Origin of the sequence: Sphingomonas arabinosi (genome assembly GCF_036663715.1) — a bacterium.
GTDB lineage: Bacteria > Pseudomonadota > Alphaproteobacteria > Sphingomonadales > Sphingomonadaceae > Sphingomonas.
This window is the reverse complement of record NZ_JAXOJN010000003.1, coordinates 112,288-169,958: the sequence shown is the minus strand read 5'-3', so window position 1 is coordinate 169,958 and position 57,671 is coordinate 112,288. Positions and strand designations below refer to the sequence as shown.

The 57,671-nt window shown below is 63.0% G+C and carries 45 protein-coding genes, 1 tRNA gene and 3 pseudogenes (1 of these 49 running past the window's edge); 25 read left to right on the top strand and 24 right to left on the bottom strand.

The window, feature by feature from the left end; translation table 11 throughout:
* Positions 1–10: 10 nt before the first annotated feature.
* From U1708_RS06495 to U1708_RS06485, 3 genes are all read left to right on the top strand, one after another.
* On the top strand, positions 11–1,180 hold the full coding sequence (locus tag U1708_RS06495; RefSeq protein WP_332743924.1) for a pyridoxal phosphate-dependent aminotransferase: 1,170 nt from the start codon (positions 11–13) through the stop codon (positions 1,178–1,180).
* Positions 1,181–1,471: 291 nt separating this feature from the next.
* On the top strand, positions 1,472–1,681 hold the full coding sequence (locus U1708_RS06490) for a hypothetical protein (protein WP_332743922.1): 210 nt from the start codon (positions 1,472–1,474) through the stop codon (positions 1,679–1,681).
* Positions 1,682–1,815: 134 nt separating this feature from the next.
* Complete coding sequence (locus U1708_RS06485) at positions 1,816–2,529, top strand: gamma-glutamyltransferase (RefSeq protein ID WP_332743920.1); 714 nt, start codon at positions 1,816–1,818, stop codon at positions 2,527–2,529.
* 252 nt (positions 2,530–2,781) lie between these two features.
* Here the strand turns inward: U1708_RS06485 and U1708_RS06480 are convergent, their stop codons facing one another.
* On the bottom strand, positions 2,782–5,883 hold the full coding sequence (locus U1708_RS06480) for a TonB-dependent receptor plug domain-containing protein (protein ID WP_332743918.1): 3,102 nt from the start codon (positions 5,881–5,883) through the stop codon (positions 2,782–2,784).
* A gap of 288 nt (positions 5,884–6,171) precedes the next feature.
* Here U1708_RS06480 and U1708_RS06475 point away from each other — a divergent pair, with 288 nt between their 5' ends.
* Complete coding sequence (locus tag U1708_RS06475; protein WP_332743916.1) at positions 6,172–6,711, top strand: hypothetical protein; 540 nt, start codon at positions 6,172–6,174, stop codon at positions 6,709–6,711.
* 146 nt (positions 6,712–6,857) lie between these two features.
* On the opposite strand, the gene U1708_RS06470 is transcribed toward U1708_RS06475, so the two are convergent.
* Positions 6,858–7,754, bottom strand: a complete 897-nt coding sequence (locus tag U1708_RS06470) for an AraC family transcriptional regulator (protein ID WP_332743914.1) — start codon at positions 7,752–7,754, stop codon at positions 6,858–6,860.
* A gap of 152 nt (positions 7,755–7,906) precedes the next feature.
* Here U1708_RS06470 and U1708_RS06465 point away from each other — a divergent pair, with 152 nt between their 5' ends.
* Complete coding sequence (locus U1708_RS06465; protein WP_332743912.1) at positions 7,907–8,632, top strand: SDR family oxidoreductase; 726 nt, start codon at positions 7,907–7,909, stop codon at positions 8,630–8,632.
* Between the two features lie 218 nt (positions 8,633–8,850).
* Here U1708_RS06465 and U1708_RS06460 read toward each other — a convergent pair.
* Positions 8,851–9,291 (bottom strand): annotated as a pseudogene (locus tag U1708_RS06460) (aldo/keto reductase); the annotation flags it as partial.
* A 247-nt stretch (positions 9,292–9,538) separates the two neighbouring features.
* On the opposite strand from U1708_RS06460, the gene glsA reads away from it, so the two are divergent.
* Both glsA and U1708_RS06450 read left to right on the top strand, forming a co-directional pair.
* A complete protein-coding gene (glsA, locus tag U1708_RS06455; RefSeq protein ID WP_443030003.1) occupies positions 9,539–10,465 on the top strand; it encodes a glutaminase A in 927 nt (308 codons plus the stop codon).
* 62 nt (positions 10,466–10,527) lie between these two features.
* A complete protein-coding gene (locus tag U1708_RS06450) occupies positions 10,528–11,598 on the top strand; it encodes a serine hydrolase domain-containing protein (protein ID WP_332743908.1) in 1,071 nt (356 codons plus the stop codon).
* Between the two features lie 285 nt (positions 11,599–11,883).
* On the opposite strand, the gene U1708_RS06445 is transcribed toward U1708_RS06450, so the two are convergent.
* On the bottom strand, positions 11,884–13,080 hold the full coding sequence (locus tag U1708_RS06445; RefSeq protein WP_332743906.1) for a sensor histidine kinase: 1,197 nt from the start codon (positions 13,078–13,080) through the stop codon (positions 11,884–11,886).
* A complete protein-coding gene (locus tag U1708_RS06440) occupies positions 13,070–14,311 on the bottom strand; it encodes a sigma-54-dependent transcriptional regulator (protein ID WP_332743904.1) in 1,242 nt (413 codons plus the stop codon). Before U1708_RS06440 ends, U1708_RS06445 begins: the two co-directional genes overlap by 11 nt.
* A 117-nt stretch (positions 14,312–14,428) precedes the next feature.
* Between U1708_RS06440 and U1708_RS06435 the strand changes: the two genes are divergently transcribed.
* The 4 genes from U1708_RS06435 (at position 14,429) to U1708_RS06420 (ending at position 21,358) form a co-directional block, all read left to right on the top strand.
* A complete protein-coding gene (locus tag U1708_RS06435) occupies positions 14,429–15,709 on the top strand; it encodes an efflux RND transporter periplasmic adaptor subunit (RefSeq protein ID WP_332743902.1) in 1,281 nt (426 codons plus the stop codon).
* Positions 15,710–15,717: 8 nt separating this feature from the next.
* The gene (locus U1708_RS06430; RefSeq protein WP_332743900.1) at positions 15,718–16,398 is read left to right on the top strand and encodes an ABC transporter ATP-binding protein; all 681 of its coding nucleotides are present in this window, start codon (positions 15,718–15,720) and stop codon (positions 16,396–16,398) included.
* Between the two features lie 126 nt (positions 16,399–16,524).
* Positions 16,525–18,942, top strand: a complete 2,418-nt coding sequence (locus U1708_RS06425) for an ABC transporter permease (protein ID WP_332743898.1) — start codon at positions 16,525–16,527, stop codon at positions 18,940–18,942.
* A gap of 10 nt (positions 18,943–18,952) precedes the next feature.
* Entirely contained in the window at positions 18,953–21,358 is a 2,406-nt protein-coding gene (locus U1708_RS06420; RefSeq protein WP_332743896.1) for an ABC transporter permease, read from the top strand.
* 527 nt (positions 21,359–21,885) lie between these two features.
* Here the strand turns inward: U1708_RS06420 and U1708_RS06415 are convergent.
* Together U1708_RS06415 and U1708_RS06410 are read right to left on the bottom strand one after the other, a co-directional pair.
* Positions 21,886–21,960: transfer RNA gene (locus U1708_RS06415), tRNA-Glu, on the bottom strand.
* Positions 21,961–22,059: 99 nt separating this feature from the next.
* Positions 22,060–23,433, bottom strand: coding sequence for a class II 3-deoxy-7-phosphoheptulonate synthase (locus U1708_RS06410; protein WP_332743894.1), 1,374 nt, complete (start codon positions 23,431–23,433; stop codon positions 22,060–22,062).
* A gap of 204 nt (positions 23,434–23,637) precedes the next feature.
* Here U1708_RS06410 and U1708_RS06405 point away from each other — a divergent pair, with 204 nt between their 5' ends.
* Positions 23,638–23,811, top strand: a complete 174-nt coding sequence (locus U1708_RS06405) for a hypothetical protein (RefSeq protein ID WP_332743892.1) — start codon at positions 23,638–23,640, stop codon at positions 23,809–23,811.
* Here the strand turns inward: U1708_RS06405 and U1708_RS06400 are convergent.
* Both U1708_RS06400 and cysS read right to left on the bottom strand, forming a co-directional pair.
* Positions 23,805–24,743 (bottom strand): D-2-hydroxyacid dehydrogenase, encoded by a 939-nt coding sequence (locus U1708_RS06400; RefSeq protein ID WP_332743890.1) that lies wholly within the window; start codon positions 24,741–24,743, stop codon positions 23,805–23,807. The genes U1708_RS06405 and U1708_RS06400 overlap by 7 nt on opposite strands.
* A gap of 339 nt (positions 24,744–25,082) precedes the next feature.
* Positions 25,083–26,513, bottom strand: coding sequence for a cysteine--tRNA ligase (gene cysS, locus U1708_RS06395; protein ID WP_332743888.1), 1,431 nt, complete (start codon positions 26,511–26,513; stop codon positions 25,083–25,085).
* A gap of 176 nt (positions 26,514–26,689) precedes the next feature.
* Here cysS and rpsU point away from each other — a divergent pair, with 176 nt between their 5' ends.
* Together rpsU and U1708_RS06385 are read left to right on the top strand one after the other, a co-directional pair.
* Positions 26,690–26,896, top strand: coding sequence for a 30S ribosomal protein S21 (gene rpsU, locus U1708_RS06390; RefSeq protein WP_055878578.1), 207 nt, complete (start codon positions 26,690–26,692; stop codon positions 26,894–26,896).
* A gap of 128 nt (positions 26,897–27,024) precedes the next feature.
* Positions 27,025–27,621 carry an FKBP-type peptidyl-prolyl cis-trans isomerase gene (locus U1708_RS06385; protein WP_332743884.1) on the top strand — a complete coding sequence of 199 codons (597 nt, stop codon included), beginning with the start codon at positions 27,025–27,027 and terminating at the stop codon, positions 27,619–27,621.
* 471 nt (positions 27,622–28,092) lie between these two features.
* Here the strand turns inward: U1708_RS06385 and U1708_RS06380 are convergent, their stop codons facing one another.
* Both U1708_RS06380 and U1708_RS06375 read right to left on the bottom strand, forming a co-directional pair.
* The gene (locus U1708_RS06380) at positions 28,093–28,326 is read right to left on the bottom strand and encodes a hypothetical protein (protein ID WP_176501462.1); all 234 of its coding nucleotides are present in this window, start codon (positions 28,324–28,326) and stop codon (positions 28,093–28,095) included.
* Positions 28,327–28,549: 223 nt separating this feature from the next.
* Entirely contained in the window at positions 28,550–29,335 is a 786-nt protein-coding gene (locus U1708_RS06375) for a metallophosphoesterase family protein (RefSeq protein ID WP_332743881.1), read from the bottom strand.
* Between the two features lie 241 nt (positions 29,336–29,576).
* Between U1708_RS06375 and U1708_RS06370 the strand changes: the two genes are divergently transcribed.
* Entirely contained in the window at positions 29,577–30,596 is a 1,020-nt protein-coding gene (locus tag U1708_RS06370) for a PDZ domain-containing protein (protein WP_332743879.1), read from the top strand.
* On the opposite strand, the pseudogene U1708_RS06365 reads toward U1708_RS06370, so the two are convergent.
* Together U1708_RS06365 and wecB are read right to left on the bottom strand one after the other, a co-directional pair.
* Positions 30,553–31,748: pseudogene (locus U1708_RS06365) on the bottom strand (nucleotide sugar dehydrogenase). The gene U1708_RS06370 and the pseudogene U1708_RS06365 sit on opposite strands and share 44 nt — an antisense overlap.
* Positions 31,732–32,856 carry a non-hydrolyzing UDP-N-acetylglucosamine 2-epimerase gene (gene wecB / locus U1708_RS06360; protein ID WP_332743877.1) on the bottom strand — a complete coding sequence of 375 codons (1,125 nt, stop codon included), beginning with the start codon at positions 32,854–32,856 and terminating at the stop codon, positions 31,732–31,734. Before wecB ends, U1708_RS06365 begins: the two are co-directional and overlap by 17 nt.
* Positions 32,857–32,964: 108 nt before the next feature.
* Between wecB and galU the strand changes: the two genes are divergently transcribed.
* Entirely contained in the window at positions 32,965–33,837 is an 873-nt protein-coding gene (gene galU / locus U1708_RS06355; RefSeq protein ID WP_332743875.1) for a UTP--glucose-1-phosphate uridylyltransferase GalU, read from the top strand.
* A gap of 482 nt (positions 33,838–34,319) precedes the next feature.
* A complete protein-coding gene (locus U1708_RS06350; protein WP_332743873.1) occupies positions 34,320–36,149 on the top strand; it encodes a glycosyl hydrolase in 1,830 nt (609 codons plus the stop codon).
* Between the two features lie 184 nt (positions 36,150–36,333).
* Here the strand turns inward: U1708_RS06350 and galE are convergent.
* Positions 36,334–37,094, bottom strand: a pseudogene (gene galE, locus U1708_RS06345) (UDP-glucose 4-epimerase GalE); the annotation flags it as partial.
* Positions 37,095–38,652: 1,558 nt separating this feature from the next.
* On the opposite strand from galE, the gene U1708_RS06340 reads away from it, so the two are divergent.
* The gene (locus tag U1708_RS06340) at positions 38,653–39,606 is read left to right on the top strand and encodes a beta-1,6-N-acetylglucosaminyltransferase (protein WP_332743870.1); all 954 of its coding nucleotides are present in this window, start codon (positions 38,653–38,655) and stop codon (positions 39,604–39,606) included.
* Between the two features lie 67 nt (positions 39,607–39,673).
* Here U1708_RS06340 and U1708_RS06335 read toward each other — a convergent pair whose 3' ends face one another.
* From U1708_RS06335 to U1708_RS06325, 3 genes are all read right to left on the bottom strand, one after another.
* A complete protein-coding gene (locus U1708_RS06335) occupies positions 39,674–41,221 on the bottom strand; it encodes a lipopolysaccharide biosynthesis protein (RefSeq protein ID WP_332743868.1) in 1,548 nt (515 codons plus the stop codon).
* A gap of 12 nt (positions 41,222–41,233) precedes the next feature.
* A complete protein-coding gene (locus U1708_RS06330; RefSeq protein ID WP_332743866.1) occupies positions 41,234–41,557 on the bottom strand; it encodes a hypothetical protein in 324 nt (107 codons plus the stop codon).
* A 205-nt stretch (positions 41,558–41,762) separates the two neighbouring features.
* Complete coding sequence (locus U1708_RS06325) at positions 41,763–43,196, bottom strand: hypothetical protein (RefSeq protein ID WP_332743863.1); 1,434 nt, start codon at positions 43,194–43,196, stop codon at positions 41,763–41,765.
* A gap of 331 nt (positions 43,197–43,527) precedes the next feature.
* Between U1708_RS06325 and U1708_RS06320 the strand changes: the two genes are divergently transcribed.
* The 7 genes from U1708_RS06320 (at position 43,528) to U1708_RS06290 (ending at position 51,246) form a co-directional block, all read left to right on the top strand.
* Positions 43,528–44,478 (top strand): cell wall hydrolase, encoded by a 951-nt coding sequence (locus U1708_RS06320; protein ID WP_332743861.1) that lies wholly within the window; start codon positions 43,528–43,530, stop codon positions 44,476–44,478.
* Between the two features lie 184 nt (positions 44,479–44,662).
* A complete protein-coding gene (locus tag U1708_RS06315) occupies positions 44,663–45,316 on the top strand; it encodes a sugar transferase (protein WP_332743859.1) in 654 nt (217 codons plus the stop codon).
* The gene (locus U1708_RS06310; RefSeq protein WP_332743857.1) at positions 45,313–46,485 is read left to right on the top strand and encodes a glycosyltransferase; all 1,173 of its coding nucleotides are present in this window, start codon (positions 45,313–45,315) and stop codon (positions 46,483–46,485) included. The genes U1708_RS06315 and U1708_RS06310 overlap by 4 nt, the downstream gene beginning before the upstream one ends.
* Before the next feature lie 131 nt (positions 46,486–46,616).
* Complete coding sequence (locus tag U1708_RS06305; protein ID WP_332743855.1) at positions 46,617–47,489, top strand: glycosyltransferase family 2 protein; 873 nt, start codon at positions 46,617–46,619, stop codon at positions 47,487–47,489.
* 101 nt (positions 47,490–47,590) lie between these two features.
* Positions 47,591–48,631 (top strand): glycosyltransferase, encoded by a 1,041-nt coding sequence (locus U1708_RS06300; protein WP_332743853.1) that lies wholly within the window; start codon positions 47,591–47,593, stop codon positions 48,629–48,631.
* 247 nt (positions 48,632–48,878) lie between these two features.
* Positions 48,879–49,961, top strand: coding sequence for a glycosyltransferase family 4 protein (locus tag U1708_RS06295; RefSeq protein WP_332743851.1), 1,083 nt, complete (start codon positions 48,879–48,881; stop codon positions 49,959–49,961).
* A 40-nt stretch (positions 49,962–50,001) separates the two neighbouring features.
* On the top strand, positions 50,002–51,246 hold the full coding sequence (locus U1708_RS06290) for an O-antigen ligase family protein (protein ID WP_332743850.1): 1,245 nt from the start codon (positions 50,002–50,004) through the stop codon (positions 51,244–51,246).
* Here U1708_RS06290 and U1708_RS06285 read toward each other — a convergent pair.
* The 7 genes from U1708_RS06285 to U1708_RS06255 form a co-directional block, all read right to left on the bottom strand.
* The gene (locus U1708_RS06285) at positions 51,239–51,835 is read right to left on the bottom strand and encodes a hypothetical protein (RefSeq protein WP_332743849.1); all 597 of its coding nucleotides are present in this window, start codon (positions 51,833–51,835) and stop codon (positions 51,239–51,241) included. The genes U1708_RS06290 and U1708_RS06285 overlap by 8 nt on opposite strands.
* Before the next feature lie 51 nt (positions 51,836–51,886).
* Positions 51,887–54,046 carry a GumC family protein gene (locus U1708_RS06280; RefSeq protein ID WP_332743847.1) on the bottom strand — a complete coding sequence of 720 codons (2,160 nt, stop codon included), beginning with the start codon at positions 54,044–54,046 and terminating at the stop codon, positions 51,887–51,889.
* A gap of 25 nt (positions 54,047–54,071) precedes the next feature.
* Positions 54,072–55,382, bottom strand: a complete 1,311-nt coding sequence (locus U1708_RS06275) for an outer membrane beta-barrel protein (protein WP_332743844.1) — start codon at positions 55,380–55,382, stop codon at positions 54,072–54,074.
* Between the two features lie 40 nt (positions 55,383–55,422).
* Positions 55,423–55,902: a hypothetical protein gene (locus tag U1708_RS06270; protein WP_332743842.1), complete on the bottom strand. Its 480-nt coding sequence runs from the start codon at positions 55,900–55,902 to the stop codon at positions 55,423–55,425.
* A gap of 157 nt (positions 55,903–56,059) precedes the next feature.
* Positions 56,060–56,752, bottom strand: a complete 693-nt coding sequence (locus tag U1708_RS06265; protein WP_332743840.1) for a polysaccharide biosynthesis/export family protein — start codon at positions 56,750–56,752, stop codon at positions 56,060–56,062.
* Between the two features lie 27 nt (positions 56,753–56,779).
* Positions 56,780–57,307 carry a transglutaminase-like cysteine peptidase gene (locus U1708_RS06260; RefSeq protein ID WP_332743838.1) on the bottom strand — a complete coding sequence of 176 codons (528 nt, stop codon included), beginning with the start codon at positions 57,305–57,307 and terminating at the stop codon, positions 56,780–56,782.
* Between the two features lie 363 nt (positions 57,308–57,670).
* Position 57,671, bottom strand: partial view of a PilZ domain-containing protein gene (locus U1708_RS06255; RefSeq protein WP_332743836.1) — a 1-nt sliver only. The gene runs 467 nt beyond the window's last position; just 1 of its 468 coding nucleotides falls inside the window; its start codon lies beyond the right edge, outside the window; its stop codon straddles the right edge of the window (only 1 of its three bases is visible, at position 57,671).

Sequence of the window (57,671 nt, the reverse complement as noted above, 5' to 3'; positions counted from 1 at the left end):
GGATTTTGCCATGACCGACCAGACTTCTCTCACTGACGAAACCCGTGACGACCTGCTCGACCGGGGGTATTCGCGGCGACAACTCGCACGGGTCGGTGCGATATTCGGCGCAGGGGCGGTGGCGGCGACGCTCGGACGTCCGGCTTGGGCATCGGCAGGCGTGCCCGACCCCGCACCGACCGCAAAGGTGCGGATCGGGTCGAACGAATGCTGGACCGGACCGCTTCTCCCTGGCCAGCGCGCCGCGCAGAAGATCATCGCGAACAGCAATCGTTACGCACCGCAGGACGAGCGCAACGATTTCCTGAAAGCGGTGATGGCGGTGGAGGGCGTGCCGTACGACCATATCGCGCCGTGGCCGGGCTCGAGCGATCCGCTGTCGCGCGCGATCGTCAGCTTCTGTTCGCCGCAGCGGGGGCTGGTGACCGCCGACCCCACGTTCGAGCTTGCCGGGCGGACGGCGGACTGGCTCGGCGCGCCGGTGAAGCGCGTGCCGCTGACCGCCGAGTATGCGCATGACGTGCGAGCGATGCTGGCGGCGGATCCGAACGCGGGGCTGTATTATATCTGCACGCCCAACAATCCGACGGGGACGATCACGCCGATCGCCGACATCGAATGGTTGATCGCCAACAAGCCGGCGGGCTCGGTGGTGCTGGTGGACGAGGCTTATACGCATTTCGCGGGCGTTCCCGTGGCGTCGCCGCTGGTGACGGCAGGGCGCGACGTGATCGTGCTCCGGACCTTCTCGAAGATCTTCGGGATGGCGGGCATGCGGATGGGCTTCACGATGGCGCGACCGGATATCCTGGCGAAGATGATCCGCTATGACGGCGGGATGCAGTCGGGTGCCTTGCCGTTGCCGTCGCTGGCGTGCGCCACGGCGAGCCTGACCGCCGCGCCGCTGATCGCCGCGCGCCGCGCCGAGATGGTCCAGGCGCGGGGCATCGCGCTCGATCACCTGCGCGCTCGGGGAATCACCGTTAAACCGACCAATGCGAACATGGTCATGATCGATTGGAAGACGCGCCCGGCAAAGGACGTGCAGGCGGCGTTTCGTGCGCAGAGCGTCGAGATCGGACGGTCGTGGCCGATCTGGCCGACGGTTTCGCGCGTCACGGTCGGCTCGACGGCGGAAATGAAGGCGTTCTGTATGGCGCTGGACAAGGTGCTGACCTGAATTACATCATGCGTCGACACATAACGGTATGCCCTCCGTGCGGTCGATGCGCCACGACGAAAGGTCGCCTTCGACAAAGTTATCAATCGGCCTTTCGTTTTGCACTGCTAAGGGCCGAAGTTCTTGGCAGTGCCTCCTGAATTCAGCCAACGAATCAGCATGAACGAGTGGCCGAACGTGGGAGACGTGGAAGGGCACATGAACGTCCGCTTCTCGGTCCGTGGCGAGACGCGGCATGTTCGATGCCATCCCTCATTGACGGCATCCCGCCTCTAAGGCCATCGCGTTTCCATGACCAAAAGCAAGGGACGCACCGGCGCACACGCGCGCGCCAATATCCAGCCTGCACCGACAGCCGCCGAGCTTGATGCAGCAACGCGGGAGGTCGCGCAGATCGAGGGGCGGCTTGCCGGCCTGGCGTCCGGGCACCCATCGGTTAAGATATGGAAAGCCCGTCTTCGTTCAGCGCAGGGCGTGATCGCTCGCGCACCCCGCGAGTAAGAGTCGACTGAGCGAGCTATCGCGACTGGTCGCCTTGGGTGAGCGGGCACTGCGGCGGTGCACCGCCTATCAACCCCTTGTACTCGCTCACGGAGCCAGCGAAGATCGGGCAATCAGCACCGGGAGCGTCCATCATGCGTCGTCGAACTTTCATTGCCGCCTTGCCAGGGGCGGCATTGCTACCGGGCATAAGCATGGCGCAGGGCGGGCAGGCCGGACGCGGGGTAGCAGGTAAGCAAGGTGTCCCGGGACCCGGACAGGGCGGCGCGCCCCAGCCGGCGACTGCCACGTTGCCGCCGCGCTGGATGGCGGGCGAGGACCGCTTCCTTCGTCCCGACGTAGCAGCGGGGGACCGTCCGGTCGGCGCGAGTTTCGCCTCGCGAACCGCCGCGTACGGCATCAACGGGGCTGTGGGGACCGCGCATCCGCTGGCGACGCAGGCCGGGATCGACATCCTGCGGCGGGGCGGATCGGCGGTCGACGCCGCGATCGCGATCAACGCCTGCCTCGGTTTCCTCGAGCCGACGTCGAGTGGCATCGGCGGCGACGCCTATGCCATGATCTGGGATCTGAAGCAGCGCAAGGTCGTCGGGCTGGCCGGATCGGGCGCGTCGCCGCGGGGCCTGAGCCTGGAAACGGTGCGGTCGCGCGCACGCGGCGGCGCGCTGCCGCCGCTGGGCGCCGTGTCCGTATCGGTGCCTGTGTCGGCAAAGGCGCGGGCAGCGGCCAGCCGAATGCCGCGCGCAGCGCCGGTGACGGCAAGATTCCGGGGCGCGATCGCCGCGAACGATGGCACGGTCACGTGTCGATGCTCGCCATCGAGGCGTCTGGATAGCGTGTCACATTGACTGCGCCGGGGAGTATGATCCCATCGATGCAGGCAAGATCGGCATCGCTCAGTTCGCACACCTTCGGCAGCATCCGATCCTCGACATCCCGGCTCCACAGCGAATATTCGGTCTGCGGCGCGGTAATGGGGTGCAGGTCATGGGCACTGCGGATGGCCGCGGGGGACCGTGCCGGAAAGCGGGAACTCCCCCCAATGAAAAGGGCGGCAGGTCGATGACCCGCCGCCCCAGATATCGGTCCCGAAGGATCGATTACATGTCGATGGTCAGACCGACGAACAGGTAGCGGCCGATGGCCTCGTAGATACCCGGATAGGTGTTGCCGTTACCGAACGAACCGATTGGCGATGCCGTCGCGCTCAGGATCGGCGGCGTCTTGTCGAGGATGTTGTTCACGCCCATGCGGTAGGTGAACTTGTCGGCAACCCGCACCGTTGCGGCCAGATCGAAGTAGTTCTGCGCCTTGACGCGGGCGTCGTTGACGAAGAACGGACCGGCCAGATCGCTGTCGCTGCTGGTGCGCTCGAACTTCGTCGCCGACAGGTACCGCCAGTTACCCGACAGACCGATGCCGTTCGGCGTGGTCAGCGATAGGCGGGCCTGGTGACGCCACTTGGACATCGGATAGCCGCACTGTGCGCCGTACAGGCCCGCGCAATCGAACTTCGCACCGACCTTGTCCGACGTGAACTTGTCCACATAGGTGCCGTTGAACGAAAGGCCGATCGTGCCGATGCTGTCCGAACGATAGGTATAACCCGCCGACGTCTCGATGCCCTGCGTCGTCAGCGTACCCGCATTGACGTTGGTATTGACGATGTAGCCGGCATTGCCCTGCCACAGCGAGCCGTTGGCATCACGGTTGATCGCGCCGCAGAACTGCTGGTCGGCGGTCTGGAGGCACTGTGCGATGATCGTGTCGGAACCGATGGTACCGATCCGATCCTTCAGCTTGATCCGGAAGCCGTCGACCGACAGGTTGAAGCCCGGCAGGAACGACGGACGCAGGATCACGCCAGCCGTGACCGTGTCGGCCTTTTCGGGACGAAGGTTCGTGTTGCCGCCCAGCAGGCCGTTATACTGCTCCGAGGGATTGGCTGCGATCAGGCCGAAGCGGTTCGCAGGAACGCCGGTGAGCGCGCACTGTGCCGCGGTGTTGCCGTTGACCAGGCCGCCGACTGCGGCGCCTGCGCACGGATCCGTCGCACCGTCCAGCTGGACCGACTGCTGTGCGAACAATTCCTGCGTGTTCGGGGCACGAACCGCACGGTTGTAGCCGCCACGGAAGCGAATGTCCGAGATTGGCGCCCAGACCAGTTCGCCCTTGTACGAGCTTGCCGAACCGGCCGTGCTGTAGCTCGAGTAACGGTAGCCGCCGTTGACGGTCAGTTCGTTGAAGAACGGACGATCGCTGACGAGCGGCACCTGGATTTCGCCGAACGCTTCCTTGACGTTGTAGCTGCCGCGGATCGGCAACGTCGCGCCGCCCTGGCCGGCCAGATCGCCGCTCAGGAACGCGTTGTCGACTTCGAGGCTCAGCGACTCCTTGCGATACTCACCACCGACGTTCAGCGCGATGCCTTCGCTCGCAAACGGCGACTGGACGCCGTATTCGGCACCCTTGAAGGTGAACGATCCGTTGAGAACCGTTTCCTTGTTCTCGCCTGACTGGAAGCCCGGCGTCTGGACATAGTTCAGTGCTGCAGAGCTGATGCCAGCCGAACCGAAGATGTTCAACGGGACGCAGTTCGGATCGGTACCGTCGACGACCGAGCGGCAGACTGCCTGGCCGAGCGTTGCCGAGCCGGGACGCGTATCGGCAATGGCATCGAGCGCACGGGTGGTACGCGAAACCGAGAATTCGTTGCGGTACACCTCGTTGAACACGGTGCTGCCGAACTGGCCATAGGCCTCGTACGAAATCCCCTTGTCGAGATTGCCGCTTGCACCGGCAACGAAGCGGTACTGCGTGTGGCGAAGATCGGCCTGACGACCGCCGCCCTCGACGTTGCGACGGCCGATGCGGACTTTCGCCTGCTGATACTGCGAACCGTCCGGGTTGGTCAGATTGACGACGTTGCCGTTCGCGTCCCGCACCAGGTTGCTGTCGCGGAAGAAGGTCGCTTGCTGTGCAGCGGACAGGAACGGGTTGTTGCTGTTCAGGACCGACGTGTTGTTGAAGTCACCCGACGGTGCGATCTGCGCCACCGAACGATCGTCCATGAACATGAAATCGGCGTACGGCTTGAACGCGTCGCTGACTTCATATTTTGCGAGGAAGCCGGCGGTGTAGCGCTTATCCGGGCGCTGATAATAGTTCAGCGGGTTGGCGTTATACAGGGTCGTACCTGGGACGAGCTGGCCAGCGGAATCCAGCGTGTAGCCGGTTGGTGGTCCACCCTCGGTAGCGTCGCCGAGCGAGAAGTTTGCGGGAAATGCAGTTGCAGATCCGCCGCAGACATAATCGTTGCCGACATTGCCTGTCGGTGCGTTCAGGCCGCACGCGCTGTAGTCACGCGAACCCTGCAGGATCGCGCCGATCTTGCGATAGCCGCCATAGCCGACGATATGCCCGCGGCCGTCGCTGGTGCCGACGCCAACCTTGAAGTTGATGTCGAACTGCGTTCCGTCGAACGACTGACCGGTCGGAGCGGGAAAGCCGGCTGCGGTGTTCAGCGCCTTGAAGCGGTCGCTTCGGTTGTTGTGGTTGTAGATGCCGCCCGATGTGTCGACGCTGAAACCCTCGTAATCGGTATCGAGCACGAAGTTGACGACGCCGGCGATGGCATCCGAACCATAGACCGAGCCCGCGCCGCCGGTCAGGACGTCGACGCGCTTGATCAGCGATGCCGGGATCATGTTGACGTCGGCAGCGGCGCTGGCGGTGCTGCTCGACGACGGGTTGCCCGGCATCAGGCGGCGGCCGTTGATCAGCACCAGCGTGCGCGATTCGCCGAGGTTGCGAAGGTTGATCGTCGCGGTCCCGGTCGAACCGTTGGACACCGACGAATTCTGCGCAGCGAATGCAGACGGAAGACTGTTCAGCACGTCCTCGATACGAGTCGCGCCGCGCAGCTTGATGTCTGCTGCGTTGACGACCGTCACGGGGCTGGCCGACGTCAGGTTCGGGTTCGAGATACGCGAACCGGTAACGACGATGTCACCACCCTCGGCCGTCCCTGCTGCGGCAGGATCCTGGCTCGGTGTGTTTGAAATCGCAGGCGTCGTCGCTGCTGCGCCGTCATCGCTCGTCGTGCCCTGAGGCGCGGGTGCCGGTGCGGTCTGTGCAATGGCAGGCAGTGCAACAACCGCGCCCGCGATCATGGTCGATGCCAGCAGGCAATCTCGAAGCATGTGGTTTCGCATCGTTCTAATTGGTCCCTTTTCGGTATCGGCGAATTTTTCGCCAGACACGATCGTTGGGCGATCGCATGACCGCCGTCGGCGGCGAATTCGCAAAGCGGACACCGATTGTCCAAAACAAAGTTACAAATTGGCTACAGTTCATCGCATTACGTAAGCATTGTTACCCAATGGCAACAATGCTGGGTGCGTTGCAGCGTCGCACGGGAATTCGCTGCGGTTGCGGCGCCACATGCGCCCGCCTATCGCTCGGCTTGGACGAAAATCGGGAGGGGCGATATGCGGATCGCGATGGGTTCGACAATGACCGGCGTGATGGGGACCGGCTTGATGGGGATCGCAGCGATTGCAACGGCTACCGCCGCCAAATCGCGCGATACGGAGCGTGCGCCTCTACTGACGGCCGTTACGCAGTGCCGCGCTGTAGCAGACCCTGCCGTCCGCCTCGCATGTTTCGATAGATCTGTAGCCGCACTCGATACGGCAGAGACCAACAAGGCGGTGGTCGTCATCGATCAGCAACAGGTACGCGAAACACGTCGCAGCCTGTTCGGAGTAAGTCTGCCTGACACCGGGGTGTTCGGCAGCGGCAAAGATCTGCCGCAGATCGAGACGACGCTGGCGAGCGCCTCGGTGGACGATTTCGGCCGATGGAGCTTCGTCCTGGCGGACAAGGCTCGCTGGACGCAGACGGACGATTCCATCATCGCGCGGCGGCCTCGGGCGAACGACAAGGTGATCATAAAGCGCGCCGCGCTCGGCAGTTTCCGACTGAGTGTCGGTGGGCAGCCCGGCGTTAAGGCCAAGCGGCAGAATTAGCACAGAGGCAATGCTAGCGTGCCGACATCGGATCCGCGACCCCGCGGCTGTCGGCGTGGTTCAATTGACCAAGAATGGCGAAATCTGGAAAGCGGGGAAAGGCGCGCGATTTGACGACTATGGGTCCAGTTAAAAAGCGGGCGATGCTACACTGGCGTCAGTAAATTGCCGCTGCGCTGCAGCTGTTCGATGTCGCGACGGGGCGGTGCGCCAAACAGACGCGCATATTCGCGATTGAACTGCGATGGGCTTTCATACCCCACGGCAAAACCCGCACCGCTAGCGGTCGTGCTTCCCGCCAGCATCAGGCGCCGTGCCTCCTGTAGGCGCAGTTGTTTTTGATACTCCAGCGGCGTCATTTTCGTCACGGCTTTGAAGTGTTCGTGCAACGACGACGGGCTCATGCCGGCAGCAGTGGCAATATCACCGATGCGTAGCGGTCGGTCGAACGCGGTGCGGATCGTCGCGATAGCGCGGCTGACCTGGTTGAGGTGACTGTCGGCGACCGCCATGTAGCGAAGGGCAGGGCCGTGGGGGCCTTTGAGTATACGATACAGGATCTCCCGCTCGATCAGCGGTGCCAGCGCCGCGATGCTGTCGGGCTGGTCCAGCAAACGCACCAGTCGGCACGCCGCATCTACCAGATCGTCGTCGCTGCGATATACCGCGAGCGCCGGTAGATCGGCCTTGGGCGCCCGGCCGCCTTCTGCCACGATAAGGTCCGCCAGCACCGCCTGGTCGATGTCGATCTTGCAGCAGAGGTACGGGGCGTCGCGGTCCGCTTGGATGACATGGCCGACGAGCGGCAGGTCGACCGAGACGAGCAGGTAATGCGCGGTATCGTAAAGAAGGCTCCGTCCGCCGAGCGAAACCCGCTTGGCACCTTGGGCGATTATGCAAAGCGACGCGTCGTACACGGCCGGCAAGGGCACGGTCGGCTCATCGGCCCGGAAAAGCGACAATCGATCGATCGGCGTGCTTACCATACCGGTTCTGGTGACGTGGCGCACAACCAGCGCGGCGAGGTCTGCGATCGTGCTCATCGAAGAGACTGTGTTCGTTGTTACCCACTCTCGCAAGCATGGGCGCTGTCATCTTGGAGGATCGTGCAAAGATTGCGGCCGATTGGTCTCACGCCTGCCGATACTTCGGTTCCATCTGTGCTCAGCCTTCAGGCAACAGGAAAGGATCCATCATGAACGACGTCATCGACAAGACAGTGCTGATCAGCGGCGCTTCGAGCGGTATCGGCGAAGCAACGGTGCGGGAACTGGCGGGCAAGGGCGCGCGTCTCTTCATCGGTGCGCGCAGGACCGATCGCCTCGAAGCGCTTGCGGCAGAACTCGGCGCGAATGTCGCGTGGCACGCGCTGGACGTGACCGACGCGGCAGGCTTCGCCGCCTTCGCCGACGCGGCGGAAGCGCGGTTCGGGCGCGTGGACGTGCTGATCAACAATGCCGGCGTGATGCCGCTGTCTCCCCTTGCAGCGTTGAAACAGGATGAATGGACGCGAATGATCGACGTCAACGTCCACGGCGTGCTGAACGGGATCGCTGCCGTGCTGCCCCGCTTCATTGCGCAGAAGGCAGGCCACGTCGTGAACGTCGCATCGATCGCTGCACATTTCGTGATGCCAAGCGCCGCCGTCTACTGCGCGACCAAATACGCGGTATGGGCGATCACCGAAGGGTTGCGCCAGGAGCATGACGACATCCGCACGACGATCATCTCGCCGGGGGTCGTGGCGACCGAATTGGGCAACGACATAACTGACCCGGACATCGCCTCTGCGCTGAGCACGTGGCGGCAGAAGTCGCTAACCCCTGACGCAATCGCGCGGGCGATCCGCTACGCATTGGAGCAGCCTGAGGGAGTGGACATCAACGAGGTCATCGTTCGCCCGACCGCAGCCGGCATTTAGGCGCCGATGCGAGACTTGGTTTGGGCGGACTTGCAGTCTGCCCGAACTGGTTATCGAGGTGAACGACCGTCCGCTATCGTGACGAATGAAAGAATACCGCAACAGTCCGTGCCTGGGTTGTCATGGCTTTCGTCTGCTGCACGGATGACCTCGCCGAGTAGAGGGCTGGTCGGTGAACGTATATCATGCAAGCGCCCCTTGTCTGCGAGCAGGGTCGCGATGTCAGACGATTCCGACCAGAGGTTGATGCCATCGTCGTCGGCTGGCTTGTCGATGGCAGCGAGTTCGTCGGCGGCGAAGTCGAGCATCTGTATCGCGTCCAGGGAGTCGTCGAGCTGTTCGACGGTGCGAGCGCCGATCAGCGCGGAGGTGACTCGCGGGTCGCGCAAGACCCACGCGATCGCCATCTGGGCGAGCGTTTGTCCGCGCGGACCTGCGATCTCGTTTAAGGTACGAATGGCGGCGAGGTTCTGATCCGTGAGCAAGGTCTGCGACAGCGACCCGTTACGGGTGGCGCGCGCGTCCTGCGGGACACCGTTCAGATACCTGTTCGTCAGCTAGCCCTCCGCCAACGGTAAGAAGGCGATGCGGCCGACGCCCAGTTCCTCCAGCGTCGCCAGCAGATCCCGTTCGATCCACCGGTTCAGGATCGAATAGCTGGCCCTGGCCGAGTTGCATCGATCCGGATCGGCGGAGTGCGCGGTGCGGTGACCGAGGTTTGGGGGGGGGCGCGCCGCCCCGCACGGGAACATGAGCGGCGTGCCGCGCTTTCTCCCGATACCGCGCTTTTCGACGCGAGATCAGGAGCTTCATGAAGAGCATGAAAACAGCGTGCGCCGCCAGCGAATCTCGGGAGCGTAGCGGATCGCCGAGAGTGGCGACGGGCGAGTGAGCGAGCTTTCCACGATGGTCGCCGACATCGCCACCATGATCAGCCGTGACGCGGCCGATATCGAGGCGGCCGCGGATCGCAAAGAAGACGCCGCACCTGGACCGTTCGGCATCGCGGTGGCGCTAGCGTCCGGCGAGGTCCTGACCGCGGGTGACGCGGGCACGGGTTTTCCCATACAGAGCATTTCCAAGGTTTTTGCCCTCGATATGGCGTTGGCGGCGGAGGGGGACACCCTGTTCGACCGTGTGGGTCGGGAGCCGTCCGGCGATCCCTTCAATTCGATCGTCGATCTCGAACGCACGAAAGGGATACCACGCAACCCTTTCGTCAACGCCGGTGCGCTGGTGGTGGTCGACATTCTCGTCGAGAAGTTGGCAGACGACTGGCAGGCAAGCGCCGTAGCGGAAGAGGTGCGCTGCCGTGCCGGCCTGGACCGCATCATCGCCGACGATGATGTGCTGGCATCGGAACACGAGGGCGGCGATCTCAATCGAGCGATGATGAGCTTCATGCGCCATCACGGCAACCTGCGCTCCGACCCCGTCGAGGTGATGGAGGCCTATGTCCATCAGTGCGCGATCGTTCTCGATTGTTGCGATCTGGCCAAGGCAGGACTGCCGTTCAGCCGGACGCGGCGATCTCTGGATGAGGCCGGCGCTGATGCCATCGCGCGGCGACGCCGACAGGTGCTCGCGCTGATGATGACCTGCGGACATTACGACGGCTCCGGCGATTTTGCGCTGCGCGTCGGTATACCGGCTAAGAGTGGGGTAGGGGGCGGTATCCTTGCCGTGGTGCCGGACATCGCCTCGATTGGGGTATGGTCGCCCAACCTCGACCAGCATGGGAACAGCATTCTTGGCGTGAGAGCGCTCGAGATGCTGTGCGACCGAACTGGGTGGTCGGTGTTTGGCCCACCGCTGATTGGCGCGGCCCGATGACTGGCAAAGCGCCGCCGCGATCACCCGGCGTCGCTTGGCGCGGCACCATTGCATTCACCTGCATGGCCGTCGGTCTGTGCACCACGTCCTGCGACGGCAAAACAGTGTCGCCTACGGCGACCGTTCAAACAGTGTCGCCTACGGCGACCGTGCGGCAAGCGCCTGCGGCTGCGGCTGAAACGCGCGGATTGGATCCGCAGGCGATGCGCCAAGCTATCGCCGGCGCATCTCGGCTGCAGCGGATACGGTCGCTTCTGGTGCTTCGCGATGGCGAAACATTGGCCGCCAACGTCTTCAACGGCGGGCCGCCTCTCGATCGTCCTGTCAATATCAAGTCGGCGTCCAAGTCGGTGATGTCGGCGTTGATCGGCATCGCGATCGCCCGGGGTGTTCTTAGTGGAGTTGATCAACCTGTCCTGACGATTCTGCGCCGCGATGCGCTGCAGGATCCGGATCCTCGGCTGGCACGCGTGACGATCGGTAACTTGCTATCGATGCAAGCGGGACTGGAGCGTACGTCCGGTGAGTTCTACGGACGATGGGTATCGAGCCCCAATTGGGTGCGTTACGCGCTGGGCCGGCCGTTCGTCGCCGAACCCGGCACGCAGATGCTCTACTCGACCGGGTCGACTCACTTGCTCTCTGCAGCCTTAACCCGCGCGAGCGGCCGCAATACTCTGGTCAACGCGCGGGAGTGGCTGGGCGAACCGCTCGGCATCACGATCCCGTCATGGCCTGCTGATCCGCAGGGCATCTATTTCGGCGGCAACGAGATGCGGCTCTCTCCGCAGGCGCTGGCGCGGTTTGGAGAACTCTACAGACTAGATGGCATGATCGATGGTCGTCGGGTGCTGCCGCAGGGCTGGGTGAAGCAGAGCTGGACCGCGCGGACGACGTCCCCCTGGAGCGGACAGCGTTACGGCTATGGGTGGTTCCTGTCCGAAGCGCGAGGACATCCGATCCGGTTCGCATGGGGGTATGGCGGGCAGATGGTCTATGTCGTGCCCGATTTAAAACTGACGGTAGTCATGACATCGGACGCCGGCGGGGAACGCGACAGCGGCCATATCGAGGATCTGCACAGGCTGCTGGCCGAAGGGATCATTCCAGCGGCGGAGCGCGGTGCGACTTGACGGTAGAAACTGGCTGTACCTGAATTTTTCGAGCATAGTATCGGTCGGGAGAGAAACGAGCGAACGCTTCAAGAGGCGCGCGGCACTCTCCGAAATCCTGCTGTAGGATCGTGGCTAAAGCCCGTTGCAAGGCAGAGGAGGGTGACGGATCGCCAGGACGCTGCGATGGTCGACAGATATCCGCAGTTGGCGAACGAAAAGCAGCGGGCGAACGTCGTCTTGTGAGTCTCCCCGGTCTGGCTGATGTGCTCGACGCGTTAGCCATTTGTCGTTGCTGATGACTGCTCAGCTGGTTGGACCGGATGGAACTGTGCCTTCGAACCGCGTTCTGCCGGGTAGAGACTGTGCGAGGCTCAGATCGCCGTTGTGGCCACGGAAGATCTGCCGGGCGAGGGCCAGACCCACGCCCGTGCCCTCGGTCTTGGTGGTGAAGAACGGGCGGAAGATGTCGCCTTGGTTCGCGGCTGGAATACCGGGGCCGTTGTCCGTCATCGTGAACTGCGTTTGGCCGACTAAGGCCGTGATGGTGAGCGTGACCCGCGCATCGGGCGAATCGTGCAATGCCTCGGCTGCGTTCTGCAAGACGGCCCAGAGCGCTGCGGTCAGTTGATCCGGGTCGGCCAGCAGATAGGCCGGTGCGTTGAGGAGGTCGGTCGTGAAGGCAATCGTGGGCCATCTCGTGGTAAACAATGCTGCCAGATCGCCGACGAACCCAGTGAGAGGGATCCGCTCCGCCGAGGGGGTCGGCAGCCGCGCCAATGCACGGTAGCTTTCGCCGAAACGGTGCAGGCTGGCGGCGCGGCGCGCGACGGTCTCGACCGCGTCGCGTACCTTGGGCAGCATCGGGTCGGGATCGTCGAGCATCGCCACCGCGGTCTCGGCGAGCGAGGCGATCGGGGTGAGGGCGTTGACGATCTCGTGGCTCAAGACCTGGACGAGTTCGCGTAACGCGGCGGCCTCGGCGGCCTTCAGTTCGGCGTCGATGTCGATCAGCGCACCGATCCGCGTCATTCGCCCTGAGAGCGCGAGGTCGCCGGTGGCGAGCGCGAAGCTGCGGATGTCGGTGTCATGCCCGATCTCGATGGTAGTCGTACGTCCGGGGCGAGTGTCGGCGAGCGCGGTAACGAGTCCCTCCGGCGGATCGGCGACGAGGTCGCCTGCGCCGAGCAATCGTCGGGCGGCGCGGTTGACGGCGCGCAACCGGCCCTCGTCGAGCGCGACCAAGGGTGCAGGCGACAAATCGAGATACGCGTTCAGGCGGCGACGCTCCTCTTCCCCGGCAGAGGCGGCCGGAATTGGTGGCGCTGGCATCGGCATGCGCTGACCAGCGTCGACCAGGTTTAGTGCGGCGATCCAGATCGCGATCATAGCGGCGAGCAGTGCGGTGGCGTACAGACCGCGTGTGGCCGCAACCGCACCACCGGCACCGGCCGCTGCTATCACCAGCGCGCGTACGGCCGCGCGCGTCCGGTCAGAGGCCATAGCGTGCCATCCGGCGGTAGAGCGCCGCGCGGGTCAATCCGAGCTGAGCGGCGGCGCGGCTGACGTTGAAGGCGTGGCGTTCGAGCGCTGCGGTAATCAGCGTTTCCTCGTTGCGCGCGAGTGACAGGTCGGGCGCGAGCGATTGCGGCTCGACGGCGCCGGGCGAAAGCAGGAGGTCGCCGATCGCGTGGGTCTCGCCATTGCCGAGCAGGACCGCGCGTTCCATGGTCTGGCGCAGGCCGCGGACGTTGTCGGGCCAGCGATCCGCCGCGATCGCGTGCACCGTGTCTGCATCGAGCGTTCCGAGCGGCTTGCCGTGGCGGTAGGCGAACAGCGCAAGGAAATGACGTGCGAGCAGCACCGCATCGCCTGCGCGATCAACGAGCTGCGGGAGGGCGATTTCGATCGTTCCGACGCGGTCGAGCAGGTCTTCGCCGATTGCGGCGCGAACGCCGGTTCGGTCGAGTCGCGTGGTCGCGGTGACGCGGATGCCTTCGAGCGCTGACAGCAGAACGCCGCTGAGCGCACGAGGCAGTCGGTCGATATGGTCGATCACCAGCATCCCGCCAGCGGCCGCCGCGGTTCGCTCGGCGATGACTGTGGCGTCCGCAGCCTCGGCATCCAACGTGACGAACGGCAGGCTGGCGTGCGGCGAGGCCTGATGAACCAGTCGGGCGATCAGCGTCTTGCCGGTGCCCGCAGCGCCGTGGATCAGGATCGGCGCCGCTGTGGGCGCGACGCGGGCCATCAGGTCGCGGGCGCGCGCGATCCCCGCACTTTCGCCGAGCAGGATGCCGTCGTAGATGGGCGGTGTCGCCGCGATCTCCAGCTTCGCGCGACGCAGCGCCAGACCGCGTTCGACCGTCGTCAGCAGGCGTTCGTTGTTCCAGGGCTTGATCACGAAATCGGTTGCACCGCTGCGCATCGCCCGGACGGCGACCGCGATCCCGCTATGCCCGGTAACGACGATGACCACCGCGCGGGCGTCCGCCGCGATCAGGCGGTCGAGCATCGCGAACCCCTCCTCGCCAGTGGTCCGGCCGCGCGCGAAATTGAGATCGAGCAGGATGACGTCGATTGGTTCGCCCGCGAGTAGCACCCACGCCGCCTCCGGGTTCGCCGCGGTCGATACGCGCATGCCGTGCCGTTCGAGCAACAGCCGCGCGGCCTTGGCGATGTCGGGGTCGTCGTCGATGACCAGGATATGCGATTCGGTTGACATGGCCGTCATAGTGTCCGGAAACGGACAGTTGGTACAGTCGGGCGCGTGATCCAGCGGCGAAGTTCTAAACTATCTAGCAATGACATCAGTTTAGGGTCTGGTCGCTCGATCCCGTACACTGTCCGCATGACGGAGACGACCCTGCCAGGAACGGGCGCCGCGATGGACCGGCGTATCGAGCGTCCGAACGCGCGGCGGCGCAAGCGGATCGTGCGCGGTGTGCTCGCGCTCGCGGTGGCGAGCGCGGCGGTGCTGCTGTGGCTGTTGATGCCCGGCGCCAACGCGCTGACCGTCGATGCCGCCGCGATCCGCACCGGTAACGTCGTGCGCGCGCCGTTCCGGGATTTCGTGCCGCTCCGTGCCGAGGTCGCGCCGTTGCGCACCGTGTTCGTGACCGCGATCTCGGGCGGGCAGGTGGCTGAACTCGCCGCCAGCGACGGCGCGATGATTGCCGCCGGCACGCCGCTGGCGCGGCTGTCCAATCCGTCGCTCGAGCTCGATGTCGCCAGCCGATCGGCCGAGATCGTCGGGCAGTTGAGCGCAATCAGCGGGCAGCGGCTGTCGGTCCAGAATACGCGGCAGGATGGTGCGCGCGATCTGGCCGAAGCGCGCAACGCGCTGTCCAAGGCGCGGACTTTGCTGGCGCAGAAGCAGGTGCTGTTCGACCGGGGGATCATCACGCGCGCTGCGATCGATCCGGTGCGTGAGGATGTCGGGTATCAGCAGGCGCGGGTTTCGGCGCTCGACCGCGGTACAGCGGAAGCGGGGGCGACACTGGCCGACCAGTCATCGGGGATCGCCGCGACCGCGCGGCAGTTGCGCGAGAGCCTTGCGATGGTCCGGGCGAGCCTCTCCGCGCTGGTGTTGCGCGCGCCGGTCGCGGGACGCCTGACCGCCTTCACGCTCCAGCCCGGACAGACGCTCAAGGCCGGTGACCCGGTCGGGCAGATCGATTCCGAGGGACAGTGGAAGCTGACCGCCGATGTCGACCAATTCTACCTCGGGCGCGTCCGGGCCGGGCTGGCGGCGACGGCGGATATCGACGGACGCAGCTATCCGATGTCGGTCATCAAGATCCTGCCGCAGGTGACCGAGGGCCGGTTTCGCATCGAGCTTGGTTTTCGTGGGACCGTGCCGGCCGGACTGAACCGCGGCCAGACGCTCGACGTACGGCTCGTGCTTGGTGCGGACCAGCCCGCGGTGGTCGCGCCCTCGAGTGGTTGGCTCGATGCGGGCGGCACTACTGCCTTCGTACTCGACGGCGACAAAGCCATCAGGCGAGCGATCGTCACCGGCCGCCGCAATCCCGATCAGGTCGAGATCGTCTCCGGCCTGGCGCCCGGCGAGCGGATCGTGACGACTGCGCTCGGGACCTACACCCCCTTTCAGACCCTTCTCATCCGATAGGATTCGATATGATCCAGTTACAGGACCTCAGCCGTACCTACGCCTCGGACGAGATCGAGACGACCGCGCTCGGCGGCATCGATCTCGCGGTCGAGGCAGGCGAATTCGTCGCGATCATGGGGCCGTCGGGCTGCGGCAAATCGACGCTACTCAACATCATCGGCACGATCGACCGGCCGACCGATGGGCGGTACCTGTTCGAGGGCGCGGACATCGCGCGTGCGCCCGAAGCCCAGCTCGCCAAGCTGCGCCGCGATCGGCTGGGCTTCGTGTTCCAGAGCTTCAACCTGATTGACGAGCTGACGATCGCCGAGAACGTCGCGTTGGGGCTCGCCTATCGGACGATGCCCGCGCGCGAGAAGAAGGAGCGCGTGGCGGCGGCGATGGACCGTGTCGGCATCGCCCACCGCCAGCGGCATCACCCGCACCAATTGTCGGGCGGCCAGCAACAGCGCGCCGCGATCGCCCGCGCGATCGTCGGCGAGCCACGGCTGATCCTCGCCGACGAGCCGACCGGCAACCTGGATACCGAGAACGGCGCGCAGGTGATGGACATCCTGAGCCAGTTGAATGCGGAGGGCGCGACGATCGTGATGGTCACGCACAGCCCGTCGCACGCCGATATCGCCAAGCGGACGGTGCACATGCTCGACGGCCGTATCCTTTCCTCGGCTTGGCGCGCCGCCTGATGCGCCGTTCGCTCCAGATGATCGTGTTGTTGCTGCTCGTGGTGGTGCTCGTCCGCCATCTTGCCGCGACCAAGCCCGGCCCCACGCCCGGCCCCGATTCCGCAAGCGACGCCTGAAGGAACCGCCATGTCCGCGCTCACCAGTCTCTATCGCTCGCTCGCGCATCACCGGCTGTTCGCGCTGCTCAACATTGGGGGGCTCGCGCTGGGGATCGCGACGTTCCTCGTCCTGTTCCTCTTCGTGCGGTTCGAGACCGGGTATGATCGCGTGCTGCCGCAACAGGACCGGCTGTGGGTGATGGAGGAGCGCTATGTGATGCCGGGCTATCCAGCAGACACCAATCCGAACACGATGGGTAGCGAGCTCAAGATCCTGCAGGCGGATTACCCGCAGTTGGTCGGTACGCGTTACATGAACATGGCCGCGACCGTGCAGCAGGGCGGGCAGGCGACCGCCGAGGACCTGGGCACAGTCGACCCTAACTTCTTCGATCTCATGCGCTTTCCCGCAGTCGAGGGCGATCCGACAGCAACGCTTGCCGATCCGAACGGCCTGGTGGTCACGCAGAAGACTGCGCGGAAATATTTCGGGAGCCAGTCGGCGATCGGCCGGACGCTGCAACTGTCGATCGACGGGACGACCTATCCCTACAAGGTCTGGGCGGTGCTGCGCGACATGCCCGACGACGTCACCTTCAAGAGCGAGATGTTCGCGCAACTGTCGCGGACGCGCTTCGGCAACGAATGGTGGGAGCACTGGGGCAGCGCGTCGCTGACCACGTTCTTGCGTTTCCCCGACGATGCCGCCGCGCGCGCGTTCGAGGCGCAATTGCCCGCGTTTCTCGATCGCCACGCTTATGCCGGGGGCAACCTCAAGAAAGGCGAGTATTTCCAGTCGCTGCGACCGCTGACCGCGATGCATCTGTATAGTCCGGGCGATCGCGCGGTCGTCACGACCTTGGGCGCGGTTGGGCTGCTGACGCTGCTGATCGCGATCGTGAACTACGTCAATCTGGCCACCGCCCGTGCCGGGCTGCGCGCGCGCGAGGTGGCGATGCGCAAGGTGCTGGGCGGCACGCGGCGGTCGCTTATCCGGCAATTCCTGGGCGAGGCGCTGGCGACCGTCGCGGTGGCAGCGCTGATCGGGCTCGCGCTGGCCGAGATCGCGCTGCCGTTCGTCAACGCGCTTGGCGGAACTTCGCTGGCGATCCGCTATGTCGGTTGGGACGGCGTCGTCGTGCCGCTGGTCCTGCTGGTCCTGGGCATAGCACTGGTCGCGGGGCTGTATCCCGCGTTCGTGCTGTCGGGGTTTCGCCCGGCGGCGGTGCTCGCCTCGACACGCGCGCCCGGTGGTGGGCGTAGCGGCACGAGGCTGCGGAGTGCGCTGGTGGTCGTGCAGTTCGCGATCGCGATCGCATTCGCCATCGCCACGGGGGTCATGCTCAAACAGACCGAGCATATCCGTGACGCCGATCTCGGGTTTCGTCGCGACGGCTTGATGATCGTGCGGTCGTTGATGACCGGCGGGATCGACTCCCCGCAGCGCGCCGCGATCCTGCGCAGCCTCGCGGCGGCCCCTGGCGTCATCGGCGTCACCGTCGCCAACAATGCCCCGGGCGACCAGAGTACGACCAATTTCTCGGGGTACAGTCGCGCAGGCACGTCCGGCGGCAAGATATCGTTGATGGATGTCGGCACGGGTCGCGACTATTTCCGCGTGTACGGCGCGCGCCTCGTCGCGGGGCGCCTGTTCGACGCCGCACATTCCGACGACCGCGGCCTGTTGACGATGGCCGAACGCAAGCGGGCAGGGCCGAACGTGGTAATCAACCGCACGGCGGTGACCGCGCTCGGCTTCGCGTCGCCAACGGCAGCAGTCGGGCAGACGATCAACGATGGCGAGCGAAGCGCGACGATCATCGGCGTGGTCGACGACCTGCGCTTCAGGAGCCCGCGCGATGCCGTCACGCCGGTCGCCTATACCTACGACACCGTCGATATCCTCTCGCCGTTCGCGGCGGTCCGTTATGCCGGCGCCGATGCGAAGACGATGATGGCGGCGCTCGAGGCGGCGTGGAAGCGCGTCGTTCCCGGCGTTCCGTTCGAGGCGCGCTCGGTCGAGGACAATCTGTACCAGCGTTATTACAAGGCGGATGCGCAACGCTCGCGGCTGTTCACGATCGGCGCGGTGCTGGCGGTCCTGATCGGCTGTATCGGGCTCTACGGCCTGGCAGCGTTCGACACCGCGCGACGCGTCAAGGAGATCGGTATCCGCAAGACGCTCGGCGCCTCGACTGCCGAGGTGCTGCGGCTGCTGATCGGGCAGTTCCTGCGACCCGTGATCCTCGCCAACCTCGTCGCGTGGCCGCTCGCCTATGTCGCGATGCAGCGCTGGCTCGGCGGGTTCGACGACCGGATCGCGCTGTCGCCGCTGTTCTTCGTCGGTGCGTCGCTCGCCGCGGTGCTGATCGCGAGCGGCACCGTCTTCGGCCAGGCGTGGCGTGTCGCCCGCGCCGAACCCGCGCGCGCGCTGCGCCACGAATAGGGGCGGATCGATGTCCTCGGCCTTACTGACGCTGTACCGTTCGCTCACCCGGCATCGGCTGTATGCGTTGCTCAACATTGGCGGGCTCGCACTCGGGATCGCGGTGTTCCTGGTGCTGATGCTGTTCGTCCGGTTCGAGACCAACTACGATCGCGTGCTGCCGGGATGGGAGCGGGTCTGGACGATCGAGCGCACGATCCAGTTCCCCGGCAACCCCGAGGTGCAGATCCCGTCCTCGCCCACGCTCTCCGGTCAATTGACCGCAGCATTCCCCGATCTCGTCGCGGCGCGGATGACGCCCTACGACACCGCGACGGTGCTGACCGGGAATACGAGCACCACACGCAAACTGGCATTGGTCGACCGCGATTACTTTCGGATCTTTCGGTTTCCCGCCGTCGAGGGCGATACCGCCAGCACGATCGCCCGCCCGGACGGAATTGTCGTCACCCAAAGCGTCGCGGAGGCGTATTTCGGCAGGACGAGTGCGCTAGGGCGGACGCTGACGGTCGCCATCGACGGCAGAGCGCGCAATTACCGCGTCGGGGCGGTGATCGCCGACCTGCCGAAGAACCAGACGTACGCCAGTGTACTGTTCGCGGCGATCCCGGCCGAACTCGACGACGATTCCCGATCTACTAGCAATGGCGTCGTGACGTTTCTGGCTCTCTCCGACGCTGCGACGGCGGACCGGATCGGTGCATTCATGCGGCGCCACCCCGACCCCGCGTTCAATCCCGATGCCCGTCAATTCCTGAAGGAAGGCATCGTGCCGCTCGCCGGGCGCCATCTTGCCGGCAACGGGGTCGGCACCGTCGTCGCCGTGCTGGGCGGAGTGGGGATCGTCGCGCTGCTGCTGGCGGTGGTCAATTACGTCAATCTGGCGACAGCGCGCGCGGGGCTGAGGGCGCGGGAAATCGCGATGCGCAAGGTGGTCGGTGCGACCCGGCGGATGCTGATCGGGCAATTGCTCGGCGAGGCACTGGCCGCGATAACGCTGGCGACGTTGATCGGGCTGGCGCTTGCCGAGGTTGCGCTGCCGTTCGTCAACGCGATCGGCGGCACCGACTTGTCGATCGTCTATTGGGGGGCGGGGTCGATCTTGCCGCCGCTTGTGGCAACGACTGCGCTGGTGACGCTGCTTGCAGGGTTCTACCCGGCTTTCGTGATCTCCCGGTTCCTGCCCGCGGGCGTGCTCGCCGCAGCGCGGACTCCCGGCGGTGATCGCGCGGGCGCACGACTGCGCAGGGCGCTGGTGGTCACCCAGTTCGGCATCGCCGTCGCGCTGATGATCGGGACGGCGGTGCTGTTCGCCCAGACCCGGCATGTCCAGCAGGCGGATATCGGCTTCGGGCGCGACGGCCTGATCATGCTGAGCGGTTACGGCGATCCCGCGCTCGATCCGGGGCAACGGGCCAGGCTGGTCGATGCGATGCGCAAGACTCGCGGGGTTGCAGGCATCACGACGAGCGGCGTCGTGCCCGGCGGCGGTACGTTCGCGATCGCCAAGATGAAACGCGCCGGCGCGACAGGCGAGCCGCCGATGATCGTCCAGGCTACGGTCGGCGAGCATTTCTTCGACACCTACCGAGCCAAGCTGCTGGCCGGTCGGGTCTTCGACCCGGATCGTTTCGCGCTGGACGTTGGCAATAGCGGTACCAGAAGCAAGGCCTTGGCGGGCAGGGTGGCGAACATCATACTCAATCGCACTGCTGCCCAACGCTTGGGGTTCCACCGAGCCGACGAGGCGATCGGCCAGATCGTTTCGCTCGACGGCGGGACGGTGAGGATAGTCGGTGTCATTGCCGACATGCGCTTCGGTACGCCGCGCGAACCGGTCGAGGCGTTCGCCTACAGCTATCAGCCCGGCGGTGGCTATCGCGCCATCGTGGTGATCCGTACCTCGGCCGATCCCGCAATCGTCCGGGAACGTCTGGAAACGGCGTGGCGCCGTATCGCGCCGGCAGTTCCGCCGGCAGCCACGACGGTCGAGCAGAAGCTGTACGAGTCCTTTTATCGCCAGGACGTGCAGCGCTCGCGGCTGTTCACGGCCGGCGCGGTACTGGCGGTCGCGATCGGGTGTCTCGGGCTCTATGGCCTGGCTGCGTTCGACACCATGCGCCGGGTGAAGGAGATCGGTATCCGCAAGGTGCTGGGCGCCTCGACCAGCGACGTGATGCGGCTGCTGCTGGTCCAGTTCCTCAAGCCGGTCCTTCTTGCGAACGTGATCGCGTGGCCGATCGCGTGGTTCGCGATGTCGCACTGGCTGAACGGATTCGACGACCGTATCGTCCTGTCGCCGGTCTATTTCATCTCTGCGAGCGTGCTGGCACTCGTCATCGCAGCGGCGACGGTTGCCAGCCAGGCATGGCGCGTCGCACGAGCCGAACCTGCGCGCGCGCTCCGCCAGTTCTAGCAGACTGAGGTAGGCAGGTTTGACGCCGGGTACATAGTGGCATGCTCAAGGAGTTCACCACCGTGTCGCCACGGTCTGATGAAGGTAAAGCGACTGGACGAGGTGCAGGTCAAATCGAAGGTCCATATCCCCCCTATTACGAGCGGCTCTTTGTCTTGGGGGCTATGGCAACAAGTGTGTCAAAGTACGCAGCGATTATGTCGCCGACTCGATCACGCCGCGAAGGAAGCGGCTCGCCAGTTGCCTTGATCCGAACCCGGATCTCTTCGAACTGCTGTTTTCGAAGCCGCGTTGGCTTGAAAGAACAGGCTATCGGCTTCGGCGGCGCTCTTTGTGTTAGCGACACGTCCAAGAGCGCCATACCGCCAAAGGCAGGAAGCATCCTCCCAGCTATCTGGCGACGCAGATCGTAAAAGCCAGTTGTGAGACGCTTCCAAGGTGTCGCCATAATTGCGATTCCGTTGCTCGCTGTACGAGCAAAGAAGACAGCATGGCTAAACCACACGTTCTGTAGCGAAGGTGAAGGCTGGTGACCCCTACGAGAATCGAACTCGTGCTTACGCCGTGAGAGGGCGTCGTCCTAACCGCTAGACGAAGGGGCCGTTAGCAGATGCGGGCGTGTACGGAATGGGGTGGCGGCCGTCAAGACGGTTGCCGCACATTCCTAAGGCGCCCGCGCATTTTGTCAGACGCCCGTTTCGTCAGGCGGCAACCTTCTTGCGCTCGGCCATTTCCTCGTTGAGCATCTCGGCCAAGAGGAAGGCGAGTTCGAGGCTCTGGCTGGCGTTGAGGCGCGGGTCGCAGTGGGTGTGGTAGCGATCGGCCAGCGACTGCTCGGTCACGTCGACCGCGCCGCCGGTGCACTCAGTCACGTTCTGGCCGGTCATCTCGGCGTGGATGCCGCCGGCGTGCGTGCCTTCCGCGCGGTGGACCGCGAAGAAGCCGCGGACTTCGGCGAGAATGCGGTCGAACGGCCGCGTCTTGTAGCCGTTGGCGGCCTTGACGACGTTGCCGTGCATCGGGTCGCAGCTCCAAACCACCGGATGGCCTTCGCGCGTGACGGCGCGGACGAGCCTGGGCAGGTTCGCCTCGATCTTGTCATAGCCATAGCGCGTGATCAGCGTCATCCGGCCGGGCACGCGGCCGGGGTTGAGCGTGTCGAGCATGCGGAGCAGCGCGTCGGGCTCTAGGCTTGGGCCGCACTTGATACCGATCGGGTTGCCGATGCCGCGGAGGTATTCGACGTGGCTGGAGCCCTCGAAGCGCGTGCGATCGCCGATCCACAGAAAATGCGCGCTGGTGTCGTACCAGTCGCCGGTCAGCGAATCCTGCCGGGTCAGCGCCTGCTCGTACTGGAGCAGCAGCGCCTCGTGGCTGGTGTAGAAATGCGTTTGCGCAAGCTGCGGCACGGTCTCGGGATCGATCCCGCAGGCGGCCATGAACTCGAGCGCCTCGCCGATGCGATCCGCGGTCTCGGCGTATTTTTTCGACCAGGGGCTGCGGCCCATGAAGTCGTGCGTCCAGCGGTGGACCTGATGCAGGTTCGCATAGCCGCCCTGTGCGAACGCGCGCAGCAGGTTGAGGGTGGCGGCGGACTGCGAATAGGCGCGGATCATGCGCTGGGGATCGGGTGCGCGCGATTCCGCGGTGAAGGCGATGTCGTTGACGTTGTCGCCGCGGTAGGACGGCAGCTCGATGCCGCCGATCGTCTCGGTGTCGGTCGAGCGCGGCTTGGCGAACTGCCCCGCCATGCGGCCGAGCTTCACGACCGGCAGCTTCGAGGCGAAGGTCAGAACGACCGCCATCTGGAGGATGACGCGGAAGGTGTCGCGGATGTTGTTCGCGCTGTGCTCGGCGAAGGACTCGGCGCAGTCGCCGCCCTGAAGCAGGAATGCCTTGCCCGCCGCGACCTCGGCGAGCGACGCGGTCAGGTTGCGGGCTTCGCCGGCGAAGACCAGCGGCGGGAAGGTCGCGAGCTGATTGGTCGCGGCAGTCAGCGCTGCGGCGTCGGGATAGGTCGGGAGCTGCCGTGCTTCGTGACGAGTCCAGCTGTCGGGGGCCCAGTTCGCGGCCATATCATGTCGTCCGATTGGTGAATTGTGCTGCGAGCCATGCGGGAAAACGCCATTTTGCGCAACGAAGTAAAGCTTGGGAGCAGGCGGCGAAACGCTGCGTGGGCGGGGTCGATCGGCTAAGGAGGTTAACTTCATTCATATTAGATTAAAATATATATGGCGCCTGCGCTGTCCAATTGGCATGGTCCCCGCATGGACATGCCAATGCGTATCATCATCGCGCTCTCTATCATCGGCGGGGGAGTCTTGGTCGGCGTACCGATCCTGATCGTGTACTCGCGTCGCCGCCGCGCCGACAAACTGCGCCGCCGCGGAATCAAGAGCTACAATCGCGGCCGGCGCGAGGCGCCGATCGGCACGACCCAGATCGGTCAGTAACCCGCGTCGAGATCGGCGACGTTCTTCATCGGGCGACCGGCGAGGAACGCGGCGAGGTTGTCGAGGAACAGCGCCGCGCCGCGTGCGAACATCGTCGTCTGGCTGCGACCCGACAGGTGCATCGTGACGATCGCATTGGGCGCGGACCAGAGCGGGTGATCCGCGGGCAGGGGCTCCGGGTTGGTCGGATCGAGCACGGCACCCGCAATCGTCCCGTCCGTCAGCGCCGCGATCAGCGCCTCGTCGTCGATCATGTCGCCACGCGCGATGTTGATCAGCCAGGCCGACGGCTTCATCCGCTGTAGCTCTTCGTGGCCTATCATCGCCTGTGTCGCGTCGGTCGAGGGCGCGGCCAGGATCACCCAGTCGAACGCGTCGAGCCGATCGCGCCAGGCGTCGGGCGTTATCGTGCCATCCCGGCCGGTGCGCGTCACCCCGCTGACTTCGACCCCGAACGCCTCCAATCGGTCGCCGATCATCCGGCCGATCGTACCATAGCCGATGACCAATGCCTGCGTGCCGGCTAGTTCGATCTTGCCGGGCGCGTCCTTCAGCCAGTCGTGGCGGTCCTGCGCGCGCAAGACGGTATCGAAGCGCTTGGCAGCGACGAGCACGCCCATCACGGCATATTCCGCGACCGCGACGGCGTTGATGCCGGCGCCGTTGGTCAGGGTGACGCCGTTGTCGCGCAGGATGTCGAGCGGGAACGCGTCGAGACCGGCGTAGATCGTCGAAACCCATTTGAGGGTCGGCCCGGCATGGCGGATCGCGTCGGCGACGAGCTCGGTCGGCTGCATGTCGACCCAGGCGATGTCGGCGTCGGCGATCATCGCGTTGGCTTCCGCGGGCTTGGCGAACCAGGCGATTTCGAGGTCCGCGGGTAGATGCGGTTCGAGGAGCGGGCGGGCGGCGGCTGGGAGGACGGCTTTCATGTGCGGAGCATCGGCGTGCGGCGGGGTATGTCAAGGTGTGCCGGATTCGTCATTCCGCACTTGTCCCGCTTACGACCTGCGAGACGGCGGACACTGGATCTGGTCGGCCCTTATCCCTGAAAGCCCTTATCCTGATACAAGGGTAGCTTGTTTCCCCGCGAAGGCGGGGACCCAGACTGGGCTTCCGCCTTCGCGGGAGAACAAGGAGGAACGGACTAGCCTTCGAACGCGACCGCATTCCTACTTCACCGCGATAGTTCGCGAACAGGCCAAGGGGTGACGACGCGATCCGGGCATTGTTCTGGTCCCCGATGAAGCACTCGCTCCGGGAAACGGCGGTCAGAGCGCGATCTTCCAGTCCCAGCCGAGGGAGTCGCCGTCCATCACCTCGACCCCCGCGGCGGCGAGTTCGTCGCGGATCGCATCGGACCGCTCGAAATCCTTTGCGGCGCGGGCGTCGCGGCGGTCCGCCAGGCGCGCGGCGATCGTCTCTTCGTCGATCGTCGCCGATACCGGACGGATGCGGAGGTCCTCGCGTCGGATCGTTGCGAGGTCTAGCCCCAGCACCGCGTCGAAATCGTCGAGCGCTGCGATCCGATCGGCTGGTGCAACGCGCTTGTCCGCGAGCAGTTCGTCGAGGATCGGCAGCGCACGCGGCGTCGCGAGATCGTCCGAGACCGCCTCTTCCAGCCGGTCGGCATAGTGCATCGCGCTGCCCGAGGGGCCGCCCGGCGGACGAGCGCGCAACGTCTCGACCGCCTGCACCATGCGCTTGAGACGGATCGCCGCCGCCGCGAGGTTCTCCCACGAGAACTCCAGTTCGCTGCGATAATGCGCCTGAAGGCACATCAAGCGGTAGGCGAGAGGGTGGAAGCCGCGGTCGACGATCGTCTGCATCGTCGTGAACTGGCCGGTCGACTTCGACATCTTCCCGGCGCGCTCGACCAGGAAGTTGTTGTGCATCCAGACGCTCGCGCCGGTATCCGCGCAATCGCAGTGCGCCTGGTTCTGCGCGATCTCGTTGGGATGGTGGATCTCGCGGTGGTCGATCCCGCCGGTGTGGATATCGAAATGCGCGCCGAGATAGTGTTTGCTCATCACCGAACATTCTAGGTGCCAGCCGGGCGCCCCGCGACCCCAAGGCGAATCCCATTCCATCTGGCGGTTCTCGCCCGGCGTCGAGGTGCGCCAGATCGCGAAATCCTGCGGGTTGCGCTTGCCGGCAACAGGCTCGATCCGACTTTCGATGTCGTCGTTGCCGGCACGCGCAAGGCGGCCATAGTCGGGGACGGTCGACACGTCGAAATACAGCCCGCTGTCGAGCGCGTAGCAGTGCTTCGGCGCGATCTGTTCGGCGAACGCGATCATCTCGGCGATATGATCCGTGGCGACCGCCCAACGCGCGGGCGGCACGATATTGAGGCGCGCGACGTCGCGTTTGAACACGTCGGTATAATAGGCCGCGATTTCCCAGATCGACCGCCCTTGGGCCGCCGCCGCCTTCTCCATCTTGTCGTCGCCGACATCGGCGTCGGAGGTCAGGTGCCCGACATCGGTGATGTTGATGATGTGGGTCGTCGGCCACCCCTTCCAGCGAAGCACGCGGCCTAGCGTGTCGGCGAACAGGAAGGCGCGCATGTTGCCGATGTGCTGGTAATTATAGACGGTCGGCCCGCAGGTGTAGAGCCCGACATCGGTCGGATCGATCGGCTGGAAGGTCTCGAACTGGCGCGAGAGGCTGTTATACAGTGTCAGGGGGATGCGGGTCATGGGCTGCTCTTAGCGTTGCATGTGCCCTCCGGCAAAGGCGCTCGCATCTTGTACGGACTCGCCGGAAAAGCTGTTTGGCTTGAAACGATGGCGCTGCGCTGATAGGGGGCCCAGCTCATGCGGCGCGGACCTGTTCGCGACGGCAAAAATCTATTCGACCGGAGCTTAACGGGTTTATGCAGATCATCGTACGCGACAATAATGTCGACCAAGCCCTTCGCGCGCTGAAGAAGAAGCTGCAGCGCGAGGGCGTGTACCGCGAGATGAAGCTGCGCCGGCACTACGAAAAGCCGTCCGAGAAGCGCGCACGCGAGCGTGCAGCAGCGATCCGTCGCTCGCGAAAGCTCGACCGCAAGCGCGCCGAGCGCGACGGCGCACGGTAAGATTTTGGTCGGCCGTACCCGGCGAGCGGGTGGGCCGATAGTTCGGGGGTGTCGTGATCGGCACCCCAATCGCTTTCCAACGGCACGCGCGGCGCTCCGGCGTGACCAGATGACCGGGGCCTGATCCGATGTCGACCGTCACCGCAGTGCCGCTGCAGCCAACCAAGCGCAGCTATCTCGTCTATCTCTGGGTTGGTATCGCGCTTGCGCTGATCGCCGCAGTTGCGCTCGCGCGTCAGGGTGATGATCCCCTGGCCCGCAATGCGCGCGCGCGGGGCGTGGTCGTTACCGCATCCGGCCTGCAGTATAAGGTGATCGCCCCCGGAAAGCCCGGTGCGGCCAAGCCGACCGACGCCGACGTGGCGCTGGTGAACTACGAGGGTAAGCTGCTCAACGGCACGACCTTCGACAAGTCGCAGCAGCCGACGCCGATGCCGGTCACTGGCGTGGTCCCCGGCTTCTCGGAGGCGCTGAAGCTGATGCCGAAGGGGTCGAAGTATCGGTTTTGGCTGAAGCCTGCACTTGGGTACGGCGACAAGTCTACTGGCCCGATCCCGGCGAATTCGACGCTGGTGTTTGACGTCGAACTGCTCGACTTCCTGCCGCAAAGTGTGGTGCAGCAGATGCAGGCACAGGCCCAGATGGGTCGCGGTGCTCCCGGTGGTATGCCGGGCGGCGCGCCGGGTGGCATGCCGGATGGTGCTCAGACGCCGCCTGCGCAGTAAGTGTGACGGCGGTATGGGGCTGAACCCGTACCGCGTCGTTGGATTTGAAACGCGCCTCGCTTGATTGCGAGGCGCGTTTTGCGTTTCATGCGGGTGATGTCCGGCAGATGATGCACGGACCGTAAGTCTGATTCCTTGGCGGACCGGCAGCCGGAGCGCGAGGCTACTGCTGAGGAGGTCGTCCCCTGAATGTCTTCGGACTGACAGCTATCATGCAGGGAAGAGCTTAGGATCCAGCAGCGTTGTCCAGCAACGTGCGCGGCCGGGGCGCTCGTCCTGTCGGGGCGGCACTGTGAGGCTCTAGTACCAACTGGCCGTACGCATGCGGCAATCGGGACCGAGCAGACCGGAAACGCCAATATTCACGTGATGATTTGCGCTTCGGCACGCGCTGGCCTGCCAATCCTCAGAACGGCAGGCAAAAAAATAGCGGCCCGAAGACCGCTATTTCTCGAACTAAAGTCGTAAGACTTAGTTGCTGTCCGAATCGTCGTCGTTGTCTGCAACGATAACGATACCGGCGATAACTGCAGCTGCTGCGAGAACCGCAACGATGATGCCGCCGCCAGCGAGCTCGTTCTTGTCAGCCGAAACCGAACCCGAACGGACCGAATGTGCAACCGACAGATTTGCCGGTGCTGCCATGGCCGGAGCAACTGCCATCGTGGCTGCTGCTGCGGTCAGGAGATACTTCCCAAGACGCATGATGAACTCCCTTTGTGCTCGTCGCGGCAGGCAATGGCATGAAAGCTTACCCAACGCAACTAAGACCCTTTGTAACAATGCGAAGAGGATCGCACTGTTGCGGCAGTGCAACACACACTTCCGCTATCTCTCTATAGCGGAGGCGCGCGACGAAGAAAGCGTTGGCGTGCAAACTGCCCAATAATCGCGGTGAGATGCACGGCAATGTGCGCGGCAAGACGCGTCAGCTCGTCTTAGGTCCTACGGCGGTCCCGGTCTGGAGCGACCATGTCTCGGAACCTTCCATGCCGAGCGCGGTCAGCCGGCCGGACGCATAGGCGCCGGTGTCGATACCGATTCGGTGCCCGCGACGCTCGATCTCGTCGGTCATGGTGTGGCCGTGGACAATCGTCTTTTCCAAGCTCGAGCGATGATCGAGGAAGGGATCGCGGATCCACCGCAAGTCCGACGTGGTTTGCAGGTCGAGCGGGGTATCGGGACGCACGCCAGCATGGACGAACGCGTAATCACCGATCACGATCATGTCCTCGAACTTCCGCAGGAAGTCGCGATGCTCGTCGGGCACGAGGATTTCGAGGCGTTTCACCAGCTCTTCATAGTCGAGCCGCTCGTATTCCGCGGCTTCCATGCCGTAGCTGAGCACGGTCTCGCGCCCGCCGATGCGGCAGAACAGCCGCAATGCCTTAGGTTCGCCGTCGAGCGCACCGAGGAAGATCTCCTCGTGATTGCCCAGCAGGAAACGAACGTCGGGGCGTGCCTGCGCCAGCCCGCGCAACCGATCGATCACCGCGGCCGACGCGGGCCCCCGGTCGACGATGTCGCCGAGGAAGATCAAGGTCGTTTCCGCTGCATCGCGGTCGCGTTCGTCCGCCTCGATCAGGCCGATCAGCTCGTCGAGCAGGTCGGCACGGCCGTGAATGTCGCCGACCGCATAGACGCGGCGACCGGGGGGAACCTGCGGTTGATTCGACTTGGCAACGCTACGGGACTTGAAAAGCTTTGAAATCATGCTGCAATCGATGTGGTGAGGAAGATGTATGGGACCTGATCGAACGCGTCATTCGATCGCGCGGGCGCATGGCGTCGCATAGAATGTTCCGGCAGGCGTCGCAACGCATCGCCGCGAAGGGGGCGCGACGCACCGCCGCGAAGGGGCGCAACACATTTCCGCGAAGGCGGGCAAGGCGGGGCGGGGCGGGCGCGCGGTCATGCAGCATGACGGGCGGGCGCGCGGCGGCTAAACGAGCGCGATGTCGATGATCTCCCGCTTCGCGCCGTTCCTGATGCTGACGGCCGCCGTGCCCGCGGCTTTGCCTGCCGCACCGATGCCCTTGGCGGATGCGGCGCCTTCAGCCGCGTTCTTCGACACGTTGCGTGCCGCCGATCTCCGGCTGGCGACGATCGCCTATCGGCTGACCACCGCGAACGCCGCGTTGTGCGACCAGCTCCAGCCGCAAATCGGCATGCCGATCCATGCGCTGACGCAATATGGCCCGGGCACGCGCAAGGCCGCGGCGGCGATGTTCGGGTTCGAGTCGACGATCGGTGTCGAGGCGGTCGTCGCCGGCGGTCCCGCGGATCGGGCGGGGGTTCGTCCGAACGACTCGATCGCGGCGATCGATGATCGGCCGCAACCCGGCTTGCCGTCCGCCGATGCGCCGGAAAGTGCGGCGGCCCGCGACGCGGCGGAGGCGATCATCGCCGCCGCGCCCGTGGGAAAGCCGTTGACGCTGACGGTGCTGCGTGACGGCAAGCGCCTGCCGATCACAATTGCCCCGGTGACCGGATGTCGATCGCGGTTCGAAATCCTGCTGGGCAGCGGCCTGGATGCGAGCGCTGACGGGGCGATCGTGCAGCTCGGCGAGCGGTTTTTCGAGGGCTATAGCGACGAAGAGATCGCAGTCGTCGTGGCGCACGAGCTATCGCACAACATCCTGCGACACCGTGCGCGACTCGATGCGGCGAAGATCAATCGCGGTCTGCTGGCGGAGCTTGGCCGAAACGGGCGCCTGATTCGTGAGACCGAGGATCAGGCCGATCTGCTCGGCATCTATCTGCTGGCGAACGCAGGGTACGATCCGATGTCGGCACCGAAATTCTGGCGTCAGAAGGGGGGCGCGATCGATGGCGGGCTGTTCCGTAGCCGAACCCACGCATCGTCCAAGGCGCGGGCCGAAGCACTCGAAGCCGCCGCACGCGACATCGCGGCGACCGCGACGCGGCCGATCATCCCGCCAGTCGTTGCGACTCGAAACGTGCCGCTGCGCTGACCGGAGGCGAGGACGCGCGCGGCGGGTTCGGCCAGATGCCGCGGGTGTCGAGCACCGCTTTGTCGACGCGCTCCTCGAGAGGGGTCGACTCGAAGACGTCGTGGTCGACGAGCACGATCATGATCGAACAGGTCTTGATCGCGGTATCGATGTCGATCAGCGTTGCGCCGGTATCCGCCAGCACGGCGGGCAGCGTGTGCACATAGGGCTCGACGATCCGCACCCGGTCGCCGAACCGCCGCGCGACGGCTTCGGCGACCTTGAGGGCAGGGCTCTCGCGGAAGTCGTCGATGTTCGCCTTGAACGCCAGACCCAGGCACGCGACCTTCGCGCCCGGTGACGCCTCGACGAGGGCTGCGACCTGCGCGATGACGTGGTCGGTCTTGCCGTCGTTCACTTCGCGCGCCGTGCGGATCAGCGGCGTCTGGTCGGGCGCGGCGTGGACCAGGAACCACGGATCGACCGCGATGCAATGCCCGCCGACGCCGGGGCCGGGCTGGAGGATGTTGACGCGGGGATGGTGGTTGGCGAGGCGGATCACCTCCCACACGTCGACGCCCATCGTATCGGCGATCAGCGACAGTTCGTTCGCGAACGCGATGTTGACGTCGCGGAACGCGTTCTCGGTGAACTTGGTCATTTCGGTCACGCGCGGTCGTTGTCACGCATGCCCTGCGGACGAAGCGGCGATAGAAGGTCAGGGCTTTCCGTGCACACCGCAGCGTGATCCCGCCGATGACCTGGTCGTTGTCGATCAGTTGACCAGGATGCGGCCGGGCAGCACGCGCTCCGGGCAATAGGCGATCGCGATATCCGCCTGGTCGCCGGTCTTGCCCGGTACGCGAAGATCGGGACGCAAGCTTGCCAGCAGGTCGCGGACCTTCTCGGTCGTGCCGACGGGGGAGGTCGATTCGAGGATGATCGTATCGCCGGTCTTCAACACGCGCGCGATGGTAGTCGCGGCGTCGAGTACGTAACGGATGTTGGGTGCGTGATCGTCGTCGAACGGGGTGAATTCACGGTCTCCACCACCGATTCGGTGACGTCGACGCCGAGCACCTGTGCTCCCGTCCGCGCGATGATCGCCGCAGTGGGAAGGCCGATATAGCCAAGGCCGAGGACGACGACGTTGAGGTTAGAGTCCGACAGCATGCGCAACGGCCTTTGCGATTTTGGCGGCGGCATGGCCATCCCCGAACGGGTTGTGGGCGTGAGCCATCGCGGAATAGCGCGATGTGTCGTCGAGCAGGGTGAAGATTTCGGAAACGATGCGGTCCTCGTCGGTGCCGATCAGTCTGGCGGTGCCGGCGGCCACACCCTCCGGCCGCTCGGTAGTCTCGCGCATTACGAGTACGGGCTTGCCGAGCGCAGGAGCCTCCTCCTGCACGCCGCCGGAGTCGGTCAGGACGATGTCCGCCATGCCGAGCGCACGGACGAAGTGCGGGTAATCGAGCGGCTCGATCCGCGCGACATTGGCGCGGTCGCCGAGGATCGCGTTCATGACCGATACGACGTTCGGGTTCGGATGGACCGGGAACAGCACCGCGACGTCGTCGCGCTCCGCGATCCGGCCGATCGCACGCGCGATCGCCGCCATGCCGTCACCGAAATTCTCGCGGCGATGCGTCGTGACGAGGATGATCCGCTTGCCGGCAAAGCGTGAGGCGATCGCGTCTAGCCCGGCCGCGAGCGACGGGTCCGCCGCGACGCGCGCCGCGGTCCAGTGCAGCGCGTCGATCACCGTGTTGCCGGTGACGTGGATCGTGTCCTCCGCGATCGTCTCGCGCCGCAACGCCTCCGCGGCGGTGTCGGTCGGCGCGAAATGCAACGCGGCGATCGGCGCGACGATGCGCCGGTTCACCTCCTCGGGCCAGGGATGGTAGATGTCGCCCGAGCGCAGCCCTGCCTCGACATGCGCAACCGGCACCTTGTGGTAATAGGCGGCGAGCGCACCCGTCATCGCGGTCGCGGTGTCGCCCTGTACGATGACGAGGTCGGGCTTCTCAACATCCATGACGTCGCCGAGCCCGACCAGCAGCCGCGCGGTGAGCCGATCGAGCGTCTGTCCTGGCTCCATCAGGTCGAGATCGATGTCGGGCACGAGATCGGCGATCGCGAGCACCTGATCGAGCAACCCGCGGTGCTGCGCGGTGACGCAGGTGCGGACGGTCAGGCCGGGGATCGCAGCCAGCGCGCGGATCACCGGGAAAAGTTTGATCGCTTCTGGTCGCGTGCCGAAGATGACGAGAACTTTGGGCATGATGCATCCCTAGGGCAACGTCTTTAACGGCGCGCTAATTCACTGTGACGATTTGCGCGCGGGCGTACCGACCGGTAGACGATCCCACGAGATCAAAGGGAGTATCGAATGACCATAAAGCCGTTGCGCAAGGCCGTATTTCCGGTCGCTGGACTGGGTACGCGCTTTCTTCCGGCCACCAAGGCCATGCCGAAGGAAATGCTCACCGTCGTCGACAAGCCGCTGATCCAATATGCGGTCGAAGAAGCGCTGGAGGCGGGGATCGAGCAGATCATCTTCGTGACCGGCCGCAACAAGGGCGCGCTCGAGGATCATTTCGATATCTCGTACGAGCTCGAGGATACGATGCGGTCGCGCGGCAAGTCGCTGGACGCGATCAGCAATATTCGGATGAAGCCCGGCTCGCCGGTCTATGTTCGCCAGCAAGAGCCGCTCGGCCTGGGCCATGCTGTGTGGTGCGCGCGAGAGATCGTCGGCGACGAGCCGTTCGCGGTGTTGCTACCCGACGAGCTGATGGTCGGCAAGCCCGGCTTCATGAAGCAGATGGTCGAGGCCTATAATCAGGTCGGCGGCAACGTGATCGGTGCGCTCGAAGTACCCGATTCGGAAACCGACAAATACGGCATCATCTCGCCGGGCGCGATCGACGGTCGACTGACCGAAGTGACCGCGCTCGTCGAAAAGCCCAAGCGCGGTAGCGCGCCGTCGAATCTGATGATTCCGGGCCGCTACATCCTCCAGCCCGAGGTGATGCGGATCCTGGAGACGCAGGAGAAGGGTGCCGGCGGCGAGATCCAGCTGACCGACGCGATGGCGCAGTTGATCGGCAACCAGCCATTCCACGGCTTCACCTTCGACGGCCAGCGCTACGACTGCGGCGATAAGGCCGGTTACGTCCAGGCCAATCTGGCGATCGCGATGGCCCGCGACGACATCGGACCGGTGGTTCGCGAGTTCGCGAAAGGCCTGCTGGCGCGCTGAACTATCGGCACGCGCACCGGAACGTCAGGAGGCGTTCCGGTGCAGCAGGACGAGAAAGGTCGAAGTAAAATCTGACGTTGCGTCAGATTTTCCGTTCGTCCCTGCTGGAGTTCGTAATCCGGATCGTCATCATGCGCCGATGAACATGCGACTGTAACGCCCCATCACTTTCTTCGCGACGCCAAAGTTGCCGCTATCGCCCGTCACGTAGCGGCTACCGCAAAACGGTCCGCGAATATTTGGCGCGAGCTCCGGGCCGCTCTGCTACGGTTTTTACTTCAAAGTCACCGGCCAAGGTCGAACGAGAAGCCCGCCGCGCAATCGAATGTGTTTCTCCCGCCGTCCCGCTCCGCCGGATGCCCACCCGCAGGTTTGATCGAAAACCGGGGCGCTTTCACATGCGAATTCGTCGTGTGCGGTCCAATTTTCGTTAACTGTCTTGGGGTAAGTGCCTGGTCTCGGCTCCAAGAGGTGACCAGATTATGGGTAAGTTTCAGAACGCATGTACGATGATGGTTCTGCTTCTGCTCTGCGCGTGTGGCGGCGATGGCGAGGCCGAAGCGATAGCCACGGTGCCCGCTCCAATTGCGGTGGCGCCCCCCGTAGCGAGCCCAACCCCAGTTCCGGTCGCGCCCCCTCTCGCTGTCGTCCCGAACACGATGGCGCTTGGCGCTGCTACGGCGTTCTCCCAGCAGGGCTGGAACTTCTCAATCCTCGACACGGCTCGTTCGATGGGCGCTACTACCCTGCGCGACGGGGTGTCCTGGCGTGATATCGAGAAGGCTCCCGGTACCTATCAGTTCACTTCGCCGAATGTGGCGTATCTCGATACGCTGATTGCCAAAGGCTTTGGGGTCACCTTGTTGATGAGCGACAGTAACCCGCTCTACGATAACGGCTATACGGTCTATACCGACGCCGGTCGTGCCGCTTATGCCAAATATATAGTCGCGACGCTCGATCGATTCCCTGGGATAAAGGCAATCGAGATCGGTAACGAATATAATGCGTTCAACTTCGTTACTGGTCCCGTACTCTCCGAGGGCTATGGTCCACGCCAAAAATATTATTTCGATATGCTTCGTACCGTCTACACCGCGGTCAAGGCGAGCCATCCTACCGTAAAGATACTAGGGGGTGCCGCTATCGACATCCCGGTAGGCTATTTCAAGCCGTTGTTCGAGCTCGGTGCTCTCAGTTATATGGATGGCCTTACAATCCACCCTTATGATACCGACCCCGAACAGTTGGAAAAGCAGCTCGCGATCCTGCGCAGTGCGATGGGCGCGAATGCGCGGCCGATTTACATTACGGAATTCGCCAAGGAGATGGATAGCATCCCTGATACCGCCAGCTATCTGGTCAAGGCTGTCGCGGTAATGGCGACGTCGGGTGTCGCCGAGGCAGATTGGTACGCGCTGCGCCAGCAAGGCTCCGCCAGCGATATCTGGTATAAGAATGTGGCCCTGAGCTCGTTCAGCGGTGAGATGCTTGCTCCCGGTCAAGCGTACCAGGTAATGAGTCAGCAGGTCTTGGCCAAGGGCGCGGGGGTGCGCATCGCGATCGACGACTTCACCTATGCCTATGAGTTTGGCCGTAACGCGATGGTGATCTGGGGCGAGCCGCGGAGCCTAACCGTGACCGCCTCCGCCAAATTCTACAACTCTCAAGGCGCGCAGATCGCACAGCCGACGGCCATCACGGCTGGTTCACCCATCATCATCGTCAGCGATACGCCACTGGTTTATGGGGGCAACGTCACCTTGGGCGCGACGCAGCTGGTCGCCGACAGCTATGACCAGTTCGACTTCTCCTATGACGTGTCCGGCCCCGCTACATATGAAGGCCCCTGGGCCTATTATGCCTACGGCACTCGCCGTCAGACCTTCGATGTGCTGTACACGCAGGGTGGCGGCGAGATCAGCAGTTCTGATTGGATGCCGTACATCGGTAGCAATTCGCTTCGGCCGTTGAACATCAACGCCAATAATTTAAATCCTGTCGATTTCGGCACGACGAGTTCACCGGATATCTTCAAGCCGTTACTGCGCTACACCTCTCCTCATAGCGGCAACTTTACTGTTAAAGGTTCCTGGGATGTTACGAGCCGTTCCTCCGACGGCATCGATCTTACGGTACAGGTCAATGCAAAGACCGTATTCTCGACAGCCTTCAACGGCCATTACGATATGGAAGTGAAGGATCTGAGTCTCAGCCGGGGAGACGTGGTCAACATCATCGTCGGTACGAACAAGAACGTCACCGGAAGTGATAATACCCGTTATCGGATCAAGATTTACCGCAATAGCTGAGTAACGGTATAGGGGGGGGGTACTGGCGGCGTGGATCTTGCAGCGCCGGTTGCCCCTTACGGCAACCAGCCGCCTCGGCTCAATAGCCGAGCCATGATATCGCCATGTCGGTTCGTCATTTTATTTCTGTTCGGCAGTCATGTTGGCTGCCGTCCAGCCGAAGCCTCTGTGCAGCTTGGCAAAGCTACCTCTTTGGACGTGCCCGAACGGCGCCGTCATCGATTCTGCGTTCCCAGGCAAGCGCGTCTCGCACGATGCCGTCGAGGTCTGCGTGGCGGGGCGTCCAGTCGAGTGATGCCAGGATAGCACGATTGTCCGAGATCAGCGTCGCCGGATCGCCCGCGCGACGCCCTTCCAGCCGACGTTCGATCGTCATGTTCGTAACCTTGTCGACCGCGTCAAGAACCTCCAGCACCGAAAAGCCCTTGCCGTACCCCGCGTTGAGCGTGTGGCTCTTGGCAGGGTCGGCGACCAACACTTCTAGCGCTGCGACATACGCGGCGGCGAGGTCGGTGACGTGGATGTAATCGCGCGCCGGTGCCGTCGGGGGTGTCGAAGTCGGTGCCGTAGACGCCGACATGACTACGCTTGCCAGTCGCCGCCTCGACCGCGATCTTGATCAGGTGAGTCGCGCCGACCGTCGACTGCCCACTGCCCACTTCGCCCCTTCGGATCCGCACCCGCCACGTTGAAGTAGCGCAGCGCCGCGTAGTTCATCGGGTGCGCCGCCGCGACGTCGCGCAGCATCGCCTCCGTCATCAGCTTCGACATGCCATACGGATTGATCGGCAAGGTCGGATCGCCTTCCGCGATCGGCACCTTCTCGGGCGTGCCGTACGTCGCGGCCTTCGACGAGAAGATGAAGTGCGGCACGCCCTCGACGATCGCGCTCTCGATTAGCGCGCGGCTGGCGGCGGTGTTGTTGCGGTAATATTTGAGCGGGTCGCAGTATGGAGTTTGCCATCGCGAGGGGGGGCTTGCGGAGGCGCCCGGACGTTAAGCTGAACGGCGTCTCATACGTATGGGGACGATGTTTCAGCGTACGAGCAACGACACAACGGGCAAACTCAACGCATTTTGTCGCAGCCGGCAGGCTGTCATCAGAGAGTCAGCTTGCGAGGCTAAGATCAAAAACGGTCTGCTGAAACCCCTCAGCAGATGGCGGCGGCCGGGGTCACCTATGGCCAACATCGACCAGAATCCGTCGCTGCACGAGAATCCTTCACTTGGGGTAGAGTTGTGATCATTCATCGTTAAAGGGATGGCATTGGCTCTTGCCACGCCAGGATGGCAGTGCGAATTGTCGCCTGGTTGCCAGTTGAAAGATTGTCAGTGGGCGTGGTCTCTCCTCGGCCGTTCCTGATTCGTTATTCGCCACCGGGAGGGGATTAATGTCACCAAGTGATCGCCTGCTGGTTGCTTGCATTTTGTTCGGCGTTTGTGCGGCCATCCTGCTGGGAAGCGTGGGACTGTGGTGGCGTCGTCGTCGCCGCCGTCAGCGGCGCTCTGGCATGCGCAACTACTTCCGAGAGTAGGACAGGCCCGCCTTGTCCCTGGCTGGAGTCTGGTATCGACTTGGAAGCGGGTCTTAATCATCCGGTATCGGACCGTGTCGGTGTATCCAGCGGCAGGATGCTTCGAAGCGATGGTTTGACGATCTGCGCAGGGCATTGTGCCTTGGCGGCAGGCCCCAAAGGAGCCTCCAGGCCGTAAGGAGGAACGCCGGTTCAGCGATGAATTTGCACTATTTGGCTTGAACGTTGTTGCAAACCGTCGCCGCGTTAACCATTTATCTCTTCAGAGCCATAAAGGCGCAATGGAGAGGAAAGATGGCATCACACATAGCTGGTTTCGCATCGGCGTCCGGTCGCAACGTGCCAAAGACCCGTAATTGGCACCGGTATGGTGCCCATGGCGTGTTGCTGGCATTGCCGATGAGTTTAGCGCTTTGGGCGGTCATCGGCGTGGTTGTCTTGTAGTTCCCGGACCCTCGTTATAAGGGCCATCTGTCAAAATCGGCCATTGCCAATGAGCGGATTTGACGTTGGGCGGTTGACGATAAAACGTTAGGGCCGCCTGAGATCGAAGAGGACCGGTTTGCCATAGCCTACGCGTCGATCCCGTCCGGGAGAGCGTTGTCCAAAGGACAACGTTCCCCACGTATTCGCAGAGCTTGTTGGGGTATGTTCTGACCTTCCCGGCCCTCAAACAATCCCATAATTGCGGCTAGCTTGGTCACCCTATGGCGCGGTTCCTAGCCGTAGCTCGTCGGAGTTGAAGTGCTCCCGCGATATTCGGCTGGTGTTTTGATGTCGTTACGGTGCCGTACCTTGCTGGATACAGAGTTAGTGTCGTACGAACTGCGCGGCTGGGCATGCCACTGATCGTAAGCGTCTGATTAGTCGACGCTTCTGTCTCCCAGAACCGATTTTAGACGTTGTCTCAATCCCCTCGTCGGTTACAGGCGTGGTGCAATCACCAGCGCCGCCTGACGAGGTACGTTATGACTGACGACATGTTTTTGGACGGACCGGCAACCAAACCGTCCGTCAGCATTGCCTATATCGTTCTAGCTCACGGCGACCCGCAACTGTTCGGCCGCCTGATGCATCGGTTGAGCCACCCAGACGCAGCAGCCTTTGTTCATCTCGATAAAAGGTCGCCACTGGCCCAGTTCGAGGAGCAGGTCCGGACCCTGCCGAACGTCCATTTCGTCGCTGACCGAATCCATGTGAAATGGGCTGGATTCAGCCAGTGCAGATCCACCCTGTTGACGTTCAAGGCGGCGCTTGCCGCTACGGACGAACGCTGTACCCATTTCGTGGTAATCTCGGGCGCCGATTACCCATTGGCGTCAAACCGCGAAATCCTCGATTTTTTCCGGAAACGACCGAGGCAGCAATTCATCCGTCGGTTTGACCTGATGTCGTCGAATGACAGCCATCAGACCTGGAGAATTCGTGGTCGCTTCTTTCGTGAATGGGCTGACCGATTCACTTGGAAACGTCGTCCATTGTTCGTACTCGAGCGGATGTTGAGGCTGTTACCCCGCCGTCTGCCGAAAGGCGTTCGGTTTGCCGCGGGTTCCAATTGGGTAGCGCTCACGCGCGAGTGCGCTGCGTATTGCGTGGAAAAGGCGGACAACGATCGCCGCCTTACCGACTTCCTTCGCCCAGCGTTCGGTCCTGACGAAATCTTCCTGCATACGTTGGTGGAAAACTCGCCGTACGTCGATCAGGCGTCACCAATCGAACCGTATGTGGATATTTCGAAGATCGGCGGCCCGTTCGCCTATAGCAATGTTCATGTCCTGACGCCCAAGGTGCCGATCACCACCTCCGAGGATGCGACAGCGATCCTGGCCTCGCGAGGGGAAAAGCTGTTTACCCGCAAATTGTCATCGAGTCGTTCTCAGGCGGCATTAGACGTCTTCGATAAGGCGGCTTTGTCAGACTAAGCCCATCGATCGGCCTTTCACCGTTGGCCGACAAAAAGCTCGCAGAGGTTGGACCCAAATAGCTGATCTACTTTCGGCGCCCTGCCGAGCGTATATGAGCTAGCGACGAAAAGAGGAATGTTTCACCTCCGTCCGGTGATCCCGCGGCCTTCCACAATATACCCAATGAACTCAGGTAAATAATGCCTCCTACCAGGCCTAGCCCTGCCATTATCACCAGCGTCAAGGGAAGCCCGGAACTCGTAAACAAGTGAGTCACCGGCCAGAACAGTAGCGCGGTCATAATGCCCGTACCCAATGCCGGACGTGCAATCGCTTGCAACTGGGCCCTGATGGGAATGGCAGTGATCTTGCGGGCGGCAAACAGGCTGGCAATGCCGATAACCGTGGTGGCGATGCCGCGCGCCATACAGGCGCCGATCAACCCGAAGGTAAGGATGAGGCCGATCGCAGCAGGGACCTTGACGATAAAATCGAACACTTGGCGACTGAAAATCAGCCATGAGCGCTTGGTCGCTAGCGCCAGCGTATTGAAGGGCGTCCACATCAAGCCGGGGATAGCTGCCAACGCCAGCCACCGCAGGATCTCTCCCGCATTGCCCCACGCAGGGCCGAGCGCGACGCGGACGAACGGGTCGGCCAGCAGGGCAAGTCCCGTCAACGCAGGAAAGCCAACCATCGCGACAATGCTCATCAGCTTTAGATAGGCACGTTGAAGCCTCTGTTCGTCGTCGCGGACCTGACTGAGCGATACCGACAATGGCCCGACCACAGGGTTCAATAGAATCTGGGTGGGTAGCGCCGACAGGTTGTCTGCGATGGTGAAGCGCCCGACCTCAGGCTTGCTCATCGCCCAACCGAGTACCAGGCGGTCGACCTGCCAAGTCAGCGCGGAGAATATCTGACCGGCGCTCAGCCAGCCGAGAAAGCCGCTGAAGAGCCGCCATTCTACCAGCGTAAGACGGGGCCGATACGGCACCAGCGCGAACGACATCATCAACGAGAGCAACGGCGTCAGGACGGTACCGCCTGCCAGCGCCCAATAGCTGCGCGTGAAATAGGCGAGTAGGCCGGAAAGCAGGCAAGAGACGACCTTGCTGGTTACGTCGATTGAAATTTGGCGTTTAAAATCGAGCGCGCGGTCATACACGATCATGTTCGGGTTCTGGATACCGCGCGCGGCGGGCGCCAAAGCCAGAGCGCAAATGAGCGGCAACAGGCGGGGATCCTGGTAAAAAATCGCAAATGGCCAAGCGACTGCTCCGACCAGCATGGCCAGCACTACCCCGCGTAAGATGCTCAGGGTGAAAGCCGTATCGAGTAAGCCCCGGTTGACCGACTTCTCGACCAGTAGAACCTGCCCAACCGGCAGTTCAAATACTGCCTCAACGATCAGGATAAGACTCATCGCGACGGCGACGACGCCAAAATCCGCGGGAGTCAGCAGCCGTGCGAGGATCAACAGGGACACAAAATCGATGCCGCGACTGACCAATCGCGCGCCTATCAGAGAGACAGACGCTAACGCGGTGCGCTGCGTGGCAGGCACCGTTCCCGTAACACCGGTGGGATTTCCTTCTAAAGTTTCAGGTCCGGTAGGGGGTACACTCGACATGCCGGAAATCCGTTAGGGCGCAGTTCGCACCTGGAACGGCTCAGTGCACGAGCAACCGTGCGAGACCATCATTGGATACGGTAGCTGAAGAAAAACAAGCTCATACTGATGAACAGGGCCATTAGCCAAGCCGATTCGATGACGTAAGGCGCGCTGATCGGTGCGGCCATGGCCAATCCGTGCTGTTAATTGATCAACCCAGCGGGCGACCGTCCCGGTTGCGCCAACACGGTTGAGTTCCACCGCCTCGGCCCGACGGTCGTCGGCGCGCAACTCGGACCTTGGACGCAACATAATGCGCGTCGTCGCGCCATCGCAGTTGTCGCCTTTGATCAAGCCTTTCGGTTGCATTTCAACGCACTCCGTTTGCCGACGATGTCAGTGGCATGCTTTTAGACAGTAAAGCTCGCAAGACCCTTTAGTGGATCGCGGCCCAAGATATTCGATGGCAAGGCTTCTCGGTGTTCCTGTGAGGCTTGCCACGGCAGCTTCAGCATAGGGCTGTGGTCGTAGTTGCCCGTTTACTCTGCCACGGGCGCCATCAGGATCTTTGCATCCGGCGCCCTCGTGTTGCCAGTCGCTGCGACCTGAGTCCGTAGCGAGGCGATCGTGGCTGCGCAGCTTGTGCCCGGGCGTCGCCAAGCAGTTTCGGCGCCGCAGCCATTAACGCAAAAAACAGCGCGTTGAAGATGCCGAAGTCCACCAGCGTGCCCGCAACGGCAGCAGGGATCAGCACGATCAAAAACGCGTAGCGTGCTCCAATGGCGGAAAAGCGGATCACCAGGTCGGTACGGGGCAGGTACGCGAAAAATCCGCGTGCGAGGAAGGCCAGCAGCAGCAGCGCACCGAGCACCCCGGTGCTGCTCAACACCGCCACGACCCAGCTCGAGGTACGGGTGGAGCCGACTCCAACGCCGTAACCGCCGGTAGCCGTGAAGCCTTGTAGACTGACGCGATTCCAGGATGAGCGCTCATCGGCGGAATCACTGCCGCCCTTTTCCAGCAGCGTGTTGTTAACAATGGCTATCGGACCATCGAGGATAGCGGGACGTGCTGCGACATACGCACATCCGAGCAATACCGCCATGATCAGCGCCACGAGTGACGACGTCGATTGACGCCGATCAAGACCCGTCCGTGGCGTGACCAGCAAGAGAGTGAGGCGAAGCAGGTACATCAGGAATAGGGTAATCAAGCCCAAATAGGCTGACGAACTCGTCGAGAGGACCGTCATCAGGAGCAAGGCGCCGATCAAACCCCTCTGCATCCAGGACGGCTTACTACTCGCCCACGACGCTGGTGACATGAAGATCAGGATGGCGGCGAAGGACAGGACCATGGCCCCGAAAGTCGATGCCTCGGTATTGAAGCCGATTACGCGCCGACTGTTGACGACTTCCGCCCCTTCCATGATGGCGTATGACGCGGTGCGCAGAGGCGCCAGAAGTGCGGTGCCTGCCGTCGCCATGTCCAAGAGCCCCGACGCTACCGCCATTGTCGCGCCAGCGAGAAGCGCGGACGAAAGCATCGCGGGGCCGGTTGGGGACAAGAACAAAATGTACAGGGCAACGCATAACACGAATGACATCGTCAGGTACAAGGGCTGGGTGATGTTGCCCGAGGTGAACGCGAGCGGCGCCGGGCGTGCTGTCGTTAGTTCCATAACCGGCGCGCCGTGGAAGAGATACGGTGCCGAATAGGTAATGATCAGTCCGACGATGATGAAGGCGGTAAGAAAGCCAAGCCTCTTCCAGTTGAACAGGCCGTCCCACAGGTTGGTCAGATTACGTGTAGTCAGGAGGACCTTGATAACTACGAGCGGAGACAGGGCTACATACGGCAGGATCGTGATCGACCCGGGCAATACGGTCATGGAGCCGAACGGCAACGACACGAACAGCAGTGTGAGGCTCCACTGCAGGGGCATGATGGCGGCGAGGGCGAACAAAAGCCAAAACACGCTCAGCACTATCATTGCGGGACCATCATCATGCTAAACCGATCTCAACGGGTTGAATTTTTCACATAGCGGACCTTGTACCAACAGGCGAGATGTACCGGTTCCCTAGGGGCGCGCCGGTTGGCCGGAAAACCGGAACGACCCAGGTCGATGTCCCATATTTGGACTGAAACAGGGTTAGGCGGAGCACCGCGAAACAGATACTAGCGCCGCCGGAGGTTCTCAGGTGAGATTGTCGCAGGCGCAGAAATCGGTGGTATGGGTCCTACTAGTGGTCCTTATGCTGGGGGCGGCGGCCCTGGCGCTGACGATGATTGCCCAAGAAGGGCCTGGTGTTACGCGCACGATGGACGGCACGATCGAAGGCCGCGCGGGGTCGGCGCTGCCGGCCGATGCACAAGACGCTGACCCCAGTGCCGATCTGCCGATCGAACGATTTCTGCCAAGCGAGGTTCTGAAACTCGATGCCCAAGACGCGATGGCGCGCAATCTCGCGCTGCCCGTCAGCACCGGGCCAAACCCCGTTGCGCCCATATTCGTCGCGCAATGGTTGGGGCCGGAGCTCGCCAGTGCGACCAAGTGCCTAGCCACGGCGGTTTATTACGAGGCGGCCGGCGAGCCGATCGCGGGTCAGCGCGCGGTTGCCCAGGTCGTGCTCAATCGGCTGCGCAACCCACGCTACCCCAAGACCATCTGCGATGTCGTATATCAGGGTGCCGAGCGGCCGACAGGGTGCCAGTTCAGCTTCGCGTGCGACGGCTCGACCCGCCGAGTGCCGGGCGCGGCGGGCCTGGCGGTAGCCACGGCTGTGGCCACCTCAGTGCTCAACGGCGTGACATCGGCAGAGGTCGGGCAGGCAACGCACTATCATACGCTGGCAGTGTTCCCTGCCTGGGCGCCGCAACTCGCCAAGATAGGCATCATCGGCCATCACGTTTTCTACCGTCCGCCCGGGCGTACCACCTATAGCTATGATGTGATCCCCAAGGTGCCCCCATTGGAGCCGTTGCCTGCAGCGGTTGCCGATGTCGCACCCCTGCCAGACCCGGTGCAGCTGCCGTCTAAGCCAAGCAATGCGTCCGCTGCGACGGTGGCGTCCGACGCTGCTTCAGCCGGCGGGTCGCCAATATCGGGCCAGGCTGGTTTAGATGCGGTCAGGGCAGGCGATCTCCGTCAGTCGGGCGGTTCGGCCAACGATCAATCTGCTGCCGTCGCGCCCGTTGATAAGTCACCCCGCTCGATGTTTCCGGTACGACGGAACCGTAATCCGAACTTGCCGCTTGTCTCGGGGCAATGATGTTGGAATCCGCAAAACCTGGGAAAAATCGCTTCGGCGAAGTGTCTAAATTCAGGAAATGTATATCTTTATGGGGCTATCCGCGCATGTCGGTTATGGTATCCGACAGGCGGCGTCGCAACGCGACATCGATCAAGATGGCTAATGAAGAAAAAGGGCTTGTATGACGACTGTGCAGCCCTCTGTGTCATTCGTACCAAATTCGGCCGTCGACGATCGTAGCAGCAAGCGCGAGCCTGTGCTGCGTCTACTCGATCTGACGATCGGTATCGTGGCGATCCTTATTTTCGGTCCTTTGATGATCGCGCTGGCGATCATAATTTATGCGTCGAACCCGGGACCTATATTTTTCGTGCAACAGCGGATCGGCCTGAACGGCAAGAGCTTCGCGTGCTTCAAGTTCCGGACCATGGTCGTAGACGCGCAAGAGCGGCTCGCTCGCTTGCTCGAGGAGGATCCTGCTGCCCGCCTCGAATGGGCGCGCGATCACAAACTGCGGAGCGACCCTCGCATTACTTCGGTAGGCCGTTTCTTGCGTAAGAGTAGCTTTGACGAGCTGCCTCAGTTCTTCAACCTGATCAACGGCACCATGAGCGCGGTCGGCCCGCGGCCGATCGTGCATGCAGAAATCGCCCGCTATGGGCGTTGGTTCGGCGATTATTGCCGTGTGAAGCCGGGTATCACCGGTCTGTGGCAGGTCAGCGGCCGCAGCGATACGACCTATCGACGGCGGGTCGCGCTCGACGTCGCGTATTCGCGTCATCGTTCGATCGGACTGAATTTCAAGATTATGCTTATGACTATTCCGGCGGTGTTGGCCGCGCGCGGTTCGCGATGACGGTCCAGATTTCCGACAGTGTTGCAGCGCATCCTACCGCTGTGCCGCGCGTTGCGATCATCCATTATTGGCTGGTCACCATGCGGGGGGGCGAGCGGGTGCTCGAGCGCATATGCGAGCTCTATCCGGACGCGGATATCTTTACCCATGTCGTCGACCATGACGCTCTGTCGCAAGTGCTGAAAAGGCACCGTATCTTTACGACGAGCATTGCCAAGCTTCCGGGTGCGCGGAAACATTACCAGAAATATCTGGCGCTGATGCCACGTGCGCTCGAGGAGCTGGATCTCAGCGCCTATGATCTTGTCATCAGTTGCGAAGCAGGGCCCGCCAAGGGGGTGATTACCCGCCCCGATGCGGTGCATGTCACCTACTGTCACTCGCCCATGCGCTACATCTGGGACCAGTATCACGCATATGTCGGTGCGGGTGGGCGCGGGGCCAAGCTGTTCTTGTCCAAGGTCGCGCCGCGGCTGCGGATCTGGGACCAGGCAAGCGCCAGTCGCCCCGACCTGATCATGGCGAATAGCCATTTCATACGTCGTCGTATCCGCAAATTTTGGGGGCGTGAGGCGACGGTGGTCTACCCGCCGGTCGATGTCGAACAATTCCATCAGAGTGATGCGGTGTCCGACGAGTTCATCTGGGTCGGGCAGCTCGTGCCGTATAAGCGCCCGGACATCGCCGTGGACGCATTCACCCGATCCGGGCGCAAGCTCCATGTCATCGGCGACGGATCGATGCTCGCGGACCTCAAGAAACGCGCCGGACCCAATATCCGGTTCACGACGCGGATGAAATTCGATCAGTTGCGCGAAGCCTACGCGACCGCGCGCGCTCTGGTGTTCACTGCCGAGGAGGATTTCGGGATCATTCCCGTCGAGTCCCAGGCGGCGGGACGTCCGGTGCTGGTCTATGGCCGCGGTGGCGGAACCGAGACGGTCGTCGATGGCGTTACGGGCCTGTACATCCCCGAGCAGACAGCCGAGGCGGTGATGGAAACGCTGGATCGGTTCGACATCTGGTTGCCCGGATTCGATCCAGCCGCGGCGATCCTTCAGGCGCAAAATTTCACGAGAGCGCGGTTCGTCGAGGGCTTCTCGGCGGCGGTAAAGGTGGCCACCCGCCGGGTGTTCGGCGACGGCGCTGAGGGCAATGCCGCTGACTAGCCAAGCCGGGCGGCGTGACCGACGAGTAGTTTGTCGGGTATCGTCGTAGCGTCCGTTGATCGGTAAGCTATCCCTGCGGACTGCACGGGATCCACATGACACCTGAGCGGGTGTTCTTTAGGGGTGGAAATATGAAAGTTGCTGTCATCATTGCCACTGTTGGTCGCCCCGTCGAGGCCGGGCGGTGGGTGCAGCATTGTGCCGACCAGACGCTCACCCCGAGCGAGTTGGTGTATTCAGTTGCCCGGGCGAGCGATTTGCCCGATGACTTTGCCGATCCATCCGCTCGTGTGATTACAGGCCGTGGAGGTCTTACGACCCAGCGTAATGCAGGCATGGCGGCTTTGACCACGAACCCAGATATTATTGCGTTCTTCGACGACGACTACGTTCCTTCGCGGTATTGCTTGGAGGGTATCGTTCGTGCGTTTACCGAGCAGCCAAATCTGGTGGCCGTGAGCGGCCTGCTGCTTGCGGACGGGATCAACTCGGCGGGCATCTCCTATGCCGATGCACGGAAGATGGTTGACGATTTCGACCAACGGCACCGCTGGCAGGCGCCCAGTTTCGAGCCTTTGGCCGGCGCTTACGGGTGCAATATGGCTTATCGAGCATCGGCCCTTTCGGGCGAGCAGTTTGATGAGAGGTTGCCGCTCTATGGCTGGCAAGAGGACGTCGATTTCTCGCGCAGGGTCGCTCGGCCTGAGCAAATCATGACGAGCAACTTGTTCACCGGCGTGCATCAAGGCGCGAAAGGCGGACGCACCTCGGGTAGAAAACTCGGATATTCACAGGTGGCTAATATCGCATATCTGATGCGAAAAGGGACCATGCCTGTAGGTAAGGGTTTGCTGAACCTGACCCGCAATATGCTTATCAACCACCTCAAGGCTTTGCGCCCCGAGCCGTGGGTAGATCGGAAGGGTCGGGTAGAGGGTAATTGGCTGGCAATTGCCGATGTCTTGAAAAGAAAAGATAAGCCCGAACGCATACTCGAGATGTAATGCACGGGCGTTGATCGCCAAGCCAGATGTGCCAGCGTAACCTTTTCTATATCTAGACAAATTCCAATTTGTGAAGCGATCAAATGATAATAGTACATTACTTGAATCATACGCTTCAGGCCAATGGACATGTCGCCGTAGCGATCGATCTGGCATGCGCGCAGGCGGCATTGGGGCACAAAGTATATTTGGTATCGGGACGTGGCGACTTTGACGATGTGTTGGTCCGCAACGGTGTAACCAAGATCGACGTTCCCGACGCTCGCGGGCTTTTCCCCTTGCGTATGCTCACCATGGCAAGGTCGCTGCTCCCGGTAATGCGACGTATCCGCCCCGATATCGTCAATGCCCATATGGTTACCGCCGCTATCGCAGCGCGGTTGGTCGCGTGGACGTCGGGCTACAAGTTGGTCACGACCGTTCATAATTCATTCGATCGGCAAGCGCCGCTCATGAGGGTCGGTGACCGGGTCATCGCGGTCAGCAAGTCGGTGTATGATGAAATGCGAGGGTTCGGGGTCGCGGCGAGCAAGCTGAGGATCGTACACAACGGCACGATCGGTGGTGCGAGGCGCCCGGCCGTGCCGGAGCAACGCACCACCTTGTCTCGTCCGGCAATCGCCACCGTGTGCGGTCTGCACCCGCGGAAGGGAGTCGATCATCTCATTGACGCGTTCGCCATCGTGCACCGTCAATGCCCTGCTGCTCATCTGTATATCGTCGGCGACGGGCCGTTTCGCGCGGCCTACGAACAGCGGGCGGCCGACAGCGGGGCGGGGGCCTCGATCCATTTCACCGGGCATATAGGGGACCCACGGGAGGTGCTGGCCGAGGTGGATATCTTCGCATTGGCATCGTTGCGCGAGCCGTTTGGCCTTGTGGTGTCCGAGGCTCGTGAGATGGGTTGCGCGCTGGTCACGACGGACGTCGATGGGTTGCCGGAGGCCGTGGGGGGGGCTGACCATGGGATATTGGTCCCGCCTGCTGATCCGGCTGCCATGGCTGCTGCGCTATTGTCGTTGATCAACGATCCGGCTCTGCTCGCACGCTATCGTGCCGCTTCGAGCGCCGATACAGAAGGCCTTACGGTTGCAGTTATGGCGAAATCGACGCTGGACGTGTATGATGAAATCATCAGCTAGAGTAGCGATCGGAGCCGATACAGCATCGTCATGGAGAGAAGAGTGCTGTGACCCGAGTGTATCCACGGCAAGATCGAATGGATACGCTCCATGGATATCGGTAATGCTCTTCGGCGACTAGTTGCTGTGGCTTCCTGGAATATGCACTATGCCAATTTTGAACCTGAAATGCTGAACTGCCTACCAACGGCGCCGATGCGTGCCACGGCCGGGTGGCGCTGAGGCTATGCACTCTTATCAAAGCCTCATGATCAATGGTCGCTTTTTGGCGGCAAAACCAACCGGCGTTCAACGCGTAGCGCGCGAGTTACTGCATCAGGTTGTAAAACACGCCGATCAGCTCGACCATTTGTTCGACAAGGGCATCACGGTGCGCTGCCCCGGTGATAGCGCAAAGGACTATGATGGCGGCCTGCCGTTGGAGAGCGGTGCTCGGCTTCGAGGGCAGGCATGGGAGCAGTTCGAACTGCCGCTCTACGCCAAGGGAAGCTTGCTGCTGAACCTGTGCAACATGGCCCCTATCACGTCAAAGCACGCGATCACCATGATCCATGACGCGCAGGTCTACAGCATGCCGTCATCCTATTCGCGCGCCTTTCGCCAATGGTATCGATTTGTCCTGCCGCGCCTCGGGAGACGCCACCTTCAGATTTTAACCGTATCCGAATTTTCCGCACGGCAGCTCGTCGAGTTTGGTGTCGCGCCGGCCGATCGGATTACGGTGATCTACAACGGCGTCGATCATGTTCGTGGTTTCACGCCCGATCTTACGGTCAATGAAGCGCATGGTCTGGTCCCCCGGGGATACGTACTCGCGCTGGCGAACACGCAGCACCACAAGAATATCCAGGTGCTGCTGCGTGCGTTCGGTCGAGGTGGGCTGGGTCACACTCGGCTGGTACTCATCGGGGGTGCGGACGCAGATGAGTTTGCCGCACAAGGGCTTGCAGTACCTCCGGGCACGCTATTTGCCGGCAAGGTCAGTGACGGGCAAATGCGTGCGCTGATGGAAGATGCATTGTGCTTCGCCATGCCGTCGCTGACCGAAGGCTTCGGTCTTCCTCCTCTAGAGGCGATGATGCTCGGCTGCCCGGCGCTACTTGCTCCCTGCGGCGCGTTGCCCGAAGTATGCGGGGATGCCGCATTGTACGCCAATCCGCACGATCCCGATGCTTGGAAGGACGCCATCCTCCGCATACGTGACGAGCCGGGCCTGCGCGAACGATTGGTCGAGGCTGGCCGCCTGCAAAGCGACCAGTTCACGTGGGACGCGGCAGGGCGGCGCATAGTAGAGACAATCAAGCGGTTTGCCGCGCCCCGTACAGCTTAACGCCATGGCTCAGACCGCTATCGCCCTGTATTGGCGAGGCATGCGCTGGGCACCCCCTCTGCTCGCCGCGACGATCACGCTTGAGATAGCAGCGGGGGGCAGCAATGATTGGGCGACGCGCCCCGCCGCGGCGTTGGTCAATGTGCTGGTCGCCGGGATGATCCTACTGGCTGTCAAGCCCTCGTCGCGCATCTGGGTGCGGATGCGGGCGCCGCTGATACTGTTTTGCGCCGCGTTGTTGTGGGCGGGACTTCCTTGGCTGATGCCGATCGGGGTCGCAACTGCGCTGGATGTCCCGGCCAACCCTGCGCCGGACCGGCTGATGCCAGCGTTGGCCGAAGCGATCAGCCAAGTGTCTCTCGTTATGGCCGCCTGCGCCGTAACCTACCGTCTTCGCGACGTCCGACCTTTGCTGGTATGGTTGGCTGCTGCTGGTGGGTGTTATGCTGTTTCCGTGATCCTCACCCCGCTACCCTGGCAGTTCCTCGCTGGCGCAGGGCAGGGGCGGTTTGCCGCTACCATCGGGAATTGGAACGCGGCGGGTACCTATTTCGGGATGACGGCCACGCTGTGCTTGGCAGTGATACTGAGTCGAACGGAGGTTTGCCGCGGGTGGCTGACACGGCTGATCTGGGTGCCGTTGATCGCGGCGCTGGTGTTATGCATGGCGACGCAGTCACGGTCTGCGTTCACACTCACGCTCGCGGCAATGATCATGATCGCAGTGATCTGGCAACGTCGTGCTGCGTCGCATTCAGGCCGCACGCAACAGGCTGCAAAGTTCGCCCTGCCGCTGGGATTGGTGATCATCGGGGTAGCGTATGTCGGCGGGGAAGCACTGTTCCCCCGCTACCGGGCGCTGCCGATCGATAGTCTGTCGCGCTGGGATATCATCACGACGTATTGGAGTTACTCGATGGATTCGCCGCTGTGGGGGTGGGGACCCGGCAGTTTCTTTGAGCTCAATCAAGCACGCCTTGCCCCCGCGACGGCGCTACGTTTCTGGAGCTTTGGCGCCGCGCATAACGCACCTCTTCAAATTGCGTTGGAGGCGGGATGGCCAGCTTTACTCATGCTGGGTGCCGGAGTCGCCGTCATAGGCGTGAACGTTGCACGACGCGCGTGGCGGGTGGAAGACATCGGGTTGATCGGCGCTCTAGGCGTTGCAGCGGGCGCATCCATGGTCGACATCGCATGGAACGTGCCGGCGATCGGCGCCTTGAGTTGTGTGCTATTAGGGGTGCTGTGGGGAGGGAGGCCGGCGCGATCACCCGACGTCAGCTGATCAGGCGAAACGCGACTGGCAGCGCGAGGGGGGTGCCGGCCACCAGTTGCTCGACCGCGATACGCTGTCGCCCGTCGACACGAGCCAGCCACACGGCCTCGTTCACTGCAGCCGTACGAGTCCTGTCCGGTAAAGCGCGCCAATAAATAGCCGCAAAGGCGAGGCGCCACATCCCCTCATCACGGAGGAAGCCGGCCTGGTCATAGCTCCGCGCGAATGCAGCGACCGTTGATCGCCCCGGCTGCCCGTACCGCACCAGGTCGGTGCGGACCTTGAGCAACGAGGTGCCCGGTGCTTGCGGCCTGTCGTGCTGCACTTCTGCGAGCAGAGTGTCGGCATATGCGAGCGCCCGTTTCTGGAGCGGCGGTGGCGAGGCTGCCGCCTGATCGATCCACAACGCCGCCAGCGCGAGAGCTTCCGGCGGCGTGGCTGTAGCCAAAGTCGTTTGTTCATTTCCGCGGTGACGTTCCCAGTTGGCGAGCAACTGATCCCGCCCCATCCGCGACGGGCTGGCGAATACCGCACGGACCGCCTCCACCCGCCGCCCCCGGATCATATCGAGCGTAGATACGGCAGCGGCGACGGTCATGACTGCCAAACTGGCATATTTGAGCCGGCCGATCACCTGCCGAGCTCGCGTTTAGTTCTGGTAATACGCAGAGTAGTGAGCGGAGTAGTAATGAGCGCCCATTGCTTCGGAATTCGGGTCGACCATAGTCAAGGCTGCGCCGATCACCGCCGCGCCGTCCTGTTCCAAGCCTGCCAATGCCGCGTCGATTACCGGAATCGGCGTGGAATTCCACTTGATCAGCAGCAATACGCCATCGACCTTGGTTGCGAGCGTTCGTGCGTCGGCGATGCCTAGCATGGGGGGGGTGTCGAGGAGTACATAGTCAAATTCACCCTTCAGCTTGGCCAACAGTTCGTCGATGGCGCCGCCGCCGAAGAGATCCTCGGCCGAGAAGGTAGGCTGGCGAACCGGGAGCAGTTTCAGGCCCGGAACCTGATCGTCGACGATCGCATCGTCGAGCGTCGCGGTGCCGGCCAGCACTTCGACCAGCCCGGCCGATGTGTTGAGCTGTAGCGCGCGCGCGAGGCCGGCGCGGCGAACGTCCATGTCGACCAGGAGCACCTTGTCGCCGCTCAGCGCCATCACCCTGGCCAGCGACAGCGAGCTGGTCGTCTTGCCCTCGCCCGGCAGGGTGGAGGCGAGTGCGATCACCCGCAGCGGCGCGCGCTGGCCGTTGCCGACGATATGGCCGCGTATCGTACGGAATGCCTCTGCATAGATCGTCATCGGGTTCGACAGCAACGTACCAGCCGGGTTGACGGCCTTGCGCGAGAAGAAGCGCCCCTTCTTCCGCAACAGCGGCACGGCCGTTATGAACGGCACCCCGAGCAGAACCTCGACGTCCTCCGGTTTACGGATGCTCGACTGCATGCCCTCGGCCAGCAATACGCCGCCGATGCCCAGGGCCAGGCCGAGCAACAATCCCGATGCGCCGGCAGCCTTGATGTTGGGGAAGCTGGGGCGGAGCGGGATCGTCGCATTCTCGACGATGTCCGCCTGAGGCTGCGACAGACGTGCGGCCTGACTGTTCTGCTGAGCAGCCTGGGCAAGACGCGTGTAGGCGGTCCGCTTGGCCTCGGCATTGCGCTCGAGGCTGCTGGCAGAAACCGAAGCCCGGTCATCCCGCGCTATCGCGCCCTTCAGAACACTAAGCTGGCCACGCAAGCTGTCTGCACGAGCCCGCGCCGCAGCCGCCTCGCTGCGAAGCCCACCGATGATGCGCTGGGCCTCCTGTCGGATCTGACTGTCGAGCGAGTCGATCTGCTTGCTGACTTGCAGCACCAGCGGGAATCGCAGACCGTATTTGGCGCTCAGTTCGGCGCTACGCTTCTCGGCCTCGGCGCGCTGGCGACGCAGGTCGGCGATCACCGTCGACGATAGCACTGCCGACACTGCCTCCGTACCGCCCGTGGCGATCTGGCGTTCGGCGACCGACACATTGGACTGGGCGGCAGCGGCCTCCGAATCCGCCGTAGCAAGCTGCGAGGAAAGCGGACCGATCTGCTGATCGGTAATGGTGCCACCGGCGCCGCCCTTCGAAATGCCGCTCTGGATGCGATACTGGGCGAGCTGACGATCGGCGGTCTCTACCTCCGACCCAAGCTCACGCAGACGGCCCTCGATCGAAGCGGACTGGCGAGAAGCGTTGTCGGCGAGCGCGTCGGCGGTGCCGGCGACATACGTCTCCGCAATCGCGTTGGCGATTCGCGCAGCCTTGACCGGATCCGGTGAGCGGAAGCCGATCGTGACCACATAGCTTTTTTCGTTTCGGCCGATGTTGAGCGTGTTGATCACGCTGGTCGTCGCCGCGTCGATAGCCTCGTCGCGTGATGGCGCGACGGTGCCGTCCTTGACGGGCGCGAACTCCGGATCGCGGTAGAGACCAAGGTCGGTAACGACCTTGCGGGCGACGTTGCGCGAGCCGATCACCGTCACCTCGGTGTTCACCGCGGTCGTGTCGAGCGGCCGGTCGCTACCCTCGGTGCCCAGCGCGGGCTGACCGTTGGGAATGATCCGCACCTTGGTAAAGGCGTCATACTTGGGCGTCAGCAGCAGGCTGATCGCGATCGCAAGGATGAACAGCGTGATCGCACTGGCCGCGACCACCCACCAGCGCCGCCGAATCGCGTCGCCCAGCGAACCCAACGTGACGGGACGTCGTTCCATGTGCCGCGACTGATCGAAGCGGCTGACCGGCGCGGTATCACCGCCCACAGGCTGTACGTTCATGAGTTAGAAACGCCCTCGGCAAAAATTATCGTTGAACGATGACAGAAATCAATGCCCGCGTCTCGTTGAACGTGTTGGTCGCGATGTCGCCGGTTCCCGAACGCTTGTCGTGGCCGATGACGAAGCCGAAGCCGAACCTGCGGCTGAGCAGATACCGGCCACCGCCACTCACGCGGAAAATCTTGATGGAGCCGGCATTCTCGGTGAAATCGTCGACCTCGTAGGCGACCTGCGCGTTCAGCAACAGGTTGCGCAGCAATTCGTGATCGACGCGGACTGCGCCAGCGGTGGCGAAATAGCCGCTGGAGTTGAAGAAATAGCTGTCCTGCACCGTCCGACGGACGGTGACGCCGAGGGTCGTGAGTTGTGACGGAAAATACTCTATCTTCGCTTCGGTCGCGAAACCCGACAGATCCCTGTAGATCGGCGCATTATAGCGTCGATCGACATAGCCCACGCCGACGGCCCCGCGGATCAGCGCCGACAGATCGAAGGTCGCCCCGCCCAGAAGGTTGATTTCCTTCGAATCACGGTTGGGGATGCGGAAGGCGAGTGGCTGATCATATTGCGTGTCGGTATGGCCGACCTGCGCGAACAACGAAGTATCGGGCGAGATCGCGAACTCGCCGCGGCCAGTGACCCGCAATACCGTCTGGTCACGATTATTCTGATCGAGGGTACCGCCCGCGAAGGTGCGAACGTCGTCGAACGACAGTCTGTCAAAGTTCGCGTTTACCTGGCCCCGGACTTTTGCGCCGCTGAACGTGGCGCCGATGCCCCCGCTGGTCTGCCGGTACTGCACGGCTTCTGCCGCATCTTGCGGCGAGGCAGCCGAAGCACGGGGCTCCGTGTTGCGCGCCGTGCGCAGCTGCGTATCCAGGGTAAAGCTGCGGGTAACATCGAGTCGGCCATTGGCGCCGACGCTGTAATTATCCTCGTTGCGCGGAGTTTCGCTGAAGAACCGCTTGGCGCGATACGTCGCGTCCAAGGTGAGCTGGTTGACCGCCCAGTTACTGCTCGCAGTTACCGAGGGCGAGATCGTTGCAAAGCCATCGCTGACCGATCCGCCGCTGATCTGGTAAGCGTTGTCCGTATAGCCGATGCCGGCTTCCACTCTTGGGTAGAACGTGAAGTTCAACAGCCGGACGCCGACCGCCTGATATTCAGGCCGCTCACGCTGAAGCACGCCGACATTGCGACCGCGATCGAACTCCAGTGGCAGGTTGGGCGTGATGAGATTTTCATCGACCGTCTGGGCCTCGGACGTTCCCGACCCGAACCCCGTGAACAGTCCCGCCAGAAGTGCCCCTGCGGCCCATGTCGCGTTGAGCTTCATGATATTTTATTCCCCATTAGAACCAATAGTTACGGCTGCATCAGCTTCCGTAATTGGAACTACCGCCCCCGAAGCCCGTACCAGGTCCGGTGCCGAGTCGCAGGCCTGCCGGGCCGCCGTCGATCTGCGCGATGCCGTTGACGTCACATCGGGCAGCCGCGGTGATGACATCACGCAGGGCGCCATATGTCGGCCGGGCAAAACCGGGCTGACGCGATGCCATATCGAGCGCCGCCAGCGTGGTCGGGCAATCGAGCAGCGCCTGATCCAGCGCGTAGGCGATCTGCGCCTGATATTGCGTACGCTTGCCGGTTTGCGCAGGCACCGAGGCGATCGCAGCGAGGATCACCTCATAGCCACGGCGAACTTCCGGGTTCTCCAGACCGTAGGACTTGGCCTTGGACGCATCGCCGGCCGTAGCCGTACGAGTTTGTGGCTGCGGCGCCGCGTCTGCAACTACCGAAAGCGAACTTGCGCAAAGGGCAACCAGGCTGATCGCCCAAAAACGGTTAGTGCTCATATCAGGGTTCCCCTCTTTTGCCGGCTCTATTGCACGCGCTAAGAACCCAGGCAATGCAGGAGGTTGGCCGGAAATCGGGTGTCCGAAAATGGTACGGTTTTGTTTTTCGCCGCGTCTTATCCCGAGGCGTACGCCTTACGCTGCCTCGGGAGACGAATTAAAATAGGCGCTCTTGGATACGAATCGTGTCGCCGGGCCGAACCTGAAGATTTGGCGTGAGCTTTTGCTTGGTTTCCTCGGTTTCGCCGGCGTGCTTGATCACGACCTTCTTCTTGTTCGCACGGTAGGTGAAGCCCTCTGCGGTGGCGACGGCATTGAACACCGTCAGCCCGCTGGAATAGCGGTATTCGCCAGGCTTGTTGACCTCTCCCAGGATATAGAACGGGCGGAAGGTCAGGATATCGATACTGACCTGGGGATCCTTGAGAAACCCGTCGGCCAGAAGCTTGCGAATGGACTCTGTGACGACCGAGGCGGTCAGGCCTGCCACGGGTACGTCGCCGATAAGCGGCATCGAGAGGCTGCCATTGGCGTTGACGAGGAACTCGCCCGACAATGTCGGCTCGTCGAACACGATAATGCGCACTTTGTCGGCAACGCCGAGTCGATAGTCGCTGTCGACCTTGGACAGCCCCGCGACCGGCAAGGCCGTGGCCGACTGCGGCGCACCGGTGATCGTTCCCGGCGATACGGGTACCATCTGTGCCGTCGCCCCGGTCGACACCGGAGCAAGAGCCAAGCAGAGGAAAGGCAGCAGGAAGGTCTTCAAGGTTTGGCCTCTGGTTGTTTGGATCGTCTTACAGAACAGCGTATCACGCGGCAATGCTCGATCATGGCGATAGGTCATCATCCCTTTGGCCTAACAGGGAATTGATGATCAGACGCTGAACCAAGTTTCCGGACGAATCGCCGACTGCATCGCGATCCAGGTGTAGGGCGCGTTCGACCAGGGCGTGATCGACGAAGAGCGGCTGTCGAGCACGACGTCGCCACGATCGGTCCGTGCGATCAGGACGAGGTGGAGTCCGACACCGCCTCGTCCATAGGCCACCGCCAGGAACAGGCGATCGGCCGGCGCCCCCGCAGCGATCAGCAGCCTGCGTTTCTCGAGGGCTATATCCTCGCAATCGCCAACGGCGCCGCGGGCGATGCCGCTGGCGCGCCACAGATCGCGTTGACCGAAGCGCGTCACGTCCGACACCTGCCGGACGTGACGATTAACGCGGCGGTTCACGCGGCGGAGAAGGGTTTCCCAGCGATCCGCGGTCGCTGTCGATGCGCCCACGACGTCGCTGCAGGCATCGGCTTGCGTGCGGCACATGACGACGAAGCCGTTGGGTGCTGCGATTTGCTGCCGGGGCGTGAGAAAGGGATCGATCGCCGCCGCTGCGGGTAGGGGCGCCATCAGGGCCGCCACGCCAATCAGCCGAATACTTGTCCACCGCATATCGCACTCCGCCTTGCCACGGAATCGAGCTTTGCAGACAAAGTCTTGAGAAATGCTAAATCGCGCTTCCGAAAAGCGCGGGATCGCCAGGAAACTTACTGGCGATCGCGGTTCGGGTAGGGGTCGTTATGGACTTTGAGGGGGGCCTGGTTCGTCCAATACTGGACGAGCATTTGTCGCAGGCCGCATTCGTCCAACGTCGACGCCTGGGAATGGGCGCTGGACTCGCAGGACTTCAAATCGTCGCGTTCACCGCCTCATGACGGAGCAGGCCGCCGCCTTCGCCGCGAACATGACAGCCCCTAGTCACGAAGTGGATAGT

Coding starts and splice junctions, on each gene's coding strand:
- U1708_RS06495 (WP_332743924.1), top strand. CDS start 11: ATGACCGACCAGACTTCTCTCACTGACGAAACCCGTGACGACCTGCTC.
- U1708_RS06490 (WP_332743922.1), top strand. CDS start 1,472: ATGACCAAAAGCAAGGGACGCACCGGCGCACACGCGCGCGCCAATATC.
- U1708_RS06485 (WP_332743920.1), top strand. CDS start 1,816: ATGCGTCGTCGAACTTTCATTGCCGCCTTGCCAGGGGCGGCATTGCTA.
- U1708_RS06480 (WP_332743918.1), bottom strand. CDS start 5,883: ATGCTTCGAGATTGCCTGCTGGCATCGACCATGATCGCGGGCGCGGTT.
- U1708_RS06475 (WP_332743916.1), top strand. CDS start 6,172: ATGCGGATCGCGATGGGTTCGACAATGACCGGCGTGATGGGGACCGGC.
- U1708_RS06470 (WP_332743914.1), bottom strand. CDS start 7,754: ATGAGCACGATCGCAGACCTCGCCGCGCTGGTTGTGCGCCACGTCACC.
- U1708_RS06465 (WP_332743912.1), top strand. CDS start 7,907: ATGAACGACGTCATCGACAAGACAGTGCTGATCAGCGGCGCTTCGAGC.
- glsA (WP_443030003.1), top strand. CDS start 9,539: ATGGTCGCCGACATCGCCACCATGATCAGCCGTGACGCGGCCGATATC.
- U1708_RS06450 (WP_332743908.1), top strand. CDS start 10,528: ATGGCCGTCGGTCTGTGCACCACGTCCTGCGACGGCAAAACAGTGTCG.
- U1708_RS06445 (WP_332743906.1), bottom strand. CDS start 13,080: ATGGCCTCTGACCGGACGCGCGCGGCCGTACGCGCGCTGGTGATAGCA.
- U1708_RS06440 (WP_332743904.1), bottom strand. CDS start 14,311: ATGACGGCCATGTCAACCGAATCGCATATCCTGGTCATCGACGACGAC.
- U1708_RS06435 (WP_332743902.1), top strand. CDS start 14,429: ATGACGGAGACGACCCTGCCAGGAACGGGCGCCGCGATGGACCGGCGT.
- U1708_RS06430 (WP_332743900.1), top strand. CDS start 15,718: ATGATCCAGTTACAGGACCTCAGCCGTACCTACGCCTCGGACGAGATC.
- U1708_RS06425 (WP_332743898.1), top strand. CDS start 16,525: ATGTCCGCGCTCACCAGTCTCTATCGCTCGCTCGCGCATCACCGGCTG.
- U1708_RS06420 (WP_332743896.1), top strand. CDS start 18,953: ATGTCCTCGGCCTTACTGACGCTGTACCGTTCGCTCACCCGGCATCGG.
- U1708_RS06410 (WP_332743894.1), bottom strand. CDS start 23,433: ATGGCCGCGAACTGGGCCCCCGACAGCTGGACTCGTCACGAAGCACGG.
- U1708_RS06405 (WP_332743892.1), top strand. CDS start 23,638: ATGCGTATCATCATCGCGCTCTCTATCATCGGCGGGGGAGTCTTGGTC.
- U1708_RS06400 (WP_332743890.1), bottom strand. CDS start 24,743: ATGAAAGCCGTCCTCCCAGCCGCCGCCCGCCCGCTCCTCGAACCGCAT.
- cysS (WP_332743888.1), bottom strand. CDS start 26,513: ATGACCCGCATCCCCCTGACACTGTATAACAGCCTCTCGCGCCAGTTC.
- rpsU (WP_055878578.1), top strand. CDS start 26,690: ATGCAGATCATCGTACGCGACAATAATGTCGACCAAGCCCTTCGCGCG.
- U1708_RS06385 (WP_332743884.1), top strand. CDS start 27,025: ATGTCGACCGTCACCGCAGTGCCGCTGCAGCCAACCAAGCGCAGCTAT.
- U1708_RS06380 (WP_176501462.1), bottom strand. CDS start 28,326: ATGCGTCTTGGGAAGTATCTCCTGACCGCAGCAGCAGCCACGATGGCA.
- U1708_RS06375 (WP_332743881.1), bottom strand. CDS start 29,335: ATGATTTCAAAGCTTTTCAAGTCCCGTAGCGTTGCCAAGTCGAATCAA.
- U1708_RS06370 (WP_332743879.1), top strand. CDS start 29,577: ATGTCGATGATCTCCCGCTTCGCGCCGTTCCTGATGCTGACGGCCGCC.
- wecB (WP_332743877.1), bottom strand. CDS start 32,856: ATGCCCAAAGTTCTCGTCATCTTCGGCACGCGACCAGAAGCGATCAAA.
- galU (WP_332743875.1), top strand. CDS start 32,965: ATGACCATAAAGCCGTTGCGCAAGGCCGTATTTCCGGTCGCTGGACTG.
- U1708_RS06350 (WP_332743873.1), top strand. CDS start 34,320: ATGGGTAAGTTTCAGAACGCATGTACGATGATGGTTCTGCTTCTGCTC.
- U1708_RS06340 (WP_332743870.1), top strand. CDS start 38,653: ATGACTGACGACATGTTTTTGGACGGACCGGCAACCAAACCGTCCGTC.
- U1708_RS06335 (WP_332743868.1), bottom strand. CDS start 41,221: ATGTCGAGTGTACCCCCTACCGGACCTGAAACTTTAGAAGGAAATCCC.
- U1708_RS06325 (WP_332743863.1), bottom strand. CDS start 43,196: ATGATAGTGCTGAGCGTGTTTTGGCTTTTGTTCGCCCTCGCCGCCATC.
- U1708_RS06320 (WP_332743861.1), top strand. CDS start 43,528: ATGGACGGCACGATCGAAGGCCGCGCGGGGTCGGCGCTGCCGGCCGAT.
- U1708_RS06310 (WP_332743857.1), top strand. CDS start 45,313: ATGACGGTCCAGATTTCCGACAGTGTTGCAGCGCATCCTACCGCTGTG.
- U1708_RS06305 (WP_332743855.1), top strand. CDS start 46,617: ATGAAAGTTGCTGTCATCATTGCCACTGTTGGTCGCCCCGTCGAGGCC.
- U1708_RS06295 (WP_332743851.1), top strand. CDS start 48,879: ATGATCAATGGTCGCTTTTTGGCGGCAAAACCAACCGGCGTTCAACGC.
- U1708_RS06290 (WP_332743850.1), top strand. CDS start 50,002: ATGCGCTGGGCACCCCCTCTGCTCGCCGCGACGATCACGCTTGAGATA.
- U1708_RS06285 (WP_332743849.1), bottom strand. CDS start 51,835: ATGACCGTCGCCGCTGCCGTATCTACGCTCGATATGATCCGGGGGCGG.
- U1708_RS06280 (WP_332743847.1), bottom strand. CDS start 54,046: ATGAACGTACAGCCTGTGGGCGGTGATACCGCGCCGGTCAGCCGCTTC.
- U1708_RS06275 (WP_332743844.1), bottom strand. CDS start 55,382: ATGAAGCTCAACGCGACATGGGCCGCAGGGGCACTTCTGGCGGGACTG.
- U1708_RS06270 (WP_332743842.1), bottom strand. CDS start 55,902: ATGAGCACTAACCGTTTTTGGGCGATCAGCCTGGTTGCCCTTTGCGCA.
- U1708_RS06265 (WP_332743840.1), bottom strand. CDS start 56,752: ATGATGACCTATCGCCATGATCGAGCATTGCCGCGTGATACGCTGTTC.
- U1708_RS06260 (WP_332743838.1), bottom strand. CDS start 57,307: ATGGCGCCCCTACCCGCAGCGGCGGCGATCGATCCCTTTCTCACGCCC.